This window comes from Roseomonas sp. CAU 1739, from assembly GCF_039839775.1.
Classification (GTDB): domain Bacteria; phylum Pseudomonadota; class Alphaproteobacteria; order Acetobacterales; family Acetobacteraceae; genus Neoroseomonas.
This window is the reverse complement of record NZ_JBDOQQ010000010.1, coordinates 108,875-164,394: the sequence shown is the minus strand read 5'-3', so window position 1 is coordinate 164,394 and position 55,520 is coordinate 108,875. Positions and strand designations below refer to the sequence as shown.

54 protein-coding genes (2 of these 54 running past the window's edge) are annotated in these 55,520 nt (G+C 69.7%); 21 read left to right on the top strand and 33 right to left on the bottom strand.

Going from position 1 to position 55,520, the window contains the following annotated elements; genetic code table 11:
• The 4 genes in view from AAFN86_RS17440 to AAFN86_RS17425 are tightly spaced (at most 35 nt apart) and all read left to right on the top strand, a layout consistent with a single transcriptional unit that may run on beyond the window.
• Positions 1-1,989: the 3' portion of a hydantoinase/oxoprolinase family protein gene (locus tag AAFN86_RS17440; protein ID WP_347544647.1), read on the top strand. It extends 93 nt beyond the left edge of the window; the window shows 1,989 of its 2,082 coding nt (coding positions 94-2,082); its start codon lies beyond the left edge, outside the window; its stop codon occupies positions 1,987-1,989.
• Positions 1,990-2,000: 11 nt separating this feature from the next.
• Positions 2,001-2,957, top strand: coding sequence for a branched-chain amino acid transaminase (locus AAFN86_RS17435; RefSeq protein WP_347544645.1), 957 nt, complete (start codon positions 2,001-2,003; stop codon positions 2,955-2,957).
• 35 nt (positions 2,958-2,992) lie between these two features.
• Positions 2,993-3,964 carry a tripartite tricarboxylate transporter substrate binding protein gene (locus AAFN86_RS17430; RefSeq protein WP_347544644.1) on the top strand — a complete coding sequence of 324 codons (972 nt, stop codon included), beginning with the start codon at positions 2,993-2,995 and terminating at the stop codon, positions 3,962-3,964.
• Positions 3,965-3,966: 2 nt separating this feature from the next.
• Positions 3,967-5,634 carry a thiamine pyrophosphate-dependent enzyme gene (locus tag AAFN86_RS17425; RefSeq protein WP_347544643.1) on the top strand — a complete coding sequence of 556 codons (1,668 nt, stop codon included), beginning with the start codon at positions 3,967-3,969 and terminating at the stop codon, positions 5,632-5,634.
• 325 nt (positions 5,635-5,959) lie between these two features.
• On the opposite strand, the gene AAFN86_RS17420 is transcribed toward AAFN86_RS17425, so the two are convergent.
• The 5 genes from AAFN86_RS17420 to AAFN86_RS17400 all read right to left on the bottom strand — a co-directional run bounded on the left by AAFN86_RS17420 (position 5,960) and on the right by AAFN86_RS17400 (position 11,170).
• Positions 5,960-6,925 (bottom strand): YeeE/YedE thiosulfate transporter family protein, encoded by a 966-nt coding sequence (locus AAFN86_RS17420; RefSeq protein WP_347544642.1) that lies wholly within the window; start codon positions 6,923-6,925, stop codon positions 5,960-5,962.
• A 1-nt stretch (position 6,926) separates the two neighbouring features.
• Positions 6,927-8,231: an NAD(P)/FAD-dependent oxidoreductase gene (locus AAFN86_RS17415; protein ID WP_347544640.1), complete on the bottom strand. Its 1,305-nt coding sequence runs from the start codon at positions 8,229-8,231 to the stop codon at positions 6,927-6,929.
• Between the two features lie 11 nt (positions 8,232-8,242).
• Positions 8,243-9,391, bottom strand: coding sequence for a patatin-like phospholipase family protein (locus AAFN86_RS17410; RefSeq protein WP_347544639.1), 1,149 nt, complete (start codon positions 9,389-9,391; stop codon positions 8,243-8,245).
• 148 nt (positions 9,392-9,539) lie between these two features.
• Complete coding sequence (locus tag AAFN86_RS17405) at positions 9,540-10,130, bottom strand: sigma-70 family RNA polymerase sigma factor (protein WP_347544638.1); 591 nt, start codon at positions 10,128-10,130, stop codon at positions 9,540-9,542.
• Between the two features lie 119 nt (positions 10,131-10,249).
• Positions 10,250-11,170 carry a LysR family transcriptional regulator gene (locus AAFN86_RS17400; RefSeq protein WP_347544636.1) on the bottom strand — a complete coding sequence of 307 codons (921 nt, stop codon included), beginning with the start codon at positions 11,168-11,170 and terminating at the stop codon, positions 10,250-10,252.
• A 234-nt stretch (positions 11,171-11,404) separates the two neighbouring features.
• On the opposite strand from AAFN86_RS17400, the gene AAFN86_RS17395 reads away from it, so the two are divergent.
• From AAFN86_RS17395 to AAFN86_RS17385, 3 genes are all read left to right on the top strand, one after another.
• Positions 11,405-12,244, top strand: coding sequence for a 3-hydroxybutyrate dehydrogenase (locus tag AAFN86_RS17395; protein ID WP_347544634.1), 840 nt, complete (start codon positions 11,405-11,407; stop codon positions 12,242-12,244).
• A 118-nt stretch (positions 12,245-12,362) separates the two neighbouring features.
• Positions 12,363-13,238 (top strand): sulfurtransferase, encoded by an 876-nt coding sequence (locus AAFN86_RS17390; protein WP_347544632.1) that lies wholly within the window; start codon positions 12,363-12,365, stop codon positions 13,236-13,238.
• A gap of 262 nt (positions 13,239-13,500) precedes the next feature.
• Positions 13,501-13,920, top strand: coding sequence for a DUF6525 family protein (locus AAFN86_RS17385; RefSeq protein WP_347544630.1), 420 nt, complete (start codon positions 13,501-13,503; stop codon positions 13,918-13,920).
• Positions 13,921-14,419: 499 nt separating this feature from the next.
• Here the strand turns inward: AAFN86_RS17385 and hutU are convergent, their stop codons facing one another.
• The 3 genes from hutU to hutI form a co-directional block, all read right to left on the bottom strand.
• On the bottom strand, positions 14,420-16,093 hold the full coding sequence (gene hutU / locus AAFN86_RS17380; RefSeq protein WP_347544629.1) for a urocanate hydratase: 1,674 nt from the start codon (positions 16,091-16,093) through the stop codon (positions 14,420-14,422).
• Positions 16,094-16,406: 313 nt separating this feature from the next.
• Entirely contained in the window at positions 16,407-17,918 is a 1,512-nt protein-coding gene (hutH, locus tag AAFN86_RS17375; RefSeq protein WP_347544628.1) for a histidine ammonia-lyase, read from the bottom strand.
• On the bottom strand, positions 17,915-19,126 hold the full coding sequence (gene hutI, locus AAFN86_RS17370; RefSeq protein WP_408906607.1) for an imidazolonepropionase: 1,212 nt from the start codon (positions 19,124-19,126) through the stop codon (positions 17,915-17,917). The genes hutH and hutI overlap by 4 nt, the downstream gene beginning before the upstream one ends.
• An 85-nt stretch (positions 19,127-19,211) precedes the next feature.
• Here hutI and AAFN86_RS17365 point away from each other — a divergent pair, with 85 nt between their 5' ends.
• Positions 19,212-20,561: a formimidoylglutamate deiminase gene (locus tag AAFN86_RS17365; RefSeq protein WP_347544626.1), complete on the top strand. Its 1,350-nt coding sequence runs from the start codon at positions 19,212-19,214 to the stop codon at positions 20,559-20,561.
• Complete coding sequence (locus tag AAFN86_RS17360) at positions 20,558-21,277, top strand: UTRA domain-containing protein (protein ID WP_347544625.1); 720 nt, start codon at positions 20,558-20,560, stop codon at positions 21,275-21,277. Before AAFN86_RS17365 ends, AAFN86_RS17360 begins: the two co-directional genes overlap by 4 nt.
• Positions 21,278-21,707: 430 nt before the next feature.
• Here the strand turns inward: AAFN86_RS17360 and AAFN86_RS17355 are convergent, their stop codons facing one another.
• The 4 genes from AAFN86_RS17355 to AAFN86_RS17340 form a co-directional block, all read right to left on the bottom strand.
• A complete protein-coding gene (locus AAFN86_RS17355) occupies positions 21,708-22,346 on the bottom strand; it encodes a YciI family protein (protein WP_347544624.1) in 639 nt (212 codons plus the stop codon).
• A gap of 53 nt (positions 22,347-22,399) precedes the next feature.
• Entirely contained in the window at positions 22,400-22,975 is a 576-nt protein-coding gene (locus tag AAFN86_RS17350; protein WP_347544623.1) for a YciI family protein, read from the bottom strand.
• A 44-nt stretch (positions 22,976-23,019) separates the two neighbouring features.
• Complete coding sequence (phbB, locus tag AAFN86_RS17345) at positions 23,020-23,742, bottom strand: acetoacetyl-CoA reductase (RefSeq protein WP_347544622.1); 723 nt, start codon at positions 23,740-23,742, stop codon at positions 23,020-23,022.
• Between the two features lie 247 nt (positions 23,743-23,989).
• Positions 23,990-24,949 carry a tripartite tricarboxylate transporter substrate-binding protein gene (locus AAFN86_RS17340; protein ID WP_347544621.1) on the bottom strand — a complete coding sequence of 320 codons (960 nt, stop codon included), beginning with the start codon at positions 24,947-24,949 and terminating at the stop codon, positions 23,990-23,992.
• 365 nt (positions 24,950-25,314) lie between these two features.
• Between AAFN86_RS17340 and AAFN86_RS17335 the strand changes: the two genes are divergently transcribed.
• Positions 25,315-25,587 carry a hypothetical protein gene (locus AAFN86_RS17335; RefSeq protein ID WP_347544620.1) on the top strand — a complete coding sequence of 91 codons (273 nt, stop codon included), beginning with the start codon at positions 25,315-25,317 and terminating at the stop codon, positions 25,585-25,587.
• 113 nt (positions 25,588-25,700) lie between these two features.
• Entirely contained in the window at positions 25,701-26,420 is a 720-nt protein-coding gene (locus AAFN86_RS17330) for a DUF4893 domain-containing protein (protein ID WP_347544619.1), read from the top strand.
• On the opposite strand, the gene AAFN86_RS17325 is transcribed toward AAFN86_RS17330, so the two are convergent.
• The 6 genes from AAFN86_RS17325 to AAFN86_RS17300 form a co-directional block, all read right to left on the bottom strand.
• On the bottom strand, positions 26,353-27,156 hold the full coding sequence (locus AAFN86_RS17325) for an undecaprenyl-diphosphate phosphatase (RefSeq protein WP_347544617.1): 804 nt from the start codon (positions 27,154-27,156) through the stop codon (positions 26,353-26,355). The genes AAFN86_RS17330 and AAFN86_RS17325 overlap by 68 nt on opposite strands.
• Before the next feature lie 119 nt (positions 27,157-27,275).
• On the bottom strand, positions 27,276-28,916 hold the full coding sequence (locus AAFN86_RS17320; RefSeq protein ID WP_347544616.1) for a glycosyltransferase family 39 protein: 1,641 nt from the start codon (positions 28,914-28,916) through the stop codon (positions 27,276-27,278).
• Positions 28,853-29,941, bottom strand: coding sequence for an ABC transporter substrate-binding protein (locus AAFN86_RS17315; protein WP_347544615.1), 1,089 nt, complete (start codon positions 29,939-29,941; stop codon positions 28,853-28,855). Before AAFN86_RS17315 ends, AAFN86_RS17320 begins: the two co-directional genes overlap by 64 nt.
• A 70-nt stretch (positions 29,942-30,011) precedes the next feature.
• Complete coding sequence (locus AAFN86_RS17310) at positions 30,012-31,238, bottom strand: MFS transporter (RefSeq protein ID WP_347544614.1); 1,227 nt, start codon at positions 31,236-31,238, stop codon at positions 30,012-30,014.
• A gap of 271 nt (positions 31,239-31,509) precedes the next feature.
• A complete protein-coding gene (locus AAFN86_RS17305; protein ID WP_347544613.1) occupies positions 31,510-32,886 on the bottom strand; it encodes an MATE family efflux transporter in 1,377 nt (458 codons plus the stop codon).
• Positions 32,883-33,692, bottom strand: a complete 810-nt coding sequence (locus AAFN86_RS17300; protein WP_347544612.1) for an SDR family oxidoreductase — start codon at positions 33,690-33,692, stop codon at positions 32,883-32,885. Before AAFN86_RS17300 ends, AAFN86_RS17305 begins: the two co-directional genes overlap by 4 nt.
• 115 nt (positions 33,693-33,807) lie before the next feature.
• On the opposite strand from AAFN86_RS17300, the gene AAFN86_RS17295 reads away from it, so the two are divergent.
• The gene (locus AAFN86_RS17295) at positions 33,808-34,365 is read left to right on the top strand and encodes a TetR family transcriptional regulator (protein ID WP_347544611.1); all 558 of its coding nucleotides are present in this window, start codon (positions 33,808-33,810) and stop codon (positions 34,363-34,365) included.
• A 188-nt stretch (positions 34,366-34,553) separates the two neighbouring features.
• On the opposite strand, the gene AAFN86_RS17290 is transcribed toward AAFN86_RS17295, so the two are convergent.
• The 5 genes from AAFN86_RS17290 to AAFN86_RS17270 form a co-directional block, all read right to left on the bottom strand.
• Positions 34,554-35,102: a carboxymuconolactone decarboxylase family protein gene (locus AAFN86_RS17290; protein ID WP_347544610.1), complete on the bottom strand. Its 549-nt coding sequence runs from the start codon at positions 35,100-35,102 to the stop codon at positions 34,554-34,556.
• A gap of 29 nt (positions 35,103-35,131) precedes the next feature.
• Positions 35,132-35,917: a cyclic nucleotide-binding domain-containing protein gene (locus AAFN86_RS17285; RefSeq protein WP_347544609.1), complete on the bottom strand. Its 786-nt coding sequence runs from the start codon at positions 35,915-35,917 to the stop codon at positions 35,132-35,134.
• Positions 35,918-36,344: 427 nt separating this feature from the next.
• On the bottom strand, positions 36,345-36,560 hold the full coding sequence (locus tag AAFN86_RS17280) for a cation transporter (protein WP_347544608.1): 216 nt from the start codon (positions 36,558-36,560) through the stop codon (positions 36,345-36,347).
• A 4-nt stretch (positions 36,561-36,564) separates the two neighbouring features.
• Positions 36,565-36,954, bottom strand: a complete 390-nt coding sequence (gene cueR / locus AAFN86_RS17275) for a Cu(I)-responsive transcriptional regulator (RefSeq protein WP_347544607.1) — start codon at positions 36,952-36,954, stop codon at positions 36,565-36,567.
• Positions 36,951-39,323 carry a heavy metal translocating P-type ATPase gene (locus AAFN86_RS17270; RefSeq protein WP_347544606.1) on the bottom strand — a complete coding sequence of 791 codons (2,373 nt, stop codon included), beginning with the start codon at positions 39,321-39,323 and terminating at the stop codon, positions 36,951-36,953. Before AAFN86_RS17270 ends, cueR begins: the two co-directional genes overlap by 4 nt.
• Positions 39,324-39,422: 99 nt before the next feature.
• Between AAFN86_RS17270 and AAFN86_RS17265 the strand changes: the two genes are divergently transcribed.
• Together AAFN86_RS17265 and AAFN86_RS17260 are read left to right on the top strand one after the other, a co-directional pair.
• Positions 39,423-39,827, top strand: a complete 405-nt coding sequence (locus AAFN86_RS17265; protein ID WP_347544605.1) for a hypothetical protein — start codon at positions 39,423-39,425, stop codon at positions 39,825-39,827.
• A 38-nt stretch (positions 39,828-39,865) separates the two neighbouring features.
• Complete coding sequence (locus tag AAFN86_RS17260) at positions 39,866-40,942, top strand: trypsin-like peptidase domain-containing protein (protein ID WP_347544603.1); 1,077 nt, start codon at positions 39,866-39,868, stop codon at positions 40,940-40,942.
• A 523-nt stretch (positions 40,943-41,465) separates the two neighbouring features.
• On the opposite strand, the gene AAFN86_RS17255 is transcribed toward AAFN86_RS17260, so the two are convergent.
• Both AAFN86_RS17255 and AAFN86_RS17250 read right to left on the bottom strand, forming a co-directional pair.
• On the bottom strand, positions 41,466-42,794 hold the full coding sequence (locus tag AAFN86_RS17255; protein WP_347544702.1) for an ammonium transporter: 1,329 nt from the start codon (positions 42,792-42,794) through the stop codon (positions 41,466-41,468).
• Between the two features lie 44 nt (positions 42,795-42,838).
• The gene (locus AAFN86_RS17250) at positions 42,839-43,177 is read right to left on the bottom strand and encodes a P-II family nitrogen regulator (RefSeq protein ID WP_188971707.1); all 339 of its coding nucleotides are present in this window, start codon (positions 43,175-43,177) and stop codon (positions 42,839-42,841) included.
• 183 nt (positions 43,178-43,360) lie between these two features.
• Here AAFN86_RS17250 and AAFN86_RS17245 point away from each other — a divergent pair, with 183 nt between their 5' ends.
• Entirely contained in the window at positions 43,361-44,572 is a 1,212-nt protein-coding gene (locus tag AAFN86_RS17245; RefSeq protein ID WP_347544602.1) for a UbiH/UbiF/VisC/COQ6 family ubiquinone biosynthesis hydroxylase, read from the top strand.
• Between the two features lie 635 nt (positions 44,573-45,207).
• Here AAFN86_RS17245 and AAFN86_RS17240 read toward each other — a convergent pair.
• Both AAFN86_RS17240 and AAFN86_RS17235 read right to left on the bottom strand, forming a co-directional pair.
• Positions 45,208-46,188, bottom strand: coding sequence for a tripartite tricarboxylate transporter substrate binding protein (locus AAFN86_RS17240; protein WP_347544600.1), 981 nt, complete (start codon positions 46,186-46,188; stop codon positions 45,208-45,210).
• Between the two features lie 314 nt (positions 46,189-46,502).
• Positions 46,503-47,396 carry a TIGR00730 family Rossman fold protein gene (locus tag AAFN86_RS17235; RefSeq protein ID WP_347544599.1) on the bottom strand — a complete coding sequence of 298 codons (894 nt, stop codon included), beginning with the start codon at positions 47,394-47,396 and terminating at the stop codon, positions 46,503-46,505.
• A gap of 113 nt (positions 47,397-47,509) precedes the next feature.
• Between AAFN86_RS17235 and AAFN86_RS17230 the strand changes: the two genes are divergently transcribed.
• From AAFN86_RS17230 to AAFN86_RS17220, 3 genes are read left to right on the top strand one after another with little or no spacing between them, the layout of a single operon-like run.
• Positions 47,510-49,087, top strand: a complete 1,578-nt coding sequence (locus AAFN86_RS17230; protein ID WP_347544598.1) for an ABC transporter substrate-binding protein — start codon at positions 47,510-47,512, stop codon at positions 49,085-49,087.
• 7 nt (positions 49,088-49,094) lie between these two features.
• Positions 49,095-49,802 (top strand): ribonuclease activity regulator RraA, encoded by a 708-nt coding sequence (locus AAFN86_RS17225; RefSeq protein WP_347544597.1) that lies wholly within the window; start codon positions 49,095-49,097, stop codon positions 49,800-49,802.
• Entirely contained in the window at positions 49,799-50,212 is a 414-nt protein-coding gene (locus tag AAFN86_RS17220; RefSeq protein WP_347544596.1) for an STY0301 family protein, read from the top strand. The genes AAFN86_RS17225 and AAFN86_RS17220 overlap by 4 nt, the downstream gene beginning before the upstream one ends.
• Here the strand turns inward: AAFN86_RS17220 and AAFN86_RS17215 are convergent.
• Both AAFN86_RS17215 and AAFN86_RS17210 read right to left on the bottom strand, forming a co-directional pair.
• Positions 50,203-50,679, bottom strand: a complete 477-nt coding sequence (locus tag AAFN86_RS17215; protein WP_347544595.1) for a GNAT family N-acetyltransferase — start codon at positions 50,677-50,679, stop codon at positions 50,203-50,205. The two genes, AAFN86_RS17220 and AAFN86_RS17215, sit on opposite strands and share 10 nt — an antisense overlap.
• Entirely contained in the window at positions 50,676-50,900 is a 225-nt protein-coding gene (locus tag AAFN86_RS17210) for a hypothetical protein (RefSeq protein WP_347544594.1), read from the bottom strand. The genes AAFN86_RS17215 and AAFN86_RS17210 overlap by 4 nt, the downstream gene beginning before the upstream one ends.
• A 28-nt stretch (positions 50,901-50,928) precedes the next feature.
• On the opposite strand from AAFN86_RS17210, the gene AAFN86_RS17205 reads away from it, so the two are divergent.
• Entirely contained in the window at positions 50,929-51,516 is a 588-nt protein-coding gene (locus AAFN86_RS17205) for an XRE family transcriptional regulator (RefSeq protein ID WP_347544593.1), read from the top strand.
• Between the two features lie 66 nt (positions 51,517-51,582).
• On the top strand, positions 51,583-52,551 hold the full coding sequence (locus AAFN86_RS17200; protein WP_347544592.1) for a tripartite tricarboxylate transporter substrate binding protein: 969 nt from the start codon (positions 51,583-51,585) through the stop codon (positions 52,549-52,551).
• Between the two features lie 3 nt (positions 52,552-52,554).
• On the opposite strand, the gene AAFN86_RS17195 is transcribed toward AAFN86_RS17200, so the two are convergent.
• The gene (locus AAFN86_RS17195) at positions 52,555-53,010 is read right to left on the bottom strand and encodes a MarR family winged helix-turn-helix transcriptional regulator (RefSeq protein ID WP_347544590.1); all 456 of its coding nucleotides are present in this window, start codon (positions 53,008-53,010) and stop codon (positions 52,555-52,557) included.
• 70 nt (positions 53,011-53,080) lie between these two features.
• Here AAFN86_RS17195 and AAFN86_RS17190 point away from each other — a divergent pair, with 70 nt between their 5' ends.
• Entirely contained in the window at positions 53,081-53,479 is a 399-nt protein-coding gene (locus AAFN86_RS17190; RefSeq protein ID WP_347544589.1) for a nuclear transport factor 2 family protein, read from the top strand.
• A gap of 211 nt (positions 53,480-53,690) precedes the next feature.
• Here the strand turns inward: AAFN86_RS17190 and ald are convergent, their stop codons facing one another.
• From ald to cmk, 3 genes are all read right to left on the bottom strand, one after another.
• The gene (ald, locus tag AAFN86_RS17185) at positions 53,691-54,782 is read right to left on the bottom strand and encodes an alanine dehydrogenase (RefSeq protein WP_347544588.1); all 1,092 of its coding nucleotides are present in this window, start codon (positions 54,780-54,782) and stop codon (positions 53,691-53,693) included.
• Positions 54,783-54,800: 18 nt separating this feature from the next.
• A complete protein-coding gene (locus AAFN86_RS17180) occupies positions 54,801-55,145 on the bottom strand; it encodes a DMT family protein (RefSeq protein WP_347544587.1) in 345 nt (114 codons plus the stop codon).
• Between the two features lie 68 nt (positions 55,146-55,213).
• On the bottom strand, positions 55,214-55,520 hold the 3' portion of the coding sequence (gene cmk / locus AAFN86_RS17175) for a (d)CMP kinase (protein ID WP_347544701.1). Its footprint extends 335 nt past the window's final position; the window shows 307 of its 642 coding nt (coding positions 336-642); the start codon falls outside the window, past its right edge; the stop codon is at positions 55,214-55,216.

The window sequence follows — 55,520 nt, the reverse complement described above, 5'->3', positions numbered from 1 at the left end:
GGCAAGCGGCTGACCACGCCGGACGATCCCGGCCGCGCCATCCTGGACGGCATCACGCGCCTGCTGGGGGAAGCGGGTGCCGCCATCGCCGATGTCCGCCAGGTGGTCCACGGCACGACGCTGGTCACCAACACCGTCATCGAGCGCAAGGGCGCGCGGATCGGCCTGATCACGACCAGGGGCTTCCGCGACAACCTCGAGATGGGGCGCGAGATGCGCTACGATCTCTATGACCTGGCGCTGGAGAAGCCGGAGCCGCTGGTATCGCGCCCGCGCCGCCATGTCGTGACGGAACGGCTGAGCGCGCAAGGCGACATCCTGCGACCGCTGGACGAAGCCGAGGTCCGCGCCGCCGCGCAGGCGCTGAAGGCGCAGGGCGTCGAGGCGGTCGCCGTCTGCCTGCTGCATTCCTACCTGGATCCCGCGCATGAACGGCGTATCGGCGCGATCCTCGCCGAGGATCTCCCGGGCATCCCTGTCACGCTGTCGAGCGACGTCGCCCCCGAGATCCGCGAATACGAGCGCGCCAACACCGCCTGCGTGAACGCGTATGTGCTGCCGCTGATGGACCGCTATCTCGCGCGGCTGGACCACGAGTTGCATGAGCGCGGCCTGCGCGGGCCGCTGCACCTGATGCTCTCGGCCGGCGGCATCGCGACGGTGCGCCATGCGCGCGCCAACCCGGTGCAGTTGATCGAGAGCGGCCCGGCGGCCGGTGCGACGGCGGCGATGCATGTCGGTGCGGCATGCGGGCTGTCGGAGATGATCTCCTTCGACATGGGCGGCACCACCGCGAAGATGTGCCTGATCGAGGGCGGCGAGGCGGAGCATGCCTCGACCTTCGAGGCCGCGCGGGTGAAGCGCTTCCGCAAGGGGTCCGGCCTGCCGCTGAAGGTGCCGGTGATCGACCTGATCGAGATCGGCGCCGGTGGCGGTTCGATTGCCGCCGTCAATGCGATGGGCCTGCTGACGGTCGGCCCCGAAAGTGCCGGCTCGGTGCCCGGCCCGGTCTGCTATGGGCGCGGCGGTCGGCACCCGACCGTGACGGATGCCGACCTGCTGCTCGGCTACCTCTCGCCCGACTATTTCCTCGGCGGCGAGATGGGGCTGGACCGCGAGGCGGTGGAGAATGCGGTCCGCGACGAGCTCGCCGGTCCGCTGGGGATGTCGGTCGACCAGGTCGCCGCCGGCATCCACGCCGTAGTGAACGAGAACATGGCCGCGGCGACCCGCATGTATATCGCCGAGAAGGGGCGCGATCCGCGCCGCTATGCGCTGCTCGCCTTCGGCGGCGCCGGGCCGGTGCATGCCTATGGTCTGGCGAAGCTGCTGAAGCTGCGGCGCATCGTCGTGCCGGCCGGGGCGGGCGTGGCCTCCGCGCTCGGCTTCCTCGTCGCCGCGCCGGCGATCGACCTGGTGCGCAGTGGTGTCCGGCGTCTCGTCGCGGTCGATTGGGCCGAGGTCGCGCGCCACTATGCGGAGATGGAAGCCGAGGCCCGCGCGTTGCTGATCGAGACGGGGGCCGCGCCCGGCGACGTCACGTTCCGCCAGAGCGCCGACATGCGCTATGTCGGCCAGGGCTTCGACATCGCCGTGCCGCTGCCGGAGACGCTGACGGCGGAGAGCGTCGAGCGCGCCTTCCTCGACGCCTATCAGCGTCTGTTCGACCGCCGCATCGAGGGCCTGCCGATCGAACTTCTCTCCTGGCGCCTGCATGCCAGCGCGAGCCGTCCGGCCGTGCCGGCCACGCTGGGCGCGAGCATCGGCGGCGATGCCTGGAAAGGCGTGCGCGACGTCTGGTTCCCGCAGACCGGGCGCAAGCCTTGCGCAGTCTATGATCGCTATCGCCTGCAGCCCGGCGCGACGCTGCGCGGGCCGGCGGTGGTCGAGGAACGCGAATCCACCACGGTCATCGGGCCCGACTGCGATTTCGGCCTGGATGGCCACGGCAATCTCATCATCGACATCGACGCGGCCGAGGCCGTCTGAGGGGAAGCACCATGGCCAAGAACGCACCCTATGCCTGGATGAACGGCAAGCTCGTCCCCTGGGAACAGGCGACCATGCACATCGCGACCGAATGCGTCCTGCGCGGCGAGAATGTCTTCGAGGGCGAGCGCGCCTATTGGTCCGAGGCCGAGCAGGAGTTGTTCATCTTCCGCCACGCGGAACACGTCGCGCGCCTGCGGCAGGGCGCGCGCATCATGCGCATGACGATCCCCTACAGCGATGCGGAGATCGAGGAGGCATCGATCGCGCTGATCAAGGCCTGCGGCTATCGCGGCCCGGTGCATTTCCGTCCGGTCGCCTATTTCGACCAGGGTGAGCTGACCGACTACCTGCCCTCGGAAATCAAGACGGGGATGTTCATACTCGCCTTCAGCAAGCCTTCGACGAAGTCCATAGAGACCGGGGTAACGACCTGCGTCTCGACCTGGCGGCGCAACTCCGACCTCGCCTCGCCATCGCGCATCAAGTCAGGGGCGAACTACCACAATTCGCGGCTCGCCTACATCGATGCGCGGCTGAACGGCTTCCAGGTGCCGATCCTGCTGAACGCAGCAGGCAAGGTCGCCGAAGGCCCGGGTGCCTGCTTCATGATGATCCGCAAGGGCCGCGTGATCACGCCGCCGGTCACTGCCGACATCCTGGAAAGCATCACGCGCGAGACGCTGATCGAGGCGATCCAGGCCGAACTCGGCATGGAGGTGATCGAGCGCGAGATCGACCGCACCGAATTGTATGTCTGCGACGAAGCCTTCTTCTGCGGCAGCGGGCACGAGGTCACGCCGGTCAACTCGGTGGACCACTATGATGTCGGCGACGGCAAGCCCGGCGCGCTGACCCGCCGCATCCAGAAGCTGTATTTCGACATCGTCTCGGGCGCCGTGCCGCGCTACCGGCACTGGCTCACCCCGGTCTATGGCAACGCCGCGCGCAAGACGGCCGCCGACTGAACGCCAGCATCACAACCACAACAGGAGAGGCGAGTATGACGATGATCACCCCGCGGCGCGCTCTGCTCGCCGCCCTTCCCGCCGCCCTGGCCGCGCCGGGGCTGCGCGCGCAACCCGTCTCGCGCGATGTGCGTTTCGTCGTGGGCTTCGCCGCTGGCGGCAGCGTGGATGCGATGGCGCGCATCGTCGCGCAGGCGCTGGGTCCGCAGCTCGGCCGCAACGTGGTGGTCGAGAATCGCACCGGCGCGGGCGGCTTCATCGGGCTGCAGACGGTGGCGAATGCACCGCCGGATGGACACGTCCTGGCCATCGCCTCCGGCTTCAACCTCTCCGTCTCCCCGGTGCTGCCAGGCATGACCATGCCGATCGACCCGGATACCGAGCTGACACCGATCGGCGGCATGGGTCGCGGCGCGATGGTGCTGGTCGCACGACCCGATGCGCCGTTTTCCGACATGGCGGGCTTCATCGCCTACGCCAAGGCGCAGCGGACCACCTGCGGACATGGCGGCGCGGGGTCGTCGCCGCATCTGATGGCCGCGCGCATGGCGCAGATGGCTGGCATCGACCTGGACTTCGTCGCCTATCGCGGCGGTGCGCCGGCGCTGCTCGACCTCATGGCGAGCCGCATCGACGTGTATTTCGCCCTGCTGCCTGAAGCGCTGCAGCATATTCGCGGTGGCGCGATGAAGGGGCTGGCCGTCGCCACGGCGCGCCCGCACCCGACATTGCCCAATGTGCCCATCATGGCCGCCACCCTGCCGGGCATGGTCGGTGGGTCCTGGTGGGGCGTGGCGGGGCCGAAGGGCCTGTCGCCGGCCTGGGTGTCGTATTGGTCCGACCAGGTGCGCATCGCTACCGCGAAGCCCGAGGTGCGGCAGCGCCTGACGGAATCCCTGATCGACGAATCAGATACTTCGACCGAGGCGTTCAAGGCCGAGATCGCCAGCGAGCGCCGCATCTGGTCCGAGGTCATCCGCGCCGCCAACATCCGCGTGGAAGGCTGACCATGGCCCGCAGCGTCGGCAACCTGGTCGCCGAAAGCCTTCTCGCCCACGGCGCGGATCTGATCTTCTGCGTGCCGGGGGAAAGCTTTCTCGGGCTGACCGATGCGATCACGGACCTGCCGGCGCTGCGCCTGGTCGTCTGCCGCCATGAAGGCGGCGCGTCCTACATGGCGGTGGCCGATGGCCGCATGCGCGGTGGTCGCGCGGGGCTTTGCCTGGTCTCACGCGGACCAGGCGTCGCGAATGCCATGATCGGTCTTCACACCGCCTTTCACGACGCCGTGCCGATGGTGCTGCTGGTGGGCCAGGTGGAACGCCGTGACATGGGTCGCGGCGCCCTGCAGGAACAGAATTACGGTCGGCTGCTGGCGGATACGACCAAGGCGGTGATCGAGGTCGACCTGGCCTCGCAGGCCTCCGAGGCCATCGCGCGGGCCTATCACCTCGCCGAAAGCGGCACGCCGGGTCCGGTCGCCGTGATCCTGCCGGAGGATCTGTTCGACGACGATGCCGGCGCGCTGCCGCTGGCGGCGCCGCGCGCGCGGCCGACCCCGCGCGCCGGCGCCGATCAGGTGGCGGACCTCGCGGCGCGTCTGGCGGCGGCGGAGCGGCCGCTGATCCTCGCCGGCAGCGCCATGGACGGCGCGCCGGACCGCCTGGCCTCCCTGGCGCGCCTGGCCGAGACCTGGATGCTGGCGGTCGCGCCGACCCATCGCTGGCCGCATCTGTTCGACAGCCGGCACCCGCATTGCGCCGGCTATGTCGGCAATCGCGTGCAGCCGAAACTGATGGCGGCGATGAAGGAAGCCGACCTGCTCGTTGCCCTTGGCGAAAGGCTGACGGACGTGGTCAGCCAATCGTACACCTTCCCGGCCGCGCCGGACCCGCAACTGCCGGTCGTGCATGTCTGGCCCGATCCGTCGGAGCTGAATCGCGTCTTCGGCGTGGAACTGCCCATCGTTGCCGACCCGGCCTCGGTCGTCGCCGCGCTGCTGGAACGCGACCCCCCGTCACCGCCGGCCGGGCGGGCGGGCTGGATCGCGCGCCTGCACGGCATTCATCGCGAACTGACCGCACCGTCCTGGGACGCCGCGCCGGACGGGGTGAACTTCGCCGCCGTCTGCATCGCACTCGCGGAACGCATGGCACCCGATGCGGTGTTGTCCACCGATGCGGGCAACTTCACCTCCTTCGTGCATCGCCATGTGCCCTTTGGGCCGCGCAACATCTTCCTCGGCTCGGCGGTGGGCGGCATGGGCCCCGCCGTGCCGATGGCCGTGGCGGCGACGCTGCGCCATCCGGGCCGCCAGGTCATAGCCATTGTCGGCGACGGCGGCGCGCTGATGACCGGCAATGAGATCGCCACCGCCAGGCGGCATGGAACGGCACCGATCATCATTATTGCCGACAACGGCACCTATGGCTCCATCGGGATGCACCACGCGAACCGCTATCCGGGCAGGCCGGTCGCGGCGGCGGCCGACCTGGCCAATCCGGATTTCGCCGTGTGGGCCAACGCATTCGGCGCCGTGGGCCTGGTCATTCGCGAGGAGACCGATATCGGCCCGGTCCTCGGCGAAGCGCTCACGCCGCGCGACGTCCCGACCGTGGTGCATGTGAAGTCGTCGGCCCTGCAGGTCACCGCCTGGCGGCGCCGGGCCGGGGCATAGCGGTCCAGCCTGCAGCGAGAAAGACTGGCCGGTGGCCCGGGCCACCGGCCGTATCGGATCTGCCTCCATGACCTCGGCGGCGCCGCCCGCGCCGCCGGGCGCACCGACGCGGCCGGTGACCGATCCGGCATGCGGGATGGCGCGCGCCGACGGGCTGCGTGGGCGGCAAGCGCCATAGACCATCGGGGGCGTTCTGGATCCGGACGAGGCGCCGCGGCAGCTCGGAAAGCCGGGGATCACCCGCCAATGATCAGCGAAATCGTTGCCACGCTGCACGCCGGCGCCCTCGCGAGCCAGGCGTTCGTCCGCGACAAGCGCGCACCGATCATGCGCCGGCGCGCGGGGTTCGTGCCCGTCGCGTGGCGGTGAACCGGGAAAGACCGCCCTGCGCCAATCTCGCCATGCCGACCGTGACGCACATCGTCAGGAACGCCACCCACGCATACGGCCAGAGCAGCGGCATGCCGAGCAGGATCAGCCCATCATTCCCGCCGGGAACTAGCAACGCGCCCAGGGCCATGACGGCACCGCCGGCGAAGCAGCGTAGCAGTGCCCTCGGCGTCATGCGCGTGCCGCCGGGCCGGCCGGCGATCCACCCGCCCAGGATCGCGCCGGCCAGCAATGCCAGGAACAGCACGCCCCGCGCTGCCGCGCCGCCAGCCATGCCGCGCGCCAGTTCGGCCAGCAGGTCGGTGTAGCTCCACGCCCCGACGAGCAGCAGCGTGATCAGGAAGGTGATGCCGATGACGGTGGTGGCGGCATGCGGCGTCCAGCTGCCTCCGGCATGCCGGGCCAGCCGCCACGCCATCACCGCGACGAGCGGCAGCACGATCCAGGCCGGAGCCTGCAATATCGGCGACCCTTCGGCGAGCGGCACCGGCCCTGGCTGCGGGCCCAATGGCGCAAACGCCAGGCATCCTGCGAGATAGCCGACCGGCGTTGCCAGATAGGCCCATTCGCCGCTGCCCAGCCTCGCGATCGACCCGAAGGCACAGGCCCGGTTGAGCCAGGCACCGAGCCCGAGCAGCACGGCCCCCCCGATCGTCCGTTCCTGCACCGGATACCCCACCGGCATGGTCCCCAGCGCCCCGAGCACCTGCGCGACGACAAGCCCGGCGGCAACCCACGCCGCGGCCTCGACCATCGCGACAAGTCGCCCGGCGGAGCGCCGTTCGAGGATTTCCTCCACGGCCGCGACGGTGCAGGTGGCACCGCGCTGGATGGCGAAGCCCATCATCCCGGCGCAGGCGGTGGCGATCAGGAAGGCGGGGGTGAGCAGGTAGGTGTCCATGTCACGCAGCCGCGCTCCGTTCGACGACGCCGGTCGTATCCTCCTGCTCGACGCTGCGCGTGAATCGGATGTGCGTGATGTCGGTCGCGAAGAACATTCCCCAGGTCCATTCGACGAAGATGCGCAGTTTCCGCCCCGGCGTCGGCATCTGGGACAGGTAGTAGGCACGCCACAGCAACCAGGCCGGCAGGCCGGTGAGGTGGATCCCGAACACCTCCGCCACGCCGTTCATATGGCCGATCGCCGCCATCGCCCCGCGCGGCCGGTAGTGGAACGGGCGAGCCTCCTGCCCGCGCAGCGCCCCAAGCAGGTTGCGGGCGAGCTGCACTGCCTGGCGCACGGCGAACTGCGCGGTCGGGGGCGAGGCCGCGCCGTCGCGCGCATTCACCACCCACGCACAGTCGCCGATGGCCCAGACATCGGACCGGCCGGCCACCTGCATGCCCGGTTCGACCCGGATGCGCCCGCGCTCCATCGGCAGGCCAAGCGACACGGCCAGCGCATTGGGCTGCGTTCCGATGGTACCGATGACCGTGGCGGCCTCGATCACCTCCCCGTCGGACAGGACCACGCCATCGCCCCGTATCGCCCCCGCGGTGGCGCCGAGCCGGACGTCCACACCGTCGGCAACGAGCATCCGCTGCGCCGCTGCGCCCAGGGATTCCGGCAGTTCTGGCAACAGGCGCGGCAGGTTCTGCACGAGGGCAACCGAAAGCGCCTGCGTCGCCGCACCGGGATAGTAGCGGGCGATGCCCTTCAGGCAGTCGGCCAGGGCACCAGCGACCTCGACGCCCGAGAAGCCACCGCCGATCACGACGAAGCGGCCCAGGCGCCGCTGGAGCGCGGGATCGGTCTCGAGTTCGATCTGTGCCAGGCGACGCAGCACGACATTGCGGATGTGCAGCGCGTCGCCCACGGTCTTCAGCGGCAGGGCGTGCTCGGCCATGCCGGGCACCAGGTCGCGCCGCGCACGATTGCCGAGCGCGAGGACCAGGTGGTCAAAGGCGAAGCCGCGGTCGCCGGCGAGGGTCGCGCAGGTGACCTGCCGATGCATGAGGTCGATGGCCGACACGCGCCCCATCACGAAGCGCCCGCGCCGCCCGATGCCCATGATCTGGCGCAACGGTGCCACCACCTGCTCGGGGAAGATCGAGGCGCCCACCACTTCCGGGAGCATCGGGTTGTAGGTGGTGTAGCTTTCCTCGCTGATCAGCAGGACTTCCCAGCCGGGCGGCAGTCGCCTGGCAAGGATGCTGGCCGTGGTGGAGCCGGCGAAGCCGCCGCCGATGATCACGATGCGCTGCATGGGCGTCGTCCTCACCCCTCGCTGATGATGGTGCCGGCTTCCGTCTCGTGCAGGATGAAGCCCTCGATCGGATCGAATTGATGCGTCCAGGGCTGCTGGTCGAGCACCCGGATGGTGTCGGCGTAGCCGGCCTCCCAGCGCTCTCGGATGCCGCGGGCGCTGAAGTCGATGTCCTTCGTCTGGTCCTCCCCCAGCAGCGCGGGTGCCTGCAACCGCACCACATGCATCCGCGTCAGGCAGCCATAGGCCGCGAGGCGCCTGATCTCGGGGTTGCTCCGATCCGCCTCAGGCAACCGGGCGGCCAGTTCGGCGATGATGTGGCGCAGGCGGTGGATCTGCTTCTGGCGCTGGATCTGCGAGGCGGCGCGGCTGGCGTATTGCACGTCCTTCTGGCGCGCCATGACCGTGGCCATGTCGTCGGGCTCGGCGCCTTCCGCATGCCAGATGTTGACCGTGAAGACGAGGCCGCTGCGGCGCGGATTGTCGTCGAACACCGCCTCGACCGGGGTGTTCGAGAGGATGCCGCCATCCCAGTAGAGCTCGCCGTCGATGCGCACCGCCGGGAAGGCCGGCGGCAGCGCGCCCGATGCCATGACGTGGCGGATCGAGACCGGCGCCTCGCGGCTGTCGAAATAGCGCATCTCGGCGGTGCGGACGCTGGCCGCGCCCACCGTCAGCCGCGTCGCGCCACCAGCGAGGACATCGCCATCGATCAGGTCCGCCAGCGTCCTCTCGAGCGGTCTCGTCGAATAGTAGCCCGCCGCCTCGGGTGCCAGCTTCAGGCCGAAGGCCGCCCATGGATTGGGTTTGAAGAAGGCGGGCAGGCCGCCCAGGACGGTCATCGCATTCGCCGCCATGATGCCCCAGCCGGGCACCTGGCAGAACGCCTCGGCGACAGCGTCGCGCTGCATCCGCGACCAGAATTCCCGCAGCCGGGGCAGGCGTTCGCCGGGTCGGTTGCCGGCGATGATGCCGGCATTGATGGCGCCGATCGAGGTACCGATCACCCAGTCCGGCTCGATCCCCGCTTCGTCGAGCGCCTGGTACACGCCGGCCTGGTACGCGCCGAGCGCGCCGCCGCCCTGCAACACCAGGACGATCTGGCCAAGGTGGGTGCGATCGATCACCGCATGTGTCGTGGCGCTGGGCGTCGTGCTCATTCGCAGGGCATCCTTCGACCGGGAGCGACCACCACCACCGACCGCTCCGGCGGCGCCATGGAATGTGTGATCGCGCTATCTTCTTCGTCAGCGACGCCGCGATGGTTTCGCGGAGACGGCGGAACAGCTCTGGCTTTCGGGTGCCTCTCTATGCCGCCGCATCGAGGCGCTCGCGCAGCGTGCGCACGCCGCGCCAGCAGGCGATCTTCAATGAGCCGATCGACAGGCCCGAATGCCGGCTCGCCTCGGTCAGCGACAGTTCCTCGAACCGTGTCAGCGTCAATGCCGTGCGCTGCGCGGCGGGCAGCGTATCGACCAGGGCGCGCAGTTGCGCTGCCATCACCTTGCCCGGGCCGGCATCGTGCCGGGACGGCGCGGCAATGCTGTCCTCCGCGTCCGAGATCGGCAATTCGCCCCGTGCATGGCGCTGGCGCCAACGGATGCGGTCGACGCAGCGGCGCTCGCAGATCACCCGGAGCCAGGGGCGCAGGGGGCGGCCGGGCTCATAGGTGTGGCGCAGCTGGTGGATCGTCAGCAGCGTGTCCTGCACCGCCTCCTCGACATCGGCCGCATTGCTGAGCCGTCGCCGCGCCGTCGCGCGCAACAGCGGCAGCATCTCCCGCAGCAGGCGGTCATAGGCCCGGACGTCGCCAGCCTGCGCCGCCGCCATCATCGCCTCCCAGTCGCCAGGCGCTGCGGCGCCGCGGCTTTGGCGGGCAGTTTCGGGCTGATGGTGCATGACACCCTCCTCGACCTAGTCCGGCGAGACGCCGGAACGTGGTCGAAGTGTCGTCGATACCGGCCCCCGCTGGCCAAGGCCGGTGCCGCATCGGTTCGATGCTGATCACCTATGGTCGTTCATCCGGTGGCCGACCCGTCTGACGTGTCCTCGATATCGCCGCCCGTCGGCCAGGCATAGCGGCGGATCGCCTGCACGAAGCTCGCCACCGCCGGCGACCAGCGCCGCCCGGCGACGGTGACGAGGCATATGCTGCGCACGACCTCCGGTTCCTCGACGCGACGCAGCACCAGGCCCGGATGCGTCGCCGAGAATTCGGGGATGAAGCAGACCCCCATGCCGGCGGCGATCATGGTCTGGATCCAGTCCTCCCGCTCGCTGCGGTAGGAACGGTTGATGTAAGCGCCCGCCGATTCACAGCGCTCCCGCAGGACATCGCGGAACTCGCAATTCGCCCGCTGCAGATAGGTCTGCCCATCCATGTCTTTCATGGTGATGGCATTGCGGCGCTCGAACGGGTGGCCGATCGGGCAGGCGACGACGAAACGTTCGCGATAGAGCGGCTCGGCGCGGAGGCGCTCATCGAAATCCTCGGGCTGCGCCATCACGGCGATGTCGATCTCGCCCGCCATCAACGAGACGGACAGCCGGGAGGCGACCGCCTCGCTCAGTGTCAGCTCGATGCCGCCATGGTCGGCACGGAAGCGATTGAGGAACCCGACGAAGCGCATCGGACCGATGGTGGACATCACGCCGACGCGCAGATGCGCGCTTTCGAGCCGCAGGAAGCGCAGCGCACTGTCCCTGGCCGCCACCGTCCGCGCCATCACCTCCTCGAAATGCGGATGCATGAGCCGCCCGAGTTCGGTGAGATGCGTGTTGCCGCGTTCACGCGAGAAGAGCAGCCCGCCGAGTTCGCCCTCCATCTTTTGGATGGCGCGCGTCAGGGCCGGTTGGCTGACGTTGCACTGCTCCGCGGCCTTGGTGAAGTTGAGCGCTTGGCAAACCGCCAGGAAATAGCGGATCTCATGGATCTCCATTGCAGACGCCCTTCAACCCATCGACCGCACAGGCCATGGGCCCGCGCAGCGCATCGTTCCGGCGCGGCACCATAGGCGCCCCGGGGCGGGGCCCTCCATAGCGAACAGCCATTGAAACGCTGTCCGGCCGGCATTGGCGCGCAGCCACGGCCCCGGCCCACGCTGCCGCGGCCGCATCAGGCCAGTATCCAGGGCCGCGCGGCGCGCGAATGACCTCGGCAGGGAGGATATCCGATGAGCAGCATGATCATGACGCCGGGCGGGCTGACGGAGACCGGCGATCGACCACGCGAGTTGGAAGGACGGGTGGCGATCGTCACCGGGTCCACCAGCGGCATCGGCCTTGGCATCGCCGAGGCGCTTGCGGCGCGTGGCGCCGCCGTCGTGCTCAACGGCTTCGGTCCCGTCGCCGAGGTCGAGGAAACGGTGCGACGGATCAGCGACGCCCATGCCGTGCCCGTCCGCCATGACGGGGCCGACATGTCGGACGCGGCGCAGATCGAAGCCCTGGTCGAACGCACGCGCCGCGTCTTCGGACCGACCGACATCCTGGTGAACAACGCGGGCATCCAGCATGTCGCGCCGATCGAGGATTTCCCGCCGGAGAAATGGGATGCGATCACCGCGATCAACCTCTCGGCCACCTTCCACGCGACGCGCGCGGCGCTTGCATCCATGAAGGAACGCGGTTGGGGGCGCATCGTGAATGTCGCCTCGGCGCACGGGCTGGTCGCTTCGCCCTTCAAGAGCGCCTATGTCGCCGCGAAGCACGGCGTCATCGGTCTGACCAAGGTCACGGCGCTTGAGGCCGCCGAATACGGCGTGACCTGCAACGCGGTCTGCCCGGGGTATGTCTGGACGCCGCTGGTCGCCGGCCAGGTCGCGGCGCAGGCCCGCGCGCACGGGCTCAGCGAGACGGAGGTGATCCGCACGATCTTCCTCGCCGAGCAGCCCACGCGGCGCTTTGCGACCGTCGGGGAGATCGCTGCGACGGTCGCCTTCCTCTGCTCCGAAGGGGCGGCGTCAATCACCGGCGTCGCGCTGCCGGTCGATGGCGGTTGGACCGCGCATTGACCGGCCGCGCCAACCCGAAGCCGCCTGACGGCAGCCGACGGGCTCCGCCGATTGCTGTATCGTGGAGCGGCCCGGCGACTGGCTCGTCCGGCCTTCAATGCTGTTCGGAGGATCACACATGTCGCGCTACGTCCATCCGGAGGCGATTGTGGATACGCAGTGGCTCGAGGATCACCTCGACGATGCAACGCTGCGCGTCTTCGATTGCACGACCTATCTGATCTACGAGACCGGCACCGGCAGGCCCTATCGCGTGCAGAGCGGCCGCAGCGACTACGAGGCGGCGCATATTGCGGGCTCGGGATTCCTGGACCTGCAGGGCGAGCTCTCCGATACCTCGAGCCCGTTCAACTTCACCATGCCCGCGGCCGAGGCCCTTGCTGCGCGCCTGGCTGGCAAGGGCGTCGGCGCGGGATGCCGCGTTGTCCTCTATTCCCGCAAGTCCATGCAGTGGGCCACGCGCGTGTGGTGGATGTTGCGCGCCATCGGTTTCGACGATGCGGCCGTGCTCGATGGCGGCTTCGACAAGTGGCAGGCCGAGGGGCGGCCGATCGAGGCGGCGACGACCGAGTTTCCGCCTGCCAGCCTGACGGCCCGGCCCCGGGCCGGTCTGTTCGTCGGCAAGGACCAGGTGAGGGCCGCGATCGGCGACGCCGGCGTCTGCACCATCAACGCGCTGGCGCCGGATCTCCATAGCGGGGAGAATCCGAGATATGGGCGACCGGGCCGGGTGCCGGGCAGCGTTAATGTCCCGGTGGCCTCCCTGGTCGATCCGCGGTCCATGACATTCCGGTCGCCGGCGGAGGTCGCTGCGACCTTCGATGCCGTCGGGGCCGATCGATCGAAGCGCATCGTGCTGTATTGCGGCGGTGGCATCGCCGCGACGCTGGATGCCTTCCTGCTCCACCAGCTCGGCTATTCGAACCTTGCGGTCTACGATGCGTCCATGAGCGAGTGGGCCAACGACAGGTCCCTGCCCATCGAAGTCGGGTAAGCAGCATGGGTGGCCCGCCGGAACCGACCCGTGGGCCCACGCATCCTTGCGCCGGACAGGCCGTCGGCCGGCGCCATCCCCCCCAAGCGTGGCGCGGAAGTCTGATTTCAATCCGCCACCCAGAAAGCGGGCCGGCAGCCCCCGGCCACGATCAGCCATGAGGGCGGAACCCCGCCTTGTCCAACAAGGCGGCATGGGTGCCGTGCACCCAGCTGCTGGCACTACGGTTTCCCGAAGGTCTTCGCTTCGCTAGAAGCCGGCGATGGACAACAGCATGGCAACCAGGCCCTACAGCAAGCTGAAGGGCGACCCCTACCGAGCGTATGAGGAATTGCCCGTCGAGGTGCGCCGAGCCCTGCAGGAAGCCTTGGTGGATTGGTGCCCCATGCGTGCCCGTGAATGGCACATTCACCTGCTGCGGCAACTGCGGTTGCGGCCGGCCCAGGCGACGTTCCTGCTCGTCCAGGCCATTCGCAGGCACGATCATGCGGAAGTCGCCGCCTTCGCGCGAACCTGGCCGACCGGCCCGACGGCCTATCCGCACCTCGCGGCCAGTGCGACGCTCCAGCGATACGTCGGGACGGACGGTATCCCCGCGGCTGAGCCGATTCACGTCGCCCCGAAGGGAAAGCGGGCCAAGGCAACGGACAAGCGGAAGGCAGGGCGCCGCGCCCGGCGCTGACCGAGGGCCGGCTGCAACGCGGCCACAACCGGATTGACGCTGGACTACCCGGCCGATCTACGCGCCTCCGAGCAGGTCAGAAGCACCATGATCGGGAATGCGAGGGCCAGGCCGCGCGTTACGTCAGGGTCACGATCTGCCGCCGTGCATCCTAGCGCTCCGAGGCAGCGCGCAGAGCCGGCCTGGTCTGCGGCCATTACAGCAAAGGTGGCGCGGAGCGGATTTCCACGCGGACGCCGCATGGGAGGTCGAAGGATCGCCCTCTTGCGCCCGCGCCTATCACGTCTGGTCCTTCTCTCAACTCGGGATGCAGCCGAAGGCGCGTGTCCGGCAAACCCCATGGGTTGTTCAACCGGAACACACGCAGCGCTGCTTTTGGGTCTGGGGCCGCGAAGCCCAAATCATGCTGCATTCGTATCCGCTCAAACCACATGCTCCAGCCCATTGTCTTGAGGGCATCTTCACGCGTTCAGATCATTCCATCGGAACGCGATCTGTTCTAACCGCCGATGCCGAGGGCGGGCAGCTTCATCCCCATCCGCTTCGCGTGGTCGATGGCGATGTCGTAGCCGGCATCGGCGTGGCGCATCACGCCGGTGCCCGGGTCATTCCACAGGACCCGCGCGATCCGCCGCGCCGCGGCCTCGGTGCCATCGGCGACGATCACCATCCCGGCATGCTGGGAGAAGCCCATGCCCACACCGCCGCCATGATGCAGCGACACCCAGGTCGCGCCGGACGCTGTGTTCAGCAATGCGTTCAGCAATGGCCAGTCGGACACCGCGTCCGAGCCATCCTTCATCGCCTCCGTCTCGCGGTTCGGGGATGCCACCGAACCGGAATCGAGGTGATCGCGGCCGATGACGATCGGCGCCTTCAACTCGCCCTTTGCGACCATCTCGTTGAAGGCGAGGCCCAGCCGGTGCCGATCGCCCAGCCCGACCCAGCAGATGCGCGCCGGCAGGCCCTGGAACGCGATGCGCCTGCCCGCCATGTCGAGCCAATTGTGCAGATGCGCATCATCCGGCAGCAATTCCCGCACCTTGGCGTCGGTGCGCGCGATGTCCTCGGGGTCGCCCGACAGCGCCGCCCAGCGGAACGGCCCGACGCCACGGCAGAACAGCGGGCGGATATAGGCGGGTACGAAGCCGGGGAAGTCGAAGGCGTGTTCGACGCCCATCTCCTTCGCCATCTGGCGGATGTTGTTGCCGTAGTCGAGCACCGGGATGCCCAGCGCGTGAAAGCCAAGCATCGCCTCGACATGCCGCGCCATCGAACGCTTCGCGGCGAGCGTCGTGCCGGCGGGGTCGCGCTCGCGCCGCTCCTCCCACTCCGCCAACGTCCAGCCGGCGGGCAGGTAGCCGTTCAACGGGTCATGCGCGCTGGTCTGGTCGGTGACCGCATCGGGGCGGATGCCGCGGCGCAGGATCTCGGGGAAGATCTCGGCGGCATTGCCGAGCAGGCCGACCGAGACGGCGCGACCATCCTCCCGCGCGGCCTCGATCATCGCCAGTGCCTCGTCGAGCGTCTCGGCCTTCTTGTCGAGATAGCGGGTGCGCAGGCGCATCTCGATCCGGCTCGGCTGGCATTCCACCGCGATCATCGAAGCGCCGGCCATGGTCGCGGCGAGCGGCTGCGCTCCGCCCATGCCGCCAAGGCCGCCCGTCAGGATCCACTTGCCGGCCAGGCTGCCGCCATAGTGCTGGCGACCAACCTCGACGAAGGTCTCGTAGGTGCCCTGCACGATGCCCTGGCTGCCGATGTAGATCCACGACCCGGCCGTCATCTGGCCGTACATCATCAGGCCGCGGCGATCGAGCTCGTGGAAATGCTCCCAGGTCGCCCAATGCGGCACCAGGTTGGAATTGGCGATCAGCACGCGCGGCGCATCGGCCGTCGTGCGGAAGATGCCGACCGGCTTGCCGGATTGCACCAGCAGCGTCTCATCGGGCTCAAGCGCCTTCAGGGAGGAGACGATGCGGTCGAAGGCATCCCAGTCGCGCGCCGCACGGCCGATGCCGCCATAGACGACCAACTCGTCCGGCTTCTCGGCAACCTCGGGGTCGAGGTTGTTCATCAGCATGCGCATCGCCGCCTCGGCACCCCAGGACTGGCAGATGGGGACAGGGCCGCGTGGAGCCGTGATGATGCGGGAATTGGCGATGCGGGTCATGGGGTGGGGCCCTTTCCGGGGGGAGGAAAGCGGATTGGGCGCGACGGTTGGAGGGGCGTTGCCCCTCCAAGCCACCCCACCAGGGACCTACGGGTCCCTGGACCGCGGGATGTTGGTGCCAGGCACGGCGGCTCGGCCGCCGCGGGACGGAACCGATGGGCCCGGCGCTCGGAAGCAGCGCCAGGACTGTGCGAGAAGCGGCTTGGTCCAACCCGGCCGCCGGGCGTCGGGTGGCGGTTTCCAAAGCCCCACTGGCCGTTAGCCCCGCTCCGGCTCCGTCCATGGGCGCGCATGGAATGAACGCCTGCGCGCGTCACGACACCACCTCCGGAAGCGCAAGCCCAGCCGCCAACGCACCACTGTCGACCAGCGCCGCCGCCGCCGCGATGTCGGGTGCGAGGAATCGATCCGCCAGCAAGGGCGCGATGCGCCCGCGGATCGTGGCATGGACGCCCTCCAACGGCGCGGAGGACGCCAGCGGCCGCCGATGCTCCAGCGCCTCCGCCGCGGCCATCGCCTCGATGCCGATGATCGACGCCGCGTTGGCGGCCATGTCCAACAGGCGATACGCCGCATGCGTCGCCATCGAGACATGATCCTCCTGGTTCGCCGATGTCGGCAGCGAATCCACGCTCGCCGGCGCGGCGCGCTGCTTGTTCTCCGAGGCCAGGGCGGCAGCGGTCACCTGCGCGATCATCAGCCCCGAATTCAGCCCCGCATCGCGCGCGAGGAAGGCCGGCAGGCCGCTCATCACCGGATCGACCAGCAGGGCGATGCGCCGTTCGGACAGAGATCCGATCTCGGCGAGGGCGATGGCGATCTGGTCTGCGGCGAAGGCCACCGGCTCGGCGTGGAAATTTCCGCCCGAGACGATGCTGCCGTCATCAAGCACCAGCGGATTGTCGGTGACGGCGTTCGCTTCGGTCTCCAGCGTGCGGGCGACGAAGCGCAGCATGTCGAGCACCGCGCCCATGACCTGAGGTTGGCAACGCAGCGAATACGGATCCTGCACGCGATCGTCGCCCAGGCGGTGGCTCTCTCGGATGGCGCTTCCCGCGAGCAGCCCGCGCAGCGCCGCCGCGACATCCGCTTGGCCGGCATGACCGCGCAGCGCATGAATCCGCGCATCGAAAGGCGTGTCGGATCCGCGCAGAGCATCGACCGTCAGCGCGCCGGCCACCAGCGCAGCCTGGAACACGCGCTCGGCGGCGAACAACCCGGCCAGGGCGATCGCCGTCGAGACCTGCGTGCCGTTGATCAGCCCGAGACCTTCCTTCGGCCCCAATGTGACCGGCGACAGCCCGGCCGCATGCAGCGCATCGCGCGCCGGCACACCCGGCAGCGCCTGGCCTTCACCCAGCATCGCCGCCGTCATATGCGCGAGCGGCGCGAGATCCCCGGAAGCGCCGACCGAGCCCTTGGCTGGGATCAACGGCAGGACGCCGAGCGCGCGCATCTGCTCGATCAGCGACACGACCTCCCAGCGGACGCCGGACGCGCCGCGGCCGAGGCTCGCTGCCTTCATCGCCATGATCAGCCGCACGATGGCCTCCGGCAGCGACGGGCCGACGCCGCAGGCATGCGACAGGATGAGGTTTCGCTGCAGCGTGGCGAGGTCGCTATCGCCGATGCGCACCGAGGCCAGCTTGCCGAAGCCGGTATTGACGCCATAGGCCGTCTCACCTGCCGCGATGACGCGCGCCACGGCGGCGGCGGCGCGATCCACCGCGACGCGCGTCGATGGATCCAGGGGAATCGGCGCGCCGGCCAGGATGTCGCGCCACGCGCCCAGCGGCACGGCGCCCGGTGTCAGCATCGCAGTCATGCGCGCACTCCCTGATGGAATCGCGCGAACAGCGGCGAGAGGCCGATCTGCGCGACGAGTTCGGACAGCGTCTCCACTGACCACACGGCGAGATCCGCGTCCTTGCCGGCCTCCAGGCTGCCGATGCGATTGGCGCGGCCGAGCGCATGCGCGGCCTCGATGGTGAAGCCGCGCAGCACCTCGTCCACCGTCATGCCGAACAGCACGCAGGCCAGCGTGCCGCAGACGCGCGGCGAGGCGATGGGCGAGGAGCCGGGATTGAGGTCCGTCGCCACCGCCATGCGCGTGCCGGCAGCCCGGAAGGCGGCGATCGGCGGCTTGCGCGTTTCATTCAGCATCAGGAAGGCGCCGGGCAGCAACACGGCGACGGTGCCCGCTTGCGCCATGGCGGCCGCGCCATTCGCATTCGTGTATTCGAGGTGATCGGCCGACAGCGCACCGTGCTTGGCGGCCAGGGCCGCGCCCTGGCCGTCGCTCAATTGGTCGGCATGCGACTTCACGCGCAGGCCGGCGGCGTGCGCGGCATTGAAGACGCGGGCGCATTCATCCCCGTTGAAGGCGATGCCTTCCTGGAAGACGTCCACCGCATCAGCGAGGCCTTCGATCGCGATGCGCGGGATCATCCGGTCGCACACCAGGTCGAGATAGGATGCGCGATCCCCGCCCGGCGGCACGGCATGCGCGCCCAGATAGGTCGCGGCGACCGAGACGCGCCGCTGCGTCGCCAGGTGGCGGGCAACGCGCAGTTGGCGCAGTTCGGTTTCCTCATCGAGGCCGTAGCCGGATTTGATCTCGATGGTGGTGACGCCCTCGGCGAGCAGTGCATCGAGCCGCCCCAGCGATGCGCTGGCCAGCGCCGCGTCATCGGCTTCGCGCGTGGCGCGCACCGTTGCCGCGATGCCGCCGCCCGACCGCGCGATGTCCGCATAGGATTCGCCTGCCAAGCGCCGCGCGAATTCATCGGCACGGTTGCCGGCGAAGACCAGATGCGTGTGGCAGTCGACCAGGCCCGGTGTCACCCAGCGCCCGGCGCAGTCGAGGCGGTCCGCCGCATCGATGGCCGGCGCGCCGGTGCGCGACCCGGCCCAGGCGATCCGCCCGCCGGACACTGCCAGCACCCCGTCCTCGACCACGCCAAGGTCGGCCGCCCCCGCCATGGTGGCGAGCCGCGCCCCGGTGATCAGCAGATCGGCCTTCAGTGCCGCCACGCGCCCAATCCCCCGATTTCGATGCTGGCCAGACGTGGCCGGCATCAGTATTGTATATACAATATCCTGCTCCGGAGACGTCCCGATGCGCAAGCTCGTTTTTTCCGAAGCCCTGCTGCCCGATGGCTGGCAGCGGAATGTGTGCGTGGAGATCGACGTCGAAGGCCGCATCGCCACGGTGACGCCCGATGCCGAGCCTGGCCACCTGATTGCGGTGCCGGGCTTGCCCAATCTGCATTCCCACGCCTTTCAGCGCGGCATGGCGGGGCTGACCGAGCACGCCGGCGACAGCGAGGATTCCTTCTGGACCTGGCGGGCGCTGATGTACCGCTTCCTCGCCCACCTCACCCCCGATGACGTGGAGGCGATCGCCACCCTCGCCTATGCCGAGATGCTGGAAGCCGGCTTCACCCGCGTCGGCGAATTCCACTACCTGCATCACGATCCGGACGGCGCTCCCTATGCCGACCGTGCGGAGATGGCCGCCCGCATCGCCGCCGCGGCCCAGGCGACCGGCATCAACCTGACCCTGCTGCCGTGCTTCTACGCGCATGGCGAGATCGGCGGTGCGCCGCCGGTGGCTGGGCAGCGGCGCTTCCTCAACGACCTCGATGGCTACGCGGCGCTGGTCGAGGGCAGCCGCCGTGCCATCGCCCGCCTGCCCGGCGCCAGTCTCGGCCTCGCCCCGCATTCCCTGCGTGCGGCGACGATCGAGGAGATCCGCGCGGTCACCGGCATGGCGCAGCCCGATGAGCCGCTGCACATCCACGCCGCCGAACAGGTCAAGGAGGTCGAGGCCGCGCTGCGCATCCTCGGCCTGCCGCCAATAGCCGCACTGCTCGACGCCGGACTGATCGATGCGCGCTGGTGCCTGATCCACGCGACGCACGGGACCGAGGCGGAACTGGGCCGCGTCGCCACGGCCGGCGCGGTGGTCGGCGTCTGCCCGATCACCGAGAGCAATCTCGGTGACGGCATCTTTCCCGCCATCGCCTATCGCGCCGCGGGCGGGCGCTTCGGGATCGGCACAGATTCCAACGTGTTGATTTCGGCCCCTGCGGAACTGCGCACGCTGGAATATTCCCAACGCCTCGCACTGCGCACGCGCAACGCGCTGGCGCCGCGCGGTGGGTCGACCGGCCGCTCTCTATGGCAATCGGCGGTGGACGGCGGTGCGCAGGCGCTGGCCGCCGGCCCGGCTGGGATCGTGCCGGGCGCCTTCGCCGATCTGGTGCTGCTTGACCCCGACCATCCCGCCTTCGCCGCGCGTTCGGGCGACCGCCATCTCGACAGCCTGATCTTCGCCGCACGCGCAGGCGCGATCCACGATGTCTGGGTGCGCGGCGCGCGGGTGGTCGAAGCCGGCATCCATCCTGCGCGGGAGGCGGCCGAACGGCGCGTGGCGGCCACGCTGGCCCGCATCCTCGGGGCATGAGCGCCTTCGTCCTCGATGGGGAAGGCCCGATGCATGCGCAGATCCGGCGTGCGCTCGGCAGCGCCATCCTGACCGGCCGCATCGCCCCCGGCGGCCGCATCCCGCCCGAGAGCGAATTGATGGCGCTGTTCGGTGCGTCCCGCATGACGGTTCACCGGGCCGTTGCGGCGCTGGCCGCCGAGGGCCTGGTACGCCGCAACCGGCGCGCCGGCACGGTGGCGAGCCCCGAGGCGCGCGGCCGCGCCGTCTTCGAGATCTGGGACATCGGTGCGGAGATCCGCGCCGCGGGCCAGCAGCATCGCTTCGAGATCCTCTCGCACACCCAGCGTCCCGCGACGGGGGATGAGATGGACCTGCCCGCTGGGGCGCCACTGGTCGCCATTGTCACGCGGCACCTCGCGGACGCGACGCCGATGCAGGTGGAGGAGCGGCTGATCAACCTCGACGCCGCGCCGGGGGCTGCCACGGAGAGCTTCGCCGCCGCGCCGCCCGGCCGATGGCTGCTCGACCATGTGCCCTGGACCGAGGCCGAGCACGCCATTCACGCCACGGCGGCACCGGCCCGCGTGGCGAAGCTGCTGGGCATGAAGGCCGGCGATGCCGCGCTGGTGGTGGAACGGCGAACATGGAATGGCACCACCCCGGTCACCTTCGCGCGACTGTGGCATCCCGGTGACCGGCACCGCCTGGTTGGGCGATTTTCCGCCGGCACGTAGCCGGGGCTGGGTGGCTCGGGAGGGCGTCGCCGCCAGGATCGGCCCTGCCGTGCTCGGTTCGGGCGCACCGGTCGGCGCACCCCGGATGCGCGGGCGAATGATACCAGCGGCATGAGTCATTAACGCGTGCCGAGGCCGCGAAGGCGGGCCGCCGACCGCCCGGCGAAAGCCAAGCAAACCGGAGGTTTGCGCGTCACGCCATGGGCGTGCCTTCGGCACGACGCGTCTGAGGGCAGGTCGAAGCCGATACCAACGGTCGAAGAATTCGGCCGTTGGTATGGGACCGCCGGCCTGCCACCGATCAGGCAGGCACGCCGTTTGCCGCGCACACGCCACCATGGGGCAGCGCACCAAGCGATGGATGACTGCTGCCCATCGCGGTCAGTGGTGCAGGATCATGTCCAGTCCAACGAGGGTCGTGGGCCGCCGCTCAATGGGAGCCCGGCAACGGCCTGTACGGCAGCGGCGCGAAGCGCGTCCCATGCATCGTGACATCCTGCCACACGCCGCCGGTCATGTAGGGATCCTCGGCCATCCAGGCCTTCGCGGCCGCATCCGTTGCATGGCGCGTCAGGACGATGGACCCGCGCATCGCGCCGGCGTCGTCCAGGATCGCCCCACCCATCGTCAGCGTGCCATCCGCCGCCATGGCGGTGACGCGTTCTATATGCGCCGGCCGCACCGCCGCGCGTCGGCCCGCCGCACCCGCATCCGTGCCGTCCAGCGCCACCGTCACGGTGTGCGTGCGGGTGGAGGAGACCGGTTCACCCGGTTGCGGCAGCGGGCGATAGGGCAGTGGTGCGATGCGAAAGGGATACGCCTCCCATGTCGCCCAGACGCCATCCACCGCGAAGGGTTCTTCCGCCAGGTAAGCATCGAGCCCGACCTTGTCCGGTACATCCAGAACCATCAGCGACCCGGCTGGCTGCCAGTCCGGCGAGAACAGCGGCACGCCAAGCGCGAGCCGCCCGTCCTGCGCCCATCGCGTGAGGATCGCGAGATGACGATCGCGCGATGCGGCGCGGCGGGACGGGTCGGGCCCGTCCCAGGCGATGATGGCGTAGCCCATGATGCGTCCTGCCCTCCAGTGTTGCCGCAGACTGGCATGGCCGGCGCGGCGCGTCAGCCTGTCCTCGGCAGCGGCCGATAGGGCAGCGGACGCAACAGCGACGCATGCAGCGCGACCGTGGCCCGGCACAGGTCTGGATCGGCTGCCACCCAGTCGAGCGCCGACGCGTCGTCGCGATGCGTCGTGACCAGGATGGCGCCGGGCGCGTCGAGCGTCTCGGCGGCGAAGGTCAGCATTCCCGCCTGTGCCATGGGGCCGAAGCGATCCACATCGGCCTGGCCGGCGACGATAAGGATGGTATGGCCACGCCCCGGCGGCACCGGCGTGTCATCCGCCGGCCAGGGGCGCCACGGCAATGCGGGAATGCGCAGCGGCAGGCACGCGATTTCCTGCCACACGCCGTCGGTCGCGAAGGGTTCGCGCGCCAGATAGGCCTCGACCCCGGCCTGGTCCTGCGCGGCGATGACCATGAGCGACCCGCGCGACCGCCCCTCGGCGGAATGCACCGGCAGGCCGAGCAGCAACGTGCCATCGCGCGCCATCGCCGCGATCGAGGCGATGTGCCGGTCCCGCGCCGCCGCGCGGCGGGACGGGTCCGGCCCGTCGAAGGCGATGACCGCGAAGGCCATAGGAACAGTCGCGGGGGCGACCGATGGCCGCCCCCGCGCAGGCCTCAGTACATATGCTGCCCGCCGTTGATCGACAGCGTCGAGCCGGTGATGAAGTCCGCGTCGTCGGCCGTCAGGAACACCACGCCGCGGGCGATGTCATAGGCGGTGCCGAGCCGGCCGCGCGGAATGCGCGCGATGATCTTCTCGAGCACGTCGGGGGGGACCGCGCGCACCATCTCGGTGTCCACATAGCCGGGCGCGATGGCATTCACCGTGATCTGCGTGCGTGCGCCTTCCTGGGCGAGCGCCTTGGTGAAGCCATGGATGCCCGACTTGGCGGCAGCGTAGTTCACCTGGCCATACTGCCCGGCCTGACCGTTGATCGAACCGATATTGACGATGCGGCCGAACTTCTTGGCCGTCATGCCGTCCCACACCAGCTTGCACATGTTGTAGCAGGAGCCGAGGTTGGTATCGATCACCGCGTCCCACATCTCGCGATTCATGCGCTTCATCGTGCCGTCGCGGGTGATGCCGGCATTGTTCACCAGCACCTCGATCTGGCCCACCTCGGCTTCGATCTTCTTCACGGCGTCGGCGCAGGCGTCGTAATCCGCCACGTCGAACTTATAGCAGGGGATGCCGGTGCGATCGGTGAACGCCTTCGCCGCGGCGTCATTGCCGGCGTAGGAGGCGACGACCGTGCGGCCGGCGGCCTGCAACGCTTCGCTGATCGCGGCGCCGATGCCGCGCTGACCTCCGGTGACGAGTGCGACGCGTGCCATACCTGATCTCCTCCCTGGGCGGATGCGCGGTGAGCCGTATCAATGCTTCGACACGGCTGCGCAATCCTTGATGGCGATCAAATCCTGTCACGCGGCGCAGCGCCAGGGGTAATGCGTGCAGTGCACCACTGCCTGGTCGCCGCAGGCGAAGGATGGGAACCGTTGCATGACCCCCGTGCGCGGCCCTTGCCTTCGCACCCTGCGCCCGCGGATCGCGGCCTGGCCGCGATCCGCGGGAAGGGCCACTCTACCCAGGTGTCGCACCCGAAGCGCGCACCACGGGCGCCCAGGCAGCGATCTCCGCCCGCACGAAAGCCTGTGCATCATCGAGGAACAGCGTGCCCGGCAACGTCGCTGTTTCCGCGTAGCGGCGCGCGATGCCCGGCGTGGCCATCGCCTCGCGTATCGCAGCCGCCAGACGCTCCTGCAGCGCGCGCGGCGTGCCGGCGGGTGCGGCGATGCCGGCCCAGCCATCGGCGATGATGTCCGGGAAGCCGCTTTCCACGAAGGTCGGGACGGCCGGAAAATCGGCGATCCTCTCCCGAACCGTGAAGGCGATCGGCCGCAGCGATCCGGCGCGGATATACGCCGAAGCCGCCGTCAGGCTGTCCATCACTGATGGCACCGTGCCCGCGATCGCATCCGTCGCCGCCTGCGAACCGCCGCGATAGGGGATGTGCTGCAGCTCGAAACCCGCGGCCTGCGCCAGGCGCAGACCGACCAGGTGCGGCACAGACCCGATGCCGCTGGTGGCATAGGCGACCCCGTTCGGCCGCTTCGCGGCGGCGACGAAATCCGCCACGGTCTGTATCTGCGTACCAGGATTCACGAGCAGCAGGTAGGGCGTGCCGAGGATCGTCGCGATATGCGCGAAGTCCCGGTCGGCATCCCACTGGATGCGGTCGCGGTACAGCGTATTGCCCACCGCCATGCCCGAGATGGTCGAGACCAACAGCGTCGTCCCATCCGGCGCGGCGCGTGCGACCAGCCCCGTGCCGAGCGTCGCTCCCGCACCGGGCCGATTCTCGACCACCACCACGGTACCCAGGCGCCGGCCCATCTCCTCGGCGATGAGCCGGGCGATGATGTCGGTGGTGCCGCCAGTGGCGAAAGGCACGATCAGGCGGACGGGCCCCGGAAAGGATTGCGCGAGCGCCGGCATGGCGAGCAGCGCAGGCGTGGCGAGCAGAAGATGGCGACGCAGCATGATGATGGTTCCCGGCAACAGGTCCCCACGCTAGCGCCCCGATCCCGCACTTCGAAAGACTTCGTTCCCGGGGCGCGCGCGCGATGCGCAAGGAAGCTGCCCGAATTGGCGCCGCCGCCGGCCGGGACGTTCGGGGTAGGGCGGCCAACCGAAAGGATCTTGCTTTGTCGTGCCGCAGAGCTGCGCGACGCAACACGACCTTGGCGTCGCGCGGCGCAGGCTGCTAGGGTTCTCACATGGCAGCGCATCGGCGCATCGCAGGGCGAATTACCGGCACGGCCGCTTGAGGTCCGCGCCCCGGGTGGGCGTGCCTTCGGCCGATCGGTTTCTCCACCCGTCGTCGCACTTGCCGGAAGTCCCGCACCATGTCCCATCCTGACCAGCTCGTCCCGGCGCATTTCCATGTGCTTGCCGAGGCATCGCCCGGCCTGCTCTCACGCCTGATGCAGCCGCTCGCCAAGCGCGACCTGATGCCCGACCACGTCCAGGCGCGGCGCGAAGGAGATGCGATGCGCGTCGAGATCGTGCTCGACGCCATGCCCGCCGGCATGGTCCATCTGGTCGCCGGCAATCTCTGCCAGGTCTTCGGCGTGCTCGAATTGCGCCACGGCGCGGCCGAGGCGCTGCGCGCCGCCTGAACGGCGCGGCGCGTGCCCCTGCGATGATTCATGGCGCATCCGGCCCGCGCCCGGCCAGGATGGGCGTGACGCCAACACGCGGTCGCGCTGCGCGCGGCGGAATGGACCTGCGCATGCCTCATCGTCTCCTGTGCCTTGCCGTGCTGGCCGCGTTCCCGCTGTGCGTCGCCGCCGGGCATGCCTTGGCGCAGGCACCACCGGCACGGGCATCCTCGCCCGCCATCGCGGTCGCGCCGGGCGCCGATTGGCGCAGCCAGGCCAGCGAGCGCGATCGCCAAAGGCTTGACGCCTTGGCGGCCACCTGGGCCGAGGCGCTGGAAAGCGTGCGAGCCGGCGGCCAGGCACCCGCCGTCACGGCGGCGGGCGCGCTGCTCGATTCCCGGCCCGGCGAGGACGGCGCGCCCCCACCGGCCGGTGCGTACAGGTGCCGGTCGCTGCGCATCGGCGCGGTCGATCCGGAGGCGGTCGCCTTCATCGCCTATCCGGCCTTCCGCTGTCGCATCGCGGTCACCGACGGCGTCACGGTGTTCGAGAAGCTGAACGGCTCCCAGCGCACCGCCGGCGTGATCATCCCCGACAGTCCGCTGCGGTCGGTGTTGATCGGCACGGAGGCGCAGGGCAGCGAGACCGGTTTCCCGCGCTATGGCGCCGATGCCGCGCGGGACCGCATCGCCGCGGTCGAACGCGTCGGACCCGACCGCTGGCGGATGGTTTTCCCCCGCCCGGCCAACGGCGCGGTCATCGAGGTGATGGAACTGACGCGCGCTACCGCAGCGCCAGAACCGCCATCATCACCAGCCCGAGGCCGATCCGGTACCAGCCGAAGGGGGTGAAGCCGATCCGCCCGATCACGGCCAGCACCGCGCGCACGGTGAAGAAGGCGACGATGAAGGCCGCGACGAAGCCGACTCCAATCTGCCCGAAGGCCGAGAATTCGATCTCGTGCCGCGCCTTGAACAGCGAATAGAAGGTCGCCGCGACCATGGTCGGGATCGCCAGCACGAAGGAGAATTCCGCCGCCGTGCGCCGTTCCACGCCCACCAGCAGCGCGGTGATGATGGTCGCGCCAGACCGCGAGGTTCCTGGGATCATGGCCAGCGCCTGCCCGAAGCCGACCAGCAGTGCGGCGAGCGGCCCGATTTCGGGCACCGAATGGATGCTGGGTTCGGGCCGGTTGCGCTCGATGACGATGATGGCCACGCCGCCCAGGATCAGCGCGACGCAGACGACCCAGGGGTTGAACAGCACCTCGGTGATCGTCTTGTGCAGCGTGGCGCCGATGATCGCCGCCGGCAGGAAGGCGAGCACCAGGTTGATGACGTAGAAGCGCTGCAGCCCTGGTCGCCACATGTGGCGCAGCAGGTCGAGGATCAGCCCGCGATAGATCACCACCACCGCCATGATGGCGCCGAGCTGGATCGAGATCTCGAACGCCTTGCCCGGCGGCCCCTGGAAGCCGATCAGTTCACCGAGCAGGACCAGGTGGCCGGTCGAGGAGATCGGCAGGAACTCGGTCAGCCCCTCGACGATGCCCATGAGCAGGGCGGAGAACAGGGAGGCGAAGTCCATCGGAATCTCCTGAATTCACCAGATCAGATCTCGCCTGGCTGGACCCAGCCGGGCGCGTGAAGGTGTTCGCTCAAGCAACGGTTCGGAGCGGTTTGCGTGAGCGTCGTCGAGCGCAAGCGCTAAGGCGTGGCGGGCGGCTGCGGCGGGCAGGCCGGCGCCGACCAGGGTCTCAGGTGCAGGCGTCGGTCGCCGATGGCAATGCCAGGCTGCGCGCCGGACGCACTGGCGGAAGCCTGGAGTGAAGAGTGCACCTGTCCGAGGATCGGGCTGGTCCGCTCGACGACAAAGAAACCGGTCACTGGCACGGACGCGTCACACAGAGCAGCGATGACATCCGTTGGCCAAACGGCTGGCGCGTCAAGAAGGCGGCCGGCGACGAAACGCTGCATGGCCGTATCGGAAGGCGGCAACATCAGCAGCGCTGCCACCGGCGCGCTTGGTGCGCGATATCGGATGAGGGCCAATGCATCGAAGACGTCGAATGCGATCACCGGGCGGGCTGGTTCATCCTCCTGCGCGAGTTGTGCCGAAAGGCCACGCCAATCCGATCCATCCGGTGGCGCGGTGAATGCATCGCTCAGACTCGGCGCCTGGCTGATGATGAAAGTGGCGAATATAAGAACCCGCACCACGCCGGGGCGTATTTTTGCCAGGCCTGCGCCCATCAATGCTGCGGTTAACGGCAATAATACTTGCAAGGTCCGAGGTATCACGAGAGGATGCATGCAATTGAACGCAAGGAATAGGCCAATGCCGCCGAACAGCGTGACCGCCATGGCGGCGCGATCTGGTATGCGGGGTCCTGTTCGCATCGCGATCCAGATAAGAATTGCGCAGATCAGTGCCGCCAAGGCGGCGCATGCAGGGCCCAATAGTGACCAAGGATCAATGGTCCACGGGGACAGTAGGACGACCCGCATTATGCTGAGTACTGCGAAGCGTGTCCCATAGTCGCGCATCCAGAGCACGCCGTCGGCGCCATCCGCTCCCGCCACATGCCAAGCGAGCGCCAATGGCGGCAGCATGAGAATGAAACTCAGCGACGCGGCGGCGGTCAGCCGCGACATGACGCGTAGGTTGAATCCACCGCGCATCACAATCAACGCAGTCGGATAGATGAACGCCATCGAGGCGGCAATAACGCCGGTAAAATGCAGCCAGACTGCGAAGGCGGCCAGCACCGCAAGCCGCGCGGCCGGGAATATCCAGCGCTGCCCAACGCTGCCCGCTTGCGCCGCGAAGGCGCGCCCAGCCAGCAGGGCCAGCAGCACCACAAGAGTCAGCAACGCATAGACGCGTGCGTCACGCGAATGGAAAATGTGCCATCCGGTGACGGCGAGGATCATCGCCGCCCAGAAAGCAGCGCGGTGGCCGAAGGCCTCACGGCAGAGCCGCCACAGCACGGCAATCGAGGCCAAGCCGGCGAACACGGATGGCAGCCGCAGCGCGGCATCCGACCCGCCCGCGACCGTCGTCCAGGCCTTGATCAGCAGGTAGTAGGTCGGCGGCGTCGTCTCAAGCCAGGCGAGCGGCCCGGTCAGATCCTGCCAGGTCAGGGATACGAAGACCGCTGTCGCGATCTCGTCCACCCAGAGGCTCCAGGTGCCGAGCTCCGGCAGGCGCAGCGCCGCGGCCACCGCCATGGCCAGGGCAAGGCCCGCCAGGGCCATGCCTTGACCGTTGATGCCGAGCCGCGTCAGCGTGCCGCCGCCGCCGGGAAGGCGAAATTGTCGAAGGAATTCTCCGCCACCCGGAACCACTGATACAGCTCATTGCGATACGGCATGTAGGCGTCGTGGATCTTCTTGAAGCGCGCATTGCGTGCCGACGTCTCGGCATAGACCTCGTTCGATGCGTTCCAGGCCGCCTGCATCACGTCACGCGACCAGAAGCGCAACTGCGCACCAGCCGCCACCAGGCGGCGCAGCGCGAGCGGGTTCAGGTGGTCGTAGCGCGCCAGCATCTCGGAATCCTGCTCGTTGCATGCGGTTTCGAGCGCGTATTTGTACAGGTCGGGCAGGGCCTCATAGGCGGTCTTGTTCGCCAGCAGGTGCAACCGCGCGCCCGGTTCCCAGAAGCCCGGCGCGTAATAGTTACGGGCGACGCGCACGAAGCCGAGCTTCTCATCGTCATGCGGCCCGACGAATTCGACGGCATCGAGCGTGCCGCGTTCCAGCGAGGGATAGATGTCTGCCGCGGCGACCTGCGTGGGCGCGGCGCCGAGGCGCTGGAACACCTGGCCCGCGAAGCCGGCAATGCGGAACTTCAGGCCCTGGAGCGCGGCGAGGTTCGGCACTTCATTGCGGAACCAGCCACCCATCTGCGCGCCGGTGTCGCCAGCGGTGAAGGCGACGGCGTTGTAGTCGCTGAACAACTCCGCGCCGAGTTCCTTGCCGCCGCCATGGCGCCACCAGGCGGTGAACTGGCGGGACTTCATGCCGAAGGGCACGGCGGTGAAGAAGGCGAAGCTCGGATCCTTGCCGACATAATAGTAGGAGGCGGTGTGGCAGCATTCGACCGAGCCGGACTGCACCGCGTCGAGTGCGGCGAGCGGCGGGGTGATCTCGCCGCCGGGGAAGGCCTGGATGCGGAACCGGCCGCCGGTCAGCTCGCCGACGCGGCGCGCAATGCCCTCGGCGGTGCCGAACAGCACATCCAGGTTGCGCGGGAAGGAGGAGGTGAGGCGCCAGCGCACCTCCGGCATCTGGGTCTGGGCCAGCGCGGGCGCTGCCAGGGCGGCGGGGGCGGCGGCGGCCGCGGCCCCCATCAGGGCACGACGATTCATGGTGAACGGTTCCTCCCGGCAGGTGGCGATGCGCCCGGTCCATAGGCGATCATGGGCGGTTGGGAAAGCATCACGCGGCGGCCGGCCGTTCGGCCGCCGGTGGCGCCGCGCCGCGCAGCGCGTAGGCGACCTGCACCGCGCCCGCCACCAACCCCATGCCCACGCCGAGCTTCCAGGCCAGCACATAGTCGCCGTTCAGGTCGAACAGCACCCCGCCGCCGAAGGCGCCGAGGAAGGAGCCGAACTGATGCGACATGAAGGCGAGGCCCTGGATCATCGCCTGGAAGCGCAAGCCGAACATCTCGACCACCAGGCCGGAGACCAGCGGTGCGACACCGAGCCACAGGAACCCCATGATGGCGGCGAAGACCATGGTCGAGGCCTCGGTCGGCGCCCAGGCGAAATACAGCCCGAGCACCAGCGAGCGCACCAGGTAGATGCCCCCCAGCAGCGCCCCCTTGTTCCACCGCCCACCGGCCCAGCCGAAGAACAGCGATCCCAACACGTTGAAGCCGCCGATCATCCCCAGCGCCTTGGCCGAGAGCATCGGGTCCTGCTCGCACAGCGCGAGGTAGGAGGGCAGATGCGTGGTCAGGAACACCAGCTGTAGGCCACAGACGAAATAGGCGCCCGCCATCACCAGGAACGGCGTGTGCGACATGGCCCGCCCCAGGGCCACCGCCATGCGCGGCGATTCCCCCGGCGCGAGCGCCGGGATCGGCACGCGGTCCACCCGCCCGGCGATCCAGGCCGCCGGGATCATCGCCAACCCGAGCAGCAGGAAGCCCCATACGCCTGCCCGCCAGCCCCAGCCTTCGGCCAGCACCTGGCCGATCGGCGCGGCGAGCAGCGCGCCGACCGACCCCGCCGCCGAGACGATGCCCAACGCCGATGAACGCAAGGCCGCCGGCACCGGCCTGGCTGCAACGGCGAGTGCCATGCCGCTACCGGTGCAGGCCAGACCGATGCCGATCAGCAGGCCCGCGCCGACCAGCAGCGAAAAGCCTCCCTGCGCCAGCGCCATCACGGCCAGCCCGGCCAAATAGGACAGCACCCCGGCCAGCAGCACCGGCCGGAACCCCCAGCGCGACGCCGCCGCGCCGGCGAAAGGCTGCAACAGCCCCCAGCCGAGATTCTGCACGGCGATGGCAAAGGTGAATTCCGCCACCGCAATCCCGAGGTCGCGCGTCGCCGGCGCCATGAACAGGCCGAGGCTCTGCCGCAGCCCCATGGCCAGGGACAGCATCACCGCTGCGGCAAGCAGCAGGGGAAGGCTGGGACGGAGGGAAGGCTTCATGGCCAGGATGGTCGCCCGCCTTGCTGCACTGCGTCGAGAACGAAGCCCATGCGTCCCGGGTGCGCAGCCATGCGCCGGACGCGGCACGGCGGGTCGCCCGGTGGCGCTTGCCCCGCAGGGCGGCCGGACGGGCTGGTTTCCACCCCTGGAAGCCGTGCGAGCCGGGACGGTCGGCGTGGCGGCCGATGTTCGGGCCTCGACACGAAGCCAGCGGCCGCCGGGGCGACCGCTGGATCGAAGCGCATACCGGCCTTCGTCTCGGCGGGTGCGGTCAGCGCTGGCCGCGGAACCACGCCCCGCTGCCGATGATCGCGGCGAGGCCGACGCCATAGATGACCATGGCCGCGCCGACCGCGGCGAAGACCCAGGCGAGGTCGCCCGTCACGGCATAGGCCAGCCAGCCACCGGCGACCGCCACGATCATGCGGACAACGCTCGCCACCAGCGGCCACAGCAGGCGCCCGGCGCCCTGGGATGCGAAGTACAGCGCCAGCCCGAGGCCGAAGAAGCCATAGGCCGGCCCGACGCGGCGCAGATAATCCGCCCCGACGCTCAGCAGGGTCGGATCATCGCTGAACAGGCCAAGCCAGGCCTCCGGCCAAATCGCCGCCGCCAACCCGACCGCCTCGGTCAGCGCGAAGGCGATGCCGCCACCCAGCATCGCGACGCGCAACGCCCGGTCGCGCTGCCCCGCCCCGATATTGGTGCCGACCAGCGCGACGAGCGGCGCACCAAGCCCGAAGACCAGCGGTACCAGCAGGTATTCCAGCCGGCTGCCGACGCCATAGCCGGCCACGCCTTCCGCCCCACCGGCCCGCGCCACCAGCGCGGTGGTCAGCACCACCGTCAGCGTGGTCTGCACCGTATTGACCGCGGCGACCGCGCCGACGCCGAGGATCGAGGCGAAGATGCGCCAGCGCAGCGGCACCAGGCGCAGCCGCGCGACGCTGCGGCCCGCGCCCATCGCCCAGGCCAGCACGGACATGATGATCGCGGTGCTGAGCACGACGGCATAGCCCGCGCCCGCCACCCCATAGGCCGGAACCGGCCCCCAGCCATAAATCAGCAGCGGCGAAAGCGGCACCAGCAGCACCACGCCGGCGATGACCGCCACCGAGGGCAGCAGCATGTTGCCCCCGCCGCGCAGCACGCTCGCCAGCGCGTTGCCGAGCCAGAGCAGCAACCCGCCGGCGAAGACCACGTCGGAATACCGCAGCGCGGCTTCGAGTGCCGCGCCCTCGCCGCCCATCGCGGCGTAGATCGGCCGGCCGAAGCCGATGAACAACGCCGCGAAGGCCAGCCCGAGCAGGCCGTTGACGACCAGCGCATGCAGCACGAGCGCGTCGGCATCATCGGTGCGCCGGGCACCCAGGGCGCGCGCCACCGCCGAGGCGATGCCGCCGCCGATCGCGCCTGCCGAGAGCATCGTCATCAGCATGTAGCCGGGGAACACCAGCGCGATCCCGGCCAGCGCGTCGGTGCCGAGATGCGAGACCCACCAAGTCTCGATCAGCCCGACCGAGGCCTGAGCCAGCATCACCAGCGTGTTCGGCCAGGACAGGCGCAGCAACGTCCCGAGGATCGGTCCGTCGAGCAGCAGCCGGGTGCGGGGATTGATCGCGCCCGGCTGGGCGACCGCCGCGCTCACGCCGCCGGCTCCTGCCGGAGGTAGCGCGCCGCCGCGTGATTGCGCGACAGGTTCGGGGCGAGTGCGAGGCGCGCCGCTTCGAAGCGCTGCCAGTCGGCGGCGTCGGGCAACGAGGGGATCGTCACCGCCTCGCCGCTGTCGAGGCCGGCCAGCGCAGCATCGACCATCTCGTCGACGCCCATCACCATCTCGGCGGGCAATGTCGCGTCGTCGATGCCGGCGCGGCCCCAGATCTCCGTCCGCGTCGCGCCGGGCAGCACCGCCTGGATGCGCAGCCCGGTGCCGGCGAGCTCGGCCTGCAATGACTGGGTCAGGGTGAGCACGAAGGACTTGGTGGCATTGTAGACGCCGTTGAAGCCTTCCGGCGTCAGGGCGAGCACCGAGGCGATGTTGACCAGCGTGCCGTGGCGCCGGTCGGCGAAGGCCTGGGCGGCAGCGACCGCGAGGCGCGAGGCGGCGACGACGTTGAGCTGCACCAGGTCGGCGAGCCGGCCCGCATCGGCGCCGGCGACGGTGCCGCCCACCGCCATGCCGGCATTGTTCACCAGCATGCCGATGGCGGCGTCGTCGCGCAGGCGGCGCTCGATACGGGCGAGGTCGTCCGGACGCGCCAGGTCGGCCGGCAGCACCTCGACCTTGCGGCCGGTCTCGGCACGCAGGCGGCTTGCCAGCGCTTCCAGCCGCGTGGCGTCGCGCGCGACCAGCAGCAGGTCACGGCCGCGGTGCGCAAGCCGGTCGGCATAGACGGCGCCGATCCCGGAGGAAGCGCCGGTGATCAGGGCAACGGAATGGGAAGTGGCGGACATGTCGGCCTCGGGAGGGGGCGTCGTTTGATTACGATCGCCATGATTGACTTAGATTGCGCTCGCCACTATTAATGTCAAGCGTGTTGTTGAACGGCAGGAGGCCGAGGCACCGGCGATGAGGGTTTCGAAGCAGCAGGCGGCGGAGAATCGAGAGAAGATCCTCGACGCCGCGGCGCGTTTGATCCGCGAGCGCGGCATCGCCGGCGTCGGCGTCGATGCCCTGGCCGAGGCGGCCGGCATGACGCATGGCAGCGTCTACAGCCAGTTCGGGTCGAAGGAGCGGCTGGCAGCCGAGGCGATCGGCCGCGCCATCGCCGGCAGCGCGGAGCGTGCGGTCGGCTTTGGCAGTCTGGCGGAGTATGCGGCGAGCTACCTCTCGGCGCGGCACCGCGATGCACCGGGGGGCGGCTGCGCGCTGGCCGCCCTTGGCGGTGAGGTGCAGCGCCATGACGGTGCGGTGCGCGGCAGCTTCACCGATGGCGTCCGCCGCATGGCCGGGCGGGTCGCGGCGCTCCTTCCGGAGGCGGCAGAGACGGATCGCGAGCAGCAGGCGCTCGCCCGCGTCGCGACACTGGTTGGCGCGCTGGTCCTGGCGCGCGCCGTGGATGATCCGGCGCTATCCGATCGGATTCTCGCGGCCGGGCAGGATGCGGTCGCCGGCGACGCCGGCTGACCGCACTTTGGCCCGATGCCCTGCGTCGGGCCCGGAGCGCACAGCGCGACCGCGCCCAGATGGCCCGCCGTCGCCAGCGCACCAGCGCTGGCCGCGCAAGCCAAGCACGCGCATGCGTGCGCCGGCGCCTGAGGCGATGAAGACTCCAGCAGTCCACGCCATGGACCGCCGGCATGAAGCCGAAAAACTCAGGCCGGCAGCGGATACTTGTCCAGATAGGGCTGGTACTCCGGCTCCACCCGGATATCGAGCGAGGACAGCACGCGCACGACCGCGCAATAGAAACTGATCACCAGCACCAGGTCGACCAGCCGCTCATTGTCGAAATGCGCGCGCAGCGCCTCGAAGGTCGGCTCTGCGACGCCTGGGCCGGCATAGGCTTCCCGTGCCGCGCGCAATACCAGCTTTGCCACCGGGTCGAGCAGCGTGTCCTGCCCCGCGCTTTCGGCGATCAGCGCGCGGATATCGTCGTCGCTGACGCCGAAATCGTAGCCGATCTTCACATGATGCGACCATTCATAGGCCGACCGCGCCAGCCATCCCACCTGCAGGATCGCCAGTTCGCGCAACCGCGGGTCCAGCACCGACTTGAAGCGAATGAACTGGCCGAGGCCCGAAAAGGCGCGCGCCGCATTCGGGCTGTTGGTCAGCGCGCGATGCAGCGCGATATTGCGCTTGAGAAGGTCGCGATCGGCCTCCTGCAGCGTATCGACGGTCATGTCTGGCACGCGGGCCATGGTGTTTCCTCCGGGACTTCCCCGACAGGCTACACGCGCCGCGCGCCCTGCGAAGCCCCCGCCCGCGGCAGGGAGATGCGCTGCAGGGCCGCGCGGTCGGGTACGTCCACGCGCCGGCCATGCAGCCGCAGCAGCCCCGCTGCCTCCAGCCCATGCAACGCGCGCGACAGGCTTTCGGGCGTCATGCCCAGCCGCGCGGCGATCGCACCACGGGGTTCGGGAATTTCGACGGCGCCACGCTGCGCGGGCAGCCGGTGCAACAGGAAGCGCGCGGCGCGCTGCGTGGCATCGCGTGTCTTGAGGTCAACCACCTGTTCCATCAGCAGCCGCCATTGCCGCGTCATCTGCTCCATCGCCGCGCGCATCAGCCCGGCATCGGCCGCCATGGCGGCGCGCAGGTCCTCGGCCGGGATGGCGAGCAGCCGGCATGGCGCGAGGGCGACCGCCGATACCGAATGCGGCACCTGCAGCAGTGCGGCGGCGATCGACAGGGCATCGCCGGCGGCGACGATCTCGACCATCGTGGCCGCGCCGCCATCCTCCGCGGTGCTCAATCCGACGGATCCCTGCAGCAGGATCAGCAGCCGCTCCGCCGGTTGGTCCTGCGCGATGATGGTGGCGCCGCGCGGCACGGCGAGCATCGAAGCGCGGGAGAGCAGTGCCGCGCGGGTTTCGGGACCCGCGGCGGCGAGCAGGGGGCTTGTGATCTTCACACCGCTGGTCGCGCGCATCGCCGCAATCTTGGACCGTTCCGCATGGCCGAATGATCGCAGCGCCCGCAGCGGGCAGGGTTGATTCAGATCAACAGGCGTCATTGTTCGTATCGCGACCCGGCCGGCGCGGCCCGTTCGGGCCGCCGGCCTCCGCACCACGGGCGGGTGCGCCGGGAACCGCTGACGGTCTGGGCGCGGTCACGTCGTGCGTTCCCGGATCGAGGCAGTGCCTCGATCCGTTCGGTATTTGACCCTTGGAGCGTGATGGCCGCAGGTGCGCATGCACCGGAGGCCTGAATCACGCGATCAAACAATAGGTTAGAGCGTGACGAGTGAACGAATGTGAACCGATCATGCTCTATGCGGTGGGCGCGGTCCGTCCGCGCCGCTTCCCTTCGCGTCGTGCACTCAGAACAGACCGCGTTCAGATGGACGCATCCGGACGCGTGAAGATGCTCTCAAAGCGACAGGTTGGAGCATTTGGCGTGAGCGCATGGGAACGCAGCGTGGTCCAGGCGACGAGGCAGGGCTATGCCTTCACGGCATAGCCTTCCTCCTCCACCGCCATCGACACGACATGGCGCGGCAGCACGGTCTCGGTCTTCACCGTGCCATCGGCCAGGTCCACCAGCACCTTCGCCTCCGGATCCTTTGCCTGGATCGCGGCCGTCACCGCCTTCACGCAGTGGCCGCAGGTCATGCCCTCCACTTTCAGCGTGATGGTCGGGCCTTGCGGGCTGGTCATCGTCCTATTCCTTCCGTGCGAGATCTTCGAGGATCGGGCAGTCCGGCCGGTCATCCCCGTGGCAATGGGCAGCCAGGTGTCGCAGGCTGTCCGCCATGCTGCGCAGCGAGTCTGCCTTGGTCTCGAGTGCCGCGACATGCGCCAGCGCAAGGTGCTTCACCTCCGCGCTGGCCCGCTCGCGGTCCCGCCACAGCGCCAGCAGCCTCCGAATATCCTCGAGCGGGAAGCCGAGGTCGCGGGCATGGCGGATGAAGCGCAGCACGGCGATGTCGCGTTCGGCATAGACGCGATAGCCGTTGGCGCTGCGCAGCGCAGCGAGCAGGCCGATCGCCTCGTAGTGGCGGATCATCTTCGCCGACACGCCGGACCGCGTGGAGGCCTGCCCGATATTCATCGCCCGCCCTCCGCCGGCCGCCAGCGCGCCAGCAGCAGCGCACTGGTCAGCACGCTGACCGAGGAGGCCGCCATCGCCGCCCCCGCCACCACCGGCGACAGCATGCCCAGCGCCGCGAGCGGCAGCCCGACCACGTTGTAGCCGAAGGCCCAGAACAGGTTCTGCCGGATCTTCGCCCGCGTGCGCCGCGCGACCTCCAGCGCCGCGGGCACCAGCGCCGGGTCGCCGCGCAGCAGCGTGATGCCGGCCGCCGCGATCGCCACATCCGTCCCGGTGCCCATGGCGATGCCGAGATCCGCCTGTGCCAGCGCCGGCGCGTCGTTCACGCCATCGCCCACCATCGCGACATGGTGGCCCTGCTGCTGCCAGGCCGCGACCTGCGCCGCCTTGCCGTCGGGCAGCACGCCCGCCGCGACGTCATCCAGGCCAAGGCGTCGCGCCGTGGCTGCGGCTGCCTCGGGGATGTCGCCCGACAGTATCGCCGCGCGCACGCCCATGCCGCGCAGCCCGGCGATGGCGGCCGCCGCGCCGGGCTTCTCCGCATCCTCGAAGGCGAGCAGCGCCAGCGCGCGGTCGCCCTCGATCAGCCAAGCGAGGCTGCGTCCCTGCGCCGCCTCGGCCGTCGCCGCCGTGGTCAGCGGGCCGGCCGCCGCACTGCGTTCAACCAGCAGGCGCGGGCTGCCGAGCGCCACCGGCCGCCCATCCACCACCCCTTCGACGCCACGGCCGGGCAGGGCTCGGAAATCGGCGGCGGGCGCGGCGGAGCCGCTGGCGGCCAGCACCGCACGCGCCAGCGGATGCTCGCTGCCGGCCTGCAGCGATGCGGCCAGCCGCAGCGCGGCATCCTCCGTCATCCCCGGCGCGGCGTGCAGCGCGGCAAGCCGTGGCCGACCTTCGGTCAGCGTGCCGGTCTTGTCGAAGGCAACCAGCGTGACCTCCCGCGCGCTCTCGATTGCCTCGACGTCGCGCACCAGGATGCCGGCGCGCGCCGCCGCCCCGGTGCCGGCCATGATCGCCGCCGGCGTCGCCAGGCCGAGCGCGCAGGGGCAGGCGATCACCAACACCGAAACCGCCGTGATCACCGCCGTCTCGACATCGGCGCCGGCCAGCAGCCAGCCGGCCAGGGTCAGTGCGGCGATTCCCAGCACCACCGGCACGAAGATCGCGCTGATACGGTCCACCAGCTTCTGCACAGGCGCGCGGGATGCCTGGGCAGCGGCCACCAGCGCCGCGACGCGGGCGAGCACCGTCTCCCCGCCCACCGCGCGAACCTCGATCACCAATCGTCCGTCCAGCGCCACGGTGCCGGTCGCGACCGTCGCATCCGGATCCTTCTCGACCGGCCGGCTCTCGCCGGTCAGCGCGCTTTCATCGACGCCGGCGCGACCGTCGCGCACCAGGCCATCGGCGGGGATGCGCTCGCCCGGGCGGACCACGATACGGTCGCCGACGGCCAGCGCGGCGGCGGGCACCTCGACCTCCTGCCCGTCCTCGATCCGCCGGGCGGTGCGCGGCGCCAGGTTCAACAGCGCGCGGATCGCAGCACCCGTCGCCCGCCGTGCCCGCGCCTCCAGCCATTTGCCGAGGAGGATGAAGAACACCACCACCCCGGCAGCCTCGAAATACAGGCCATGGGCGTGGCCGGCGCCGTGGCGCAGCAGCAGGTACACCGACAATGCCCAGGCCGCCCCCGTGCCGAGCGCGACCAGCTGGTCCATGTTGCCGCTGCGCGCGCGCAACCCGGCCCATCCTGCCCGCCAGAAGCGGGCGCCGAGGCCGAAGGTCACCGGCGTCGCCAGCGCGAATTGCCACCAGGCGCCCGGCATCCAGTCCCGGCCGAATACCATGCCGAGCATGCCGGCCAGAAAGGGCGCCGTCAGCGCGGCGGCGATTAGCAGGTCGCGCTGTTCCCGCGCCGCCCCGGGGTCGGCCGCGGCTGCCTCCGCCGCCCCGAGCAGCCGGTAGCCGGCGCGTGCCACCGCGGCACCCAGCGCGGCTTGCTCGGTGCCGGCGACGACGCGCAGATGGGCGGCTTCCGTCGCCAGGTTGACCGAGACGGACAGCACGCCCGGTACCTGCGCCAGCGCCCGTTCCACCCGCCCGGCGCAGGACGCGCAGGTCATGCCGCCGATCGACAGGTCCAGCACGGTCTCGGGCACGCGATAGCCCGCCTTGGCGACGGCGGCGGCAAGTGCGGCCGGCGCCGCGGTGCCGCTGACATCCGCCTGGCCGGAGGCGGGGTTCACCGCGGCATCGACCACCCCCGGCACGGCGAGCAGGGCGCGGCGCACCCGCCCGGCGCAGGCGGCGCAGGTCATGCCTTCCACCGGAAGGAAGGCTTGGGATGGCAACAGGGGCGCTTCAGGCATGGTTTCACCTCACGCCGGTACAGATGGATATTGCCACAATGGGAAGGTCAAGAGCCGGCCGATTGATTCCCGACCGCACCTGCACGACATGCTGGCCGCATGATGCGTCACGGACTCCTGATTGTTGCCCTCGCCACCCTGCCCTGGCCGGCCTTGGCGCAGAACGAGCCATTCCGCGTGGTCAATGGCACCTCTCTGCCGGCGACGGCCCTGCATGTGGTGCGCAGCGGCCAGGATGGCTGGGGCGCGAACCTGCTGACGCGCGGATCGCTCGCCCCCGGGGCGGTGCTGTCGATGCGCCCGCCGGAGAGCGCCGGTTGCACCTTCGACATCCGCCTGCTGCTGGAAGGCGGCCGGGAGGCGATCCGCCGCGACGCCGATGTCTGCCAGGAACGCAGCATCGTGGTTTCGGCCGCCCCCGTCCCCGCCGTTGCCGCGCCGGCGCCGCGGCCGCCGGGGGGCGACGCCATCGCCCCCGCGCGGCCGGACGGTGCGCGCGATTGAGATGGGCCCACACGCCGCCGTCATCTAGACTGAGGAAGATGATCCTGCCCCTTCGCCTTCTCCTCGCCACCGCGGTGTTCGGCCTGGCGGCGCCTGTCGCGCAGGCGCAGACCGAGCCGTTCCGTATCGTCAACCAGACCCCGGCGACGGCGATGGCACTGCATGCGGTGCGCAGCGGCCGGCCCGACTGGGGCGGCAACCTGCTCAATCGCGGTCCGCTCCCGCCGGGCGGGGAGTTCGCGCTGCGCCCGTCCGAAGGGGCGGGCTGCCGGTTCGACCTGCGCATGGTGCTGCGCGACGGGCAGGAAGTGGTGCGGCGCGACACCGATATCTGCGCCCAGCGCACCGTGGCGCTGTCGCTGCCGGTGGGCCTCGCGCCCCGGGTCGCCCCCGGCGCCCTGCCGGAAGCGAAGCCGCCGCCGGAAGGTGCCCCCACGCCCGCCGGACCCGCCACGCCGCCCGGCGCCCGGCCCAACCCGCAGGCGCGCGCATCCTCCGGCACCGGCTTCGTCGTCGCCGGAGACCGCGTGATGACCAATCACCATGTCATCGAGGCCTGTTCGCGCATTTTCGTCCGCACCGCCGACAACCGCACCCTGCCGGTGACGGCGTCGCCGGTGTCGGATTCACGGCGCGACTTGGCGCTGCTGCGCGTCGGCGGCAATCCGGGGCCGGCGCTGGCCTTCCGCGCCAATCCGGTGCGGCGGGGGGAAAGCGTGGTGACCTACGGCTTCCCACTGGCCGGCTTGCTGTCCTCCGGTCCCACCCTGACGACCGGGGAGGTGAGCGCCCTTGCAGGCCTAGGCGACAACCAGCAGCAATTCCAGATCAGCGCGCCGGTGCAGCAGGGCAATTCCGGCGGGCCGCTGCTCGACCGGCAGGGCAACGTGATCGGCGTCATCGTGTCCAAGCTGAACGCGGCCCGCATCGCGCAGCGCACCGGCGACATCCCGCAGAACGTGAATTTCGCCGTGAAGGGAACCGAGGCGGTGGACTTCCTGCGCCGCAACGGCGTGACGCCCGTGATGCGCGAAAGCCCGGGCGCGGAGCGCAACGCGGCCGAGGTGGGAGAGCAGGTGCATCCCTCCACGGTGTTCATACGGTGCGAGCGATAGGGGCCGATCGCGGTTCTTGGTGAACGCCGCCGCATTCTCTGCCGGCGCAGCCATCGCCGGCCCCGGGGAATCAGCGAGTCTGCATGGGCCCTTGCAGCGGCACAAATCATCCGCGCTTGTCTGCCGGATGATCCGAACTGCGCGTCCGACCCGGCCGGCCACCGGCACATCCGCGGCGAATCCGATGGAACGCCCTTCCAAAGGCACGGTGGCCCGAAGTCTTCCAATGCCGGGTCCGGCCACCTGCAGCACTTCCATCAGGGTGAACCAGGCGAGCGTGGCGGGGATCGCCGCCGGCTCCTTGCGCCGGATCGTCTCGGCCGTTGCCGCTGCGCCGAGGCCGACCATGGCTACGGTCGCCCCATCGAAAAGCACATAGGCGACACGCCCCCCGAGCCCATGCCCCGTCGGCGGCAGTGTGACAGTCCGGGCGCGGATGTCATCCGCCACGCCGTCGGCGCAACGGCAACGGGCGCGGAGGTTGCCCCCCGCGCCCGTCAGCCAGCCCGCCGAAGCGGACGGGTCAGTTCAGGCGTTCGCCGTGCAGCGTCACGTCGAGGCCTTCGCGCTCCTCTTCCTCGGTTACGCGCAGGCCGACGATCACATCGACGACCTTGAGCAGGATGAAGGTCGCCACCGCCGTGAAGACGAGGGTCGCGCCCACCGCCGTGCACTGCTTGATGAACTGCTCCATCGAGCCGCCCGAGCCATCCGGTGCCGCGGTCGTTGCCGACAGCGGGCCGTAGGCGAGGAAGCCGACCAGCAGCGCGCCGACGATGCCGCAGATGCCGTGCACGCCGAAGGCGTCCAGGCTGTCATCGTAACCGAGCGCGTGCTTGAGGCCCGTCGCACCCCACAGACCCGCAAGGCCCGCGGCCACGCCGATGATCAGCGCGGAACCCGGCAGCACGAAGCCCGCCGCCGGGGTGATGGCCACGAGGCCCGCCACCGCGCCTGAGATGGCGCCGAGCACGCTGGGCTTGCCCTTGGTCATCCACTCCGCGAACACCCAGGCAAGGGTGGCCGCGCCGGCGGCGATCTGCGTCACCAGCATGGCCATGCCCGCGCGCCCGCCGCCCGAGGAGGCAGCCGAGCCGGCATTGAAGCCGAACCAGCCCACCCACAGCAGGGACGCGCCGATCACGGCGAGGCCCAGGTTGAAGGGCGACATGTTCTCGGTGCCGTAGCCAATCCGCTTGCCGAGCACGAGCGCACCGATCAGGCCCGCGACGCCGGCATTGATGTGCACCACCGTGCCGCCCGCGAAGTCGAGCGCGCCGAGGGCGAACAGCCAGCCATTCGGATGCCAGACCCAATGCGCGATCGGCGCATAGACCAGCAGCGACCACAGCGTGATGAACACCACCAGGGCCGAGAACTTCATCCGGTCCGCCAGCGCGCCGGTGATCAGTGCCGCCGTGATGATCGCGAATGTCATCTGGAACATGAGGAAGACGCTTTCGGGGATGGTCATCGCCACCGCCGCGTCGCCGGTGCCCAGCGTGAAGGGCTTGTCCCAGTTCTCCGCGATGCCCGAGAGCATCACGCGGGAGAAGTCGCCGAAATACTCGCCGCCCTCACCGAAGGCGATCGAGTAGCCCGCCACCATCCACAGCACCGTCACCAGCGCGGTGATGAAGAAGGACTGCATCATGGTGGCGAGCACGTTCTTCTTGCGGACCATGCCCGAATAGAAGAGGGCGACGCCCGGCACCGTCATCATCAGCACCAGGGCGGTGGAGGTGAGCATCCAGGCGGCGTCGCCGGTGTCCACCTTGGGGGCTTCCTGCGCCATCGCGGGCATCGCCGCGAGCAGCAGGGATGCCGCGGCGAGGCCGCCGCGCGCGAACATGCGCTTCACTTGGTTCGTGTCCTTTCCGTGCATGGTCGCCGACCTCACAGGGCCGAGTTGTCGGACTCGCCCGTGCGGATGCGCAGCGCGCGCTCCACATCGAGGACGAAGATCTTGCCGTCGCCGATCTTGCCGGTGCGCGCGGTCGTGGCGATCGCCTCGACGACGGCGTCGGCGAGTTCGGCCGGAACGGCGACCTCGATCTTCACCTTGGGCAGGAAGCTCACATGGTATTCGGCACCGCGGTAGATTTCGGTCTGGCCCTTCTGCCGCCCGAATCCCTTGACCTCAGTCACCGTCAGCCCCTGTACGCCAAGCGGGGTGAGCGCTTCGCGCACCTCGTCCAGCTTGAAGGGCTTGATCACAGCCATAACCAGTTTCATGGCGCCGTCCTGTTCCCTCTTTCGGCGGATACGAAGGAAGGCTTCCAAGAGCCGTGCCAGACGCGAAACCCGCGGCAATCCGCCGTCCGCGGGCGACACGCAAGAATCGAAGCCCGCATCGCGTGCAAATGCACAAATTCAGGGCATGCTGGTGGCTTGGCCGGTCGTGCCTAGATTGACCCCATGAACACGCCCCTGTCCGTCGAGGTCTGCATCCTCGGAGCCGGTCCCGTTGGCGCCACACTGGCCGCGCTGCTGGCCGCCGGTGGCGTGCGCTGCGCGGTGGTCGATACCTCGCCGTTGCCGCCGATGGAACTGCCGGCCTTCGATGGCCGCGCCTACGCCATCGCGCTGAGTTCGCGCCGCGTGCTCGACGACGCCGGGGTGTGGGGCGCCCTGCCCGGGACGCCCTGTCCGATCCTGGGCATCCATGTGGCGGATGGCCGGCCCGGAGAGCGCGCCTCCCCGTTGTCACTCCATTTCGACCATGCCGAGGTGACCGGCGAGCCGTTCGGCTGGATGGTCGAGGCACGGGCCTTGCGCGTGGCCCTCAATGCCCGGCTGCCGCTGCTGCCCGAATTGTCCGTCTTCGCCCCGGCGACCGCGGCGGTCGAACGTTCTGCCGGCGGCGTGGTCATTCGCCTGTCCAGCGGGCAGGACATCAGGGCCCGGCTGGTGGTCGGCGCCGAGGGGCGTCATTCGCCGCTGCGCCAGGCCGCCGGCATCCCGGTCACGCGGCTCGACTACCATTGCCTCGGCATCGTCGGCGCGGTGGCGCATGAGAAGCCCCATCACAACCAGGCGGTCGAACAATTCCTGCCGAGCGGACCCTTCGCGCAATTGCCGATGCAGGGCATCGAGGGCCATCCGCATGTCAGCGCCATCGTCTGGACCGAGCGCATGGCCGTCGCGAAACGCTGCTTGGCGTTGGACGACGCGGCCTATGGCCGGCAGGTCGCCGCGCGGATCGGCGGGCACCTGGGCGCGGTGACGCCGATCGGCCGGCGCTGGTCCTATCCGCTGACCGCCATGCACGCTGCCCGCTACACGGCGGAGCGGCTGGCGCTGGTCGGCGATGCCGCGCATGGCATCCACCCGATCGCCGGGCAGGGGCTGAACCTCGGCTTCCGCGACGTGGCGGCCCTGGCAGAATTGGTGATAGCGGCGATTCATGCGGGCGCGGATCCGGGCGGGCCGGCCCTGCTGGCGCGGTATCAGGCGGCGCGGCGGCCGGATGGGCTGATGATGCTGGGCGCGACCCATGTTCTGGAGCGACTGTTCACCTCGCGCCTGCCGCCTGTGCGCCTGGCCCGCCGGCTCGGCATCGCGGCGGTCGACCGGCTGCCCGTGCTGAAGCGCTTCTTCGCCGAGCGCGCCATGGGGCTGGCGCGCTGAAGGCGGGAGCGGGGCTGCGCCGGGGACCGGGAAGTGAGGTCCCGGCTGTTCGTAGCGTGAAGACCTGGGGTTGCATTGCGGACCAGGGCACGCGGTCGAAACGTTAATTCTGCGTCAAAATCCGGCCGTGCCGACAAATACATGAGAGGATTGCAAGCAGGGCCTCGTAATATTGACCTTCAATGACTGATCCAGATCGACCATTGCTTGATCCGAGGGCCAGCCGACCGGCATTCACGTCGTCAAAGCGGCAACAACTTCAACTCGTGGTGAGCAACTCGGGCATTCCGGCGGAACGGCCCCGAATCGACCGATGGGGATCTCCCGTGGTGCGCTTTGCTCTATTGGTTCTTGTTTCCATTGCGATATGGACCGCGGTGGCCCTGGGGCTTTGGCAGTTGGCCGAGGCATTCTGGTGATCGGCCGGGCGGCTGAGGGCGCGCGAAACTGATTGCCGCCGTCTGACGAATGCGGCGGCCGGCATCAGGTATTCGCTTGGGCCGCGGCCGATCAGGCGTCCTGCGCACCCTCCGCAGCCAAGCCGGCCGCACGACGCCGGGCGGCGTGAGGGCCGGGGAGTGGCGGCCCCCACCGGCCCGTTCGCGCCACGGATGGTCCGTTGCGCCACGGCCCCTTCAGTCAAGCCGGATGTTGGCTCGCTGGATGATGCCCTGGAACAGGGCACGTTGGCCTTGCAGGTAAGTGGTGAAGGCCGCGCCCGCGCGCGGGATCGGCTCCACGCTGATACTTTCGAAGCGGCTGCGGATCTCCGGCTGGGCCATGCCGTCCACCACTTCGGCAGCCAGCCGCTCGACGATTGGCGCCGGCAGGCCGGCGGGGCCCATCAGCCCGACCCAGGCGCCGGCGTCGAAGCCGGCCAGGGCGCCGGGCTGCTTGGCGAAGGGTTCGACCCCCGGCGCCAGGCTGCTGCCATCGGCCAGGGAGATGCCGAGCGCGCGCAATGCGCCCTGGCGCACCAGCGGCCAGGTCGCGGCCATCGTCTCGATGCTGTAGTTGATCTGGCCGCCCATCAGCGCGGTCATGGATGGCGCGCTGCCGGCGAACGGGACGTGCAGCGCCTCGATCCCGGCGGCGGCGTTGAAGGCCTCGATGATCAGGTGCGCGGTCGCCGCGGTGCCCGACGACCCGAAGGTGTAGTGCCCGGGCCGCGCCTTCAGCAGGGCGATGAATTCCTGGATGGTCCGCGCCGGGAAGTCCGGCTTCACCACCAGCAGATACGGCGACACGCCGAACATCGCGATCGGGGCGATGTCGCGCGTGGCGTCGAAGGGCAGGCGCTGCAGCAGCGGCGAGATCGTCAGCGGCCCCGACGATCCGGCCAGCAGCGTGTAGCCATCGGGGGCAGCCTTCGCGACCACGTCCGCGCCGATGGTCCCTCCGGCGCCGGCGCGGTTTTCCGGCACCACCGGCTGGCCGAGCCGTTCCTGCAGTCGCTGCGCGATCACGCGCCCGGCGAGGTCCGTCGCCTGGCCCGGCGGCCACGGGATGACCATGCGGATCGGGCGGTTCGGCCAAGGGGCCTGGGCCTGCGCGGCGGAGATGCCGGGCAGCACGCCCGCCATCAGGGTCAGGGCGGCGCGACGCGTCTGCGTCATGGTGGATGTTCCTTCCCAGTCGTTTGGTTGAAGGCGGTTGGCCCGCCCTGTTGAGCCGCTTCAGCACGCCCGCCGGGGTGCTGCAAGAGCGCCGGCGCGCGATGCCTGGAGCATGATCGGTTCACATGCGTTCACCCATCACGCTCTAACCTATTGTTTGATTGCGTGATTCAGACCTCCGCTGCATTCGCACCGGCGGCCATCATGCTCCTGGAGCCGCTCCCGTTCGCCTTGGCTCGCGGCTGCGGCTCCAGCCTTCTGTTTTTTCGACCATCTTCACCCGCTCAGGTGATTCCACATGATCGGGATCTGCTCTAACGGATCGGCGGCTTCATCCGCTCGGCGTCCGGCTTGCGGCGGCGCGTGGGCGGGGTGAGCGGCTCCGCCGGCACAGCCGGCAGGGCATGCGCCTCCAGCCCACGCCGGACTAGGCTCGCCCAGGCTTCCTCCGGCGTGTCCACGATCTCGAACAGCGACAGGTCCTTCTGGTCGATCATGCCGCGGTCGACCAGCAGCTTCAGGTTGACCACCTGTTCCCAGAAGGACCGGTCGAACAGCACGATCGGGCGCGGCGTCGCCTTGCCGGTCTGCACCAGCGTCAGCAATTCGAACAATTCGTCGAAGGTGCCGAAGCCGCCGGGGAAGACCGCCAGGGCATTGGCGCGCATGGCCAGGTGCATCTTGCGCATGGCGAAGTAGTGGAAGCGGAAGGTCAGCGCTGGGGTGGACCAGGCGTTGGGGTATTGTTCGGCCGGCAGTGTGATGTTGAAGCCGATGGAAGGCGCGCCGGCTTCCGCCGCGCCGCGGTTGGCGGCCTCCATGATGCCGGGCCCGCCACCGGTCGCGATGACGTTGTCGCGCGGCGCGCCGGTGACCGCGAGCGCACCGCCGCGCAGCGAGACGATGCGCGCGAAGGCCCGCGCATCCTCATACATGCGCGACTGACCGGCGGCGCGCTTGGCCGCGCGCTTCTCGACGGGGGTTTTCGCGGCGGCGGCCAGTGCGGCGGCCTGTTCGGGGCTCGGGATGCGGGCGGAGCCGAACACCACCACGGTCGATCGGACGCCCCAGTCGCGCAGCGCATATTCGGCCTTGGCGTATTCCATGCCGAAGCGGAAGGGCCGCATCTCGTCGCGCAACAGGAATTCCTGATCCTCGATGGCCAGCAGGTAGGAGTGTGACCGCTTCTGCGCGCCGTTGTCGGGCATGGTTCCGCTCGTTTCCGATCTGGGCCGAATCCGTCTTGTCGCGCTGCCGGCCGGTGTTCCATCCTAATCCAAAGGCCGTCGCTCTGCCGAATGGCCATGGGAAGGATGCATCCATGAAGCGATTTGCCGCGGCGCTCGGCGCCGCGCTGCTGTTTGCCGTGCCCGCTGCCCAGGCCCAGAACCGCGGCGACCCCAATGCGCTGCGGGTGAAGCTGTTCGGCGACCTGCGGTCGATCGACCCCTTCATCAGCCCCGAATACATGGCCCGCAACCACGGCTACATGGTCTACGACACGCTGTTCGCGCTGGATTCCCAGCTGCGCGTGCAGCCGCAGATGGTGGAACGCTTCACCACCAGCGAGGACGGCAAGACCTGGACCTTCACCCTGCGCGAAGGCCTGACCTTCCACGACGGCGCGGCGGTGACGACCGAGGATGTCATCGCATCCCTGCGCCGTTGGGCGGTGCGCGACGGGCTCGGCCAGCAGATCGTCGCCCTCGCGACGGCAATGGAACCGGTCGATGCGCGGACCTTCCGCATCGTGCTGCGCGAACCCTTCGGGCTGATGCTGCAGGCGCTGTCCAAGCCATCCGGCCAGCCGCCCTTCATCATGCCCGCGCGCGTCGCCGCCACGCCGGCGACGACGCCGATCACCGACCCGATGGGCTCCGGCCCGTTCAGCCTGCGGCGGGAGGATTGGCGCGTCGGCGATCGCGTCACCTATCGCCGCAACGTCGCGTATGTGCCGCGCGCCGAGCCGCCTGATGGCCTCGCCGGCGGCAAGCGCGCGGGCATCGAGCGCGTCGAATGGGTCTATCTGCCCGACGCGCAGACCGCGCTGAACGCGTTGACCACCGGCGAGATCGACATCTTCGAGGAATTGCCGCCGGACCTGTTCCCCGTCGTGCAGCGCAACCGTGCCCTGCGCATCGGCCAGCAGGACAGTGTCGGCGTGCAAGCCATCTTCCGCATGAACCAGGCGGTGCCGCCCTTCGACAATCCGCGGCTGCGCCAGGCGATGCGGCTGCTGGTGGACCCGGCGCATGCCATGCCGGCCTACATGACCGAGCCGTCCCTGTGGCGGGATTGCCGGTCCTTCTACACCTGCACCTCACCCTATCGGACCGAGGCAGGCTGGGTGACGCCGGATTTCGAGGCCGCGCGCCGCGCGGTGGCGGCGAGCGGATATGACGGCACGCCGGTGGTGGTGTTGGACGCGCAGGATTCGACCATCAGCCACACTTTCGCGCTGGTCTCGGCGGATCTGATGCGGCGCGCTGGGCTGACCGTGGACGTGCAGGCGATGGACTGGGCGACGCTGATCCAGCGCCGCCTGTCGCGCAACCCGGGCAACCAGAACGGCTGGGGGCTGTTCGTCTCCGCGCCCACCGGTCTCGATGGCATGGACCCGTCCGGCCACAATGCAATGCGCTCGGCCTGTGAACGCACCGCCCTGCCAGGCTGGCCATGCGATGCGGAGATGGAACGGATCCGCGACGCCTTCATCGCCGCGACCAACGATGCCCAGCGCGCCGAGGCGGCCCAGGCCTACCATCGCCGCGCGACTGAATCGGTGCCCTATGTGCCGCTCGGCCAGTTCGCGCTGGTGCGGGGCTATTCGGCCCGGTTGCAGGGGATCCTCGACGCGCCGGTTCCGGTGTATTGGAACATCTCCAAGGCGGCTCAGTGAGGATGCGATGAAGGACACGACAAGGGCGAAGCTCGCCGAGGTCTCGACGGCCACGCTGACGACGGTGTTGTTCAAGCGCGGCTTCCGCAACGTGTTCCTGTCGCTCAGCCCGCTGGGCGCCGATGCGCCGCGCATGGTCGGCCCGGCCTATACGCTGCGCACCATCCCGGCGCGGGAAGACCTCGACACGCTCGGCGTCTTCGCCGACCCGGAGCATCCGCAGCGCAAGGGGGTCGAGGAATGCCCACCCGGCGCCGTCTTCGTCATCGACAGCCGTGGTGATGCACGGGCGGCGAGCGCGGGCGGCATCCTCATCACGCGGCTGAAGGCGCGCGGCGTCGCCGGCGCCGTCACTGATGGCGGCTTCCGCGACAGCCCGGAGATCGGCGCGATGGGCTGGCCGGCCTATCACGCCACGCCCTCCGCGCCGACCAACCTGATCCACCATCATTGCGTCGATCTGAATGTGCCGGTCGCCTGCGCAGGCGTCGGCGTGCATCCGGGCGACATCATGGTGGGCGACGGCGAAGGCGTTGTCTGTATCCCCGCCCACATCGCCGATGATGTCGCGGACGAAGCCTTCGAACAGACGGTGTTCGAGGATTTCGTGCAGGAACGCGTGGCCGCCGGTCACACGATCCGCGGGCTCTACCCGATGACGGATGCCGCCAACAAGCCGATCTTCGAGGCCTGGCGCAAGGCGAACGGGCGTTGACGCTGCGGCTGGTCGTCATCGGCATCGCGCTGGTGTTGGCGATGCCCGCGCTGGCGCAGGAACTGCCGACCTGCCCCGAACACGTCACCGTCACGGATGGCCTGGACGGCGCGGTGCCGCAGGGCTGGCAGCATCTGCGCCGGGAATCGCGCCACCACCTGGTCGATATCCGCTTCTACGCCGAGGCGCCGCCGGGCGGGACTGTGATCGAAGCAGTCGGCGCCAGCAGCCGCGGCACAGTGGTCAGCCTGCGCTACAGCCTGCCATCGGTGGAAAGCGAGGTGTGGATGTCCTGCGTCTATGCGGATACCGCGCATACGCTGATCCGCGGCCTGGCCGGGCCATTTCCGCCGCATGTGCGGGTCAACCATGACCGGCAGGATGGGCGGACCTTCATCACCTACAACTGAGCGTCATCCAGCGTGCAGGTCAGGAAGCGGTTCTCGGCACTCGCCGCGTAGTCGCCGAAGGGTCCGCAATCGACGAAGCCATGGTGCAGATACAGCGCCACGGCGGGCTGGAAATAGGCGCTGGTGCCGGTCTCCAGGCTAATCCTCGCCATCCCGGCCGCGCGCGCCGCATGCATGATGTGCCGCAGCATCATCCCACCGATGCCGCGCCGCCGCGCGGCTTCGGCCGTGTGCATGGACTTCACCTCGCCATGGTCGGGCGCCATCCGCTTCAGCGCGCCGACGCCGAGCAGCGTCTCCCCATCCCAGGCGCTGAAGAAGCGGATTGCCGGCACGCGCAGCCCCGATAGGTCGAGCGCGAAGGCGAAGCCTTCCGCCGTCGCGGCCCGCGCCTTGGCCAGATGCGTGGTCAGCAGCGCCTGCACGCGGGCATCGTCGAGCCCGCCCTCGGTGATCGTGACCGTCACAGGTACTTGCCCCGTTCCATGATCTCGAGCGCGTAATCGCGATAGGTCATGCCGAGTTCCTCCGCGCGGGCCAGGCGGCGCAGGGCGATCTCCCGAGGCGGCGTCTTCCAGGCCTTCTTGTGCGCCCGGCGCCAGTTCCAGGACCGCCAGCTCGCGGTCTTGTCGTCCTCGTCATCGAGCGGCGGGCCACCGTTGTGGCGCGGGGCGGGCGGCATGGTCATGCGGCGCAGTATCCACTATCATGGCCGCATGTCCACTATGCTGGAGACTCCGGGGCTCGACACGCTGATCGCCGCGCGCATCCGGCGCGAGCGTGAATCGCGCGGCTGGTCGATCGCGGAACTGGCCGCTGCCTCCGGTGTCTCCCGCGCCATGATCAGCAAGGTGGAACGCGCCGAGGCGAGCCCTACCGCCTCCCTGCTCGGCCGGTTGTCGGGCGCCTTTCACCTGACGGTCTCGACGCTGCTGGCGCGGGCGGAAGCCGATGCCGGCCCGTCGCGCATCGCCCGCGCCGCGGCGCAGCCGCTCTGGACCGATCCCGCCACCGGCTACCGCCGCCGCGCCGTCTCGCCGCCCGGCGCCGAGCCGGAACTGGTCGAGGTCGAGCTGCCGCCCGGCGCGCGCGTTGCCTATACGGCCGATTCCATGACCTTCCTGCGCGGCCATGTGGTCTGGGTGCTGTCGGGTCGCCTGGTGGTCGAGGAAGGGGCCGAGGAATCGCTGCTCGCCACCGGGGATTGCCTCGCCTTCGACCTGGTGGCGCCAAAGGGCCATGCCTATCGCAACCCATCGGCCAGCCGGCCTTGCCGGTACCTCGTGGCGCTGCATCGGCGCTGACGGTCGTCGTGGCATCGGCGGGGCGAAAGGTGGCACGCTTCCGCTCAACGACCCTGGGAGGACACCATGACCGTCACCATCGGCCGCCGGGCCTTGCCCGCGCTTGGCCTCGCCGCTGCGGGCGCCGCGCGGGCGCAGGGGGCGTGGTCGCCATCGCGCCCGGTCACCATCGTGGTGCCCTTCCCGCCGGGCGGTTCCACCGACGTCACGGCGCGCTTCGTCGCCGAGAAGATGGCGCCGCTGCTCGGCCAGAGCGTGCTGATCGACAACAAGCCCGGCGCCCAGACGGTGATCGGCGCGGAAGCCGTGGCCCGCGCCGCGCCGGATGGGCACACGCTGCTGATGTCGTCCGGCACCACGCTGACGATCAACCCGCTGATCGGGCGGAACCTGCCCTACAGGCCCGAGGATTTCGCCCCCGTCGCGCATATCGCGACGCTGCCCTTCTGCATCGCGGTGCGCCCCGGCATTCCCGACACCATCCCGGAATTCGTCGCCCATATCCGCGCCAATCCCGGCAAGGTCACCTGGGGGCATAATGGGCGCGGGTCGTTCAACCACATCGCCGGCGCGCTGATCCAGGAACGGCTTGGGCTCGACTGGCAGGATGTCGGGTATCGCGGCGATGCGCCGCAGTTGAACGACCTGCTGGCGGGCACGCTCGATTCCATCCTGGTGGGCGGGGCAACAGGCTTGGCCGCGGCACGGTCGGGACGCGCCAAGATCCTGGGCTGGACCGGGGAGTCGCGGCTGCCGAACCTGCCGGACCAGCCGACCTTCGCCGAGTTCTATCCCGGCTTGGTGGCGGTGACCTGGTTCGGGCTGCTGGCGCCGGCAAGGACGCCGCCGGCGGCCATCGCGCGGCTGAATGCCGCGGGTGCCGCGGCGGCGGCCGATGCCTCGGTGCGCGAACGGCTGTTGAATGAGGGCATCGTCGCGGCGGGCGGCACGCCCGCTGACTTCCAGGCCTTCCTGACGCGGGAGGCGGAACGCTGGGGTCCGCTGCTGCGGCGGCTCGATATCCAACTGAACTGACGCTCAGGGAGCCTCGCCTTCGATCGCCGCGACCCAGAGTTCTAGGGCGCGGCGCAGCCGCCCGGCGCGCTTTTCTCCGATGCGTTCGGCAACCCGCGCCTCGACCTCGGCGCTGAGCGCCAGCAGCGCGGCCAGCACCGCCTCCCCGCGCGCAGTCAACCGCACGATGCGCGCCCTGCCATCCGAGGAGTCCGGCACGCTGCGCAGATGGCCGGCCGCCTGCAGCCCCTCGACCAGATAGGCCATGGATTGCTTGGTCATGCCCGCGCGCTCGGCAAGGGTGGTCAGGCGCGACCCGGCCGGGCCGAGATGGCGGAAGACGGCGGAATGGGCCGGGCGGATCTCGGGGAAGCCACGCGCCGCCAGGGCGCCGTAGACCTCCTTCTGCATCGATTCGTAGGACAGGCGCAGCAAGGCGCCGAGGGTGCGGTGCTGTTCGGTGATGGGGCGATCATCCATGGGCCATCTTGACAGATCGTCAGATGATCTGTCGATATATAGTCAGTTAATCTGACGAAAGGACATCGCCATGGACCCGATCGCCCGCAACCTCGCCGTGGTCGAGGCCCATATCCGTGACGAGGCGCGCGATCCGGCCGCGGTGATGGGCCTGTACACCGACGACATCGTGCTGGAGATGCCGACGCGCGGGCTGACGCTGGTCGGCCGTGCCGCGATCGAGGCGAATTACCGCGCCATGTTCGGCTCGATGGCCGAGGTCGAGATCATCCCCGGCACGCGCTTCGCCACCGAGGACCATGTGGTCGATGATTGTACCGCGCGTTTCCGGCTGACCGGGGACGGCGTGGCGAATGCGCCCCTGCCGGTCGGCAGCCCGGTGGAATTGCGGCTGATGCACCTGTTCGCGATGCGCGACGGGCGCATTGCGCGCGAGACGGTGTATGAGGGATGGCGGCGCATTGGGTGACGCGACCGGAGGGGTGCTACCCCTCCGGACCTCCCCGCCAGGGGCCAGCGGGCCCCTGGACCGCGATCACTTGGTGCCCGGCGCCAAGATTCGCATCCAAGGCAATGTCGGGGTTGCCGTCCTGCTCCGGCAGGCCACTGCCAAATGATGGTTTCCAAAGGCCTTGGGCCTTTGGTGGGGTGGCTTGGAGGGGCAAAGCCCCTCCAACTTTTCAGCCCCCCAGCCCCAGCGCCTGCGCCACCGCCGGATGCGTCACCCGGCCGCCCTGCACATTCACCCCGGCGGCGAGATGCGGGTTCTCCGCCGCCGCGCGCTGCCAGCCCTTGTCGGCGATCTGCAGCGTGAATGGCAGCGTCGCGTTGTTCAGCGCGACCGCACTGGTGCGCGCCACGGCCCCCGGCATGTTCGTCACGCAGTAATGCACCACGCCATCCACCACATAGGTCGGGTCGGCATGGGTGGTGGGGCGCGAAGTCTCGAAGCAGCCGCCCTGGTCGATCGCGACATCGACCATCACGCTGCCCGGCCGCATGCGCGACACCGTCTCCCGCGTCACCAGCTTCGGCGCCGCGGCACCCGGCACCAGCACCGCGCCGATAACCAGGTCGGCCTCGATCACCGTGCTCTCCACGGCGTCGCGCGTGGCGAACAGCGTGTCGACCATGCCGTTGAACTCGACGTCGAGCGCGTTCAGCACGCGCGGATTGCGATCCAGCACGGTGACATGGGCGCGCATGCCGTTGGCGATGCGCGCCGCATTCGACCCCACCACGCCACCGCCGATGATCGCGATGCGTCCGGACGGCACGCCCGGCACGCCCGACAGCAGGATGCCCGCGCCGCCGGCCTCCTTTTCCAGGCAGCGGGCGCCGACCTGGACGGCCATGCGGCCGGCCACCTCGCTCATCGGTGCGAGCAGCGGCAGCCCGCCCTGCGCATCCGTCACCGTTTCGTAGGCGATGGCGGTGCAGCCCGACGCCATGAGCCCCTGGGTCTGCGCCAGGTCCGGCGCGAGATGCAGGTAGGTGAACAGCACCTGGTCCGGCCGTAGCCGCGCCCATTCGAAAGGCTGCGGTTCCTTGACCTTCACGATCAGCTCGGCTTCGGCGAAGACCGTCGCTGCGTCGGGCGCGATGCGAGCGCCGGCGGCGATATAGGCCTCGTCCGGGAAGCCGATCGCCGTGCCGGCCTGCGTCTCGACCAGCACGTCGTGGCCGTGCAGCACCAGTTCGCGCACCGAGCCGGGTACCAGGCCAACGCGATATTCGTGGACCTTCACTTCCCTGGGGACGCCGATGCGCATTGTTTCCTCCTCGGGTGGTCAGTCCACCGGCAGGAAGATGAACACGACCGCGGCGACAAGGCACGCGCCGGCGGCGAGGAAGTTCCAGCGCAGCGTCTCCCCCAGGAAGGCGACGCTGAACACGGCGAAGACCGCCAGCGTGATCACTTCCTGCATCACCTTCAGCTGCTGACCGGTGAAGGTGCCGTAGCCGATGCGGTTCGCCGGCACCGCCAGGCAGTATTCGAAGAAGGCGATGCCCCAGGAGATCACGATCGCCAGCCACATCGGCCAGGATGGCTGCTTGAGATGCCCATACCAGGCGAAGGTCATCAGCACGTTGGACCCGACGAGCAGGACGGGGGTCAGCAGCCAAGGCGACATCGGAGATTCCTTCGGGGATGGAAGGGCAGTCCTGTGCGCCGGACTGCCATGCGTCGATCCAACGCGCCTCAGTCAGGCGCGTTGCCCAGCCGCCCCCGCACCATCGCCAGGGCCGCCGCGAAGGCAGCCTCGGCATCGAGCGCGGTGGTGTCGAGCGTCAGCGCATCCGCCGCCGGCTTCAGCGGCGCCACCGGCCGGTTGGCGTCCTGCGCGTCGCGGTCGCGGATTTCGGCTTCTACCTGGGCGGCATCCGCCGCCACGCCGCGCCCGCGCAGTTCCAGGAAGCGGCGCCGGGCGCGTTCCTGCACGCTGGCGGTGACGAACAGCTTCACCGCGGCTTCCGGAAACACCACCGTGCCGATGTCCCGGCCATCG

Excerpts from the sequence above, each read along its gene's own strand:
- AAFN86_RS17435 (WP_347544645.1), top strand. The coding sequence starts at position 2,001 with ATGGCCAAGAACGCACCCTATGCCTGGATGAACGGCAAGCTCGTCCCC.
- AAFN86_RS17430 (WP_347544644.1), top strand. The coding sequence starts at position 2,993 with ATGACGATGATCACCCCGCGGCGCGCTCTGCTCGCCGCCCTTCCCGCC.
- AAFN86_RS17425 (WP_347544643.1), top strand. The coding sequence starts at position 3,967 with ATGGCCCGCAGCGTCGGCAACCTGGTCGCCGAAAGCCTTCTCGCCCAC.
- AAFN86_RS17420 (WP_347544642.1), bottom strand. The coding sequence starts at position 6,925 with ATGGACACCTACCTGCTCACCCCCGCCTTCCTGATCGCCACCGCCTGC.
- AAFN86_RS17415 (WP_347544640.1), bottom strand. The coding sequence starts at position 8,231 with ATGCAGCGCATCGTGATCATCGGCGGCGGCTTCGCCGGCTCCACCACG.
- AAFN86_RS17410 (WP_347544639.1), bottom strand. The coding sequence starts at position 9,391 with ATGAGCACGACGCCCAGCGCCACGACACATGCGGTGATCGATCGCACC.
- AAFN86_RS17405 (WP_347544638.1), bottom strand. The coding sequence starts at position 10,130 with ATGCACCATCAGCCCGAAACTGCCCGCCAAAGCCGCGGCGCCGCAGCG.
- AAFN86_RS17400 (WP_347544636.1), bottom strand. The coding sequence starts at position 11,170 with ATGGAGATCCATGAGATCCGCTATTTCCTGGCGGTTTGCCAAGCGCTC.
- AAFN86_RS17395 (WP_347544634.1), top strand. The coding sequence starts at position 11,405 with ATGAGCAGCATGATCATGACGCCGGGCGGGCTGACGGAGACCGGCGAT.
- AAFN86_RS17390 (WP_347544632.1), top strand. The coding sequence starts at position 12,363 with ATGTCGCGCTACGTCCATCCGGAGGCGATTGTGGATACGCAGTGGCTC.
- AAFN86_RS17385 (WP_347544630.1), top strand. The coding sequence starts at position 13,501 with ATGGACAACAGCATGGCAACCAGGCCCTACAGCAAGCTGAAGGGCGAC.
- hutU (WP_347544629.1), bottom strand. The coding sequence starts at position 16,093 with ATGACCCGCATCGCCAATTCCCGCATCATCACGGCTCCACGCGGCCCT.
- hutH (WP_347544628.1), bottom strand. The coding sequence starts at position 17,918 with ATGACTGCGATGCTGACACCGGGCGCCGTGCCGCTGGGCGCGTGGCGC.
- AAFN86_RS17365 (WP_347544626.1), top strand. The coding sequence starts at position 19,212 with ATGCGCAAGCTCGTTTTTTCCGAAGCCCTGCTGCCCGATGGCTGGCAG.
- AAFN86_RS17360 (WP_347544625.1), top strand. The coding sequence starts at position 20,558 with ATGAGCGCCTTCGTCCTCGATGGGGAAGGCCCGATGCATGCGCAGATC.
- AAFN86_RS17355 (WP_347544624.1), bottom strand. The coding sequence starts at position 22,346 with ATGGGCTACGCCATCATCGCCTGGGACGGGCCCGACCCGTCCCGCCGC.
- AAFN86_RS17350 (WP_347544623.1), bottom strand. The coding sequence starts at position 22,975 with ATGGCCTTCGCGGTCATCGCCTTCGACGGGCCGGACCCGTCCCGCCGC.
- phbB (WP_347544622.1), bottom strand. The coding sequence starts at position 23,742 with ATGGCACGCGTCGCACTCGTCACCGGAGGTCAGCGCGGCATCGGCGCC.
- AAFN86_RS17340 (WP_347544621.1), bottom strand. The coding sequence starts at position 24,949 with ATGCTGCGTCGCCATCTTCTGCTCGCCACGCCTGCGCTGCTCGCCATG.
- AAFN86_RS17335 (WP_347544620.1), top strand. The coding sequence starts at position 25,315 with ATGTCCCATCCTGACCAGCTCGTCCCGGCGCATTTCCATGTGCTTGCC.
- AAFN86_RS17330 (WP_347544619.1), top strand. The coding sequence starts at position 25,701 with ATGCCTCATCGTCTCCTGTGCCTTGCCGTGCTGGCCGCGTTCCCGCTG.
- AAFN86_RS17325 (WP_347544617.1), bottom strand. The coding sequence starts at position 27,156 with ATGGACTTCGCCTCCCTGTTCTCCGCCCTGCTCATGGGCATCGTCGAG.
- AAFN86_RS17315 (WP_347544615.1), bottom strand. The coding sequence starts at position 29,941 with ATGAATCGTCGTGCCCTGATGGGGGCCGCGGCCGCCGCCGCCCCCGCC.
- AAFN86_RS17310 (WP_347544614.1), bottom strand. The coding sequence starts at position 31,238 with ATGAAGCCTTCCCTCCGTCCCAGCCTTCCCCTGCTGCTTGCCGCAGCG.
- AAFN86_RS17300 (WP_347544612.1), bottom strand. The coding sequence starts at position 33,692 with ATGTCCGCCACTTCCCATTCCGTTGCCCTGATCACCGGCGCTTCCTCC.
- AAFN86_RS17295 (WP_347544611.1), top strand. The coding sequence starts at position 33,808 with ATGAGGGTTTCGAAGCAGCAGGCGGCGGAGAATCGAGAGAAGATCCTC.
- AAFN86_RS17290 (WP_347544610.1), bottom strand. The coding sequence starts at position 35,102 with ATGGCCCGCGTGCCAGACATGACCGTCGATACGCTGCAGGAGGCCGAT.
- AAFN86_RS17285 (WP_347544609.1), bottom strand. The coding sequence starts at position 35,917 with ATGACGCCTGTTGATCTGAATCAACCCTGCCCGCTGCGGGCGCTGCGA.
- AAFN86_RS17280 (WP_347544608.1), bottom strand. The coding sequence starts at position 36,560 with ATGACCAGCCCGCAAGGCCCGACCATCACGCTGAAAGTGGAGGGCATG.
- cueR (WP_347544607.1), bottom strand. The coding sequence starts at position 36,954 with ATGAATATCGGGCAGGCCTCCACGCGGTCCGGCGTGTCGGCGAAGATG.
- AAFN86_RS17270 (WP_347544606.1), bottom strand. The coding sequence starts at position 39,323 with ATGCCTGAAGCGCCCCTGTTGCCATCCCAAGCCTTCCTTCCGGTGGAA.
- AAFN86_RS17265 (WP_347544605.1), top strand. The coding sequence starts at position 39,423 with ATGATGCGTCACGGACTCCTGATTGTTGCCCTCGCCACCCTGCCCTGG.
- AAFN86_RS17260 (WP_347544603.1), top strand. The coding sequence starts at position 39,866 with ATGATCCTGCCCCTTCGCCTTCTCCTCGCCACCGCGGTGTTCGGCCTG.
- AAFN86_RS17255 (WP_347544702.1), bottom strand. The coding sequence starts at position 42,794 with ATGTTCGCGCGCGGCGGCCTCGCCGCGGCATCCCTGCTGCTCGCGGCG.
- AAFN86_RS17250 (WP_188971707.1), bottom strand. The coding sequence starts at position 43,177 with ATGAAACTGGTTATGGCTGTGATCAAGCCCTTCAAGCTGGACGAGGTG.
- AAFN86_RS17245 (WP_347544602.1), top strand. The coding sequence starts at position 43,361 with ATGAACACGCCCCTGTCCGTCGAGGTCTGCATCCTCGGAGCCGGTCCC.
- AAFN86_RS17240 (WP_347544600.1), bottom strand. The coding sequence starts at position 46,188 with ATGACGCAGACGCGTCGCGCCGCCCTGACCCTGATGGCGGGCGTGCTG.
- AAFN86_RS17235 (WP_347544599.1), bottom strand. The coding sequence starts at position 47,396 with ATGCCCGACAACGGCGCGCAGAAGCGGTCACACTCCTACCTGCTGGCC.
- AAFN86_RS17230 (WP_347544598.1), top strand. The coding sequence starts at position 47,510 with ATGAAGCGATTTGCCGCGGCGCTCGGCGCCGCGCTGCTGTTTGCCGTG.
- AAFN86_RS17225 (WP_347544597.1), top strand. The coding sequence starts at position 49,095 with ATGAAGGACACGACAAGGGCGAAGCTCGCCGAGGTCTCGACGGCCACG.
- AAFN86_RS17210 (WP_347544594.1), bottom strand. The coding sequence starts at position 50,900 with ATGACCATGCCGCCCGCCCCGCGCCACAACGGTGGCCCGCCGCTCGAT.
- AAFN86_RS17205 (WP_347544593.1), top strand. The coding sequence starts at position 50,929 with ATGTCCACTATGCTGGAGACTCCGGGGCTCGACACGCTGATCGCCGCG.
- AAFN86_RS17200 (WP_347544592.1), top strand. The coding sequence starts at position 51,583 with ATGACCGTCACCATCGGCCGCCGGGCCTTGCCCGCGCTTGGCCTCGCC.
- AAFN86_RS17195 (WP_347544590.1), bottom strand. The coding sequence starts at position 53,010 with ATGGATGATCGCCCCATCACCGAACAGCACCGCACCCTCGGCGCCTTG.
- AAFN86_RS17190 (WP_347544589.1), top strand. The coding sequence starts at position 53,081 with ATGGACCCGATCGCCCGCAACCTCGCCGTGGTCGAGGCCCATATCCGT.
- ald (WP_347544588.1), bottom strand. The coding sequence starts at position 54,782 with ATGCGCATCGGCGTCCCCAGGGAAGTGAAGGTCCACGAATATCGCGTT.
- AAFN86_RS17180 (WP_347544587.1), bottom strand. The coding sequence starts at position 55,145 with ATGTCGCCTTGGCTGCTGACCCCCGTCCTGCTCGTCGGGTCCAACGTG.